The organism is Marinilactibacillus piezotolerans (assembly GCF_900114235.1).
Lineage (GTDB): Bacteria > Bacillota > Bacilli > Lactobacillales > Carnobacteriaceae_A > Marinilactibacillus > Marinilactibacillus piezotolerans.
Genome location: NZ_FOSJ01000019.1, coordinates 1 through 40,862 on the forward strand (window position 1 = coordinate 1; position 40,862 = coordinate 40,862).

Sequence of the window (40,862 nt, forward strand, 5' to 3'; positions counted from 1 at the left end):
AGGGGGGGAAGAGGTGCCTTTTTGTATTTTAATTGATAGAGCAACGATAGTTGCATTAAAACAACACGAAAAAACAAAAAAATTGGTAATTACTAGAAAATAAAAGGGGGGAATAAAATGAAAGCTAGAAAACAAGGGAACTCTCTAACTCTAAGCATTCCTAAAAAATTTGGAGTAGAAGAAGGTCAAGAATTTATGGCATTTAAAGGAAGGCGCGGGGGAGTTGTTTATGTTCCAGTACAAGAAGATATCTTTGAAAAAGCACTTGAAGAAGGAAGAAGTCTTAGATATGAAGAATCATTAGAAGAAATTAAGCCGGTTGGAAGAGAGATGACTTAATGGTATATAAAGTTAATGGTTATTTACCACAGCAGGGGGATTTAGTATGGATTAACTTTGATCCTAGCATTGGGAAAGAAATTAAAAAAAGGCGACCAGCTCTAGTTCTAAGTACCAAACAATATAACGGGACAACAGGAATGATTGCTATTTGTCCTATAACAAGTACCAAGCGGTTTGGATTTGTTGAAATAGATAAAAATCAGAAAGTGAAGGGATGTGTCAATCCATTACAACTCTACACTTTTGATTTTATAAATGAACTTAGACAGGTTGAATACATTGAACCATTAAATGATGAAGATATGGCAGCTGTTGTTCAAATGGTCGAAAACATATTTAAATTCTGGAAATTAAAGGATTCTGCTAATGGAGAAACTTGAGGTAAATAGGTTTCTCTATTAGCTTTTTTCGTATGAAAACTTATATAATGGCAATCAGTTCCTTTTTACAGAAGGGTTTTAATGTGTAATTCATTTGACAACTCGAGATCTTTAGGGAAAATTTTTAGCCATTTTTTAAGTGAGTTTTCTGTAAGAAATTCTTTTGTTCTCTCCAGGCGGTGTTTTCTCCGTCTTTTCAAGCGCCTAGCACTACGAAAATTTCTTCTATCTTCATTTGCATTTCGATCTGCTTCTTCAAACAAACGAACGCCTGCATCAATGATTTCACCAGTTTCTTCATTGATAATTCCCCAGCCTACACTAGAAATACCAATATCTAACCCTAATACTAAATTGGACATAATTTTATACCTCCCATTATTACTATATTGATAAGTATATCACAGAGTGGTAACGTTTTTAATATCATAATAGAAAAATAATATGCTAATATCTTATTAAGATTTAAATGATTTAATTTACTGATTAACAAAATTGTGAGAAGTGATTTATTTATAGTGGCAATGTGCTAAGATTATCAGTAAAGCATAATTTTTAATTCGGAAAGGAAACAATATGTATGAAGAAAATATATTTAGGCGGACCGCTTTTCAGTGAAATGGAAGCGAGTTATAACAAGTGGTTGGCTAATGAAATTAGAAGTAAGCTTAATGTGGAAGTTTATAATCCGGTCGAAAACGAAGCAATAAATGATAAGTCGGGCTATGCAGATAGTATAATGATTGCGGAAGGTGATAATGCACATTTAGAAACATCAGATGTATTGGTAGCTTTACTGGATGGGTCAGTTGTGGATCCTGGGCTAGCTGCAGAAATCGGGTATTTTTATTCGATGAATAAACCAATCGTTGCGCTTTATACAGATTCAAGACAAGGAAGCTTCGGGAACCAGCAGAAACTGGATGCAATCGACGAAGTTGCAGAATCTCAGTTTTCTTATGTAAATCTATATATAGTAGGCTTAATAAAAAAACGAGGCGTCATTGTAACGTCTAAAGAAAAATTACTTAATTGTTTGGAAGAAATCATAACTAATTAACAAAGAGGGATTCTATGTTAAACAGTATCAATCAGACCATTTATAAAAAATGTCTATTTCCTTTATTTTTTTCATTATTTGGTTCAGCCATGTTATATTGTTGGAATTCAGGTAACGTAGAAGGGTATTTTGAAATTTTTACTGGTATTGTCCTGTTAATTATTTTTATTTACGCTTTAAGAAACATCTGGTTATTTGCGGATCAAAATGTAAGAACGAAATTATATAGAAACATAGCGATTTTTGCTGTAATACTGAATCTTTCGACTTATGCAGTTTCTATTGTCTTTCAAGGGGTTGTTGCATTTATATTTGCAGTTTTCATGATAATCGGTTTCTGGAAGCTCATTACAAAATAGCGAAAATAAATTTTAATTACGATTTAAGAATCTTATATATTAAGTAAAATGAGAACCTCAAACTTACTATTTGACCTTTTTTGACCTTTGGAGTACAATATCTTTAGTTTCATTAATCAACGTATGTTAAAATGAATTTGATTGAATTTAAGGAGGACATTAAAAATGAATTTAGTACCAACAGTTATTGAACAATCACCCCGTGGTGAACGTGCATATGATATTTATTCTCGTTTACTGAAAGACCGCATTATCATGCTCGGTGGACCAATTGATGATCAAGTAGCCAACTCAGTGATCGCACAATTACTCTTCTTGGATGCTCAAGATCCAGAAAAAGATATCTACCTATATATTAATTCTCCAGGTGGTAGTGTAACGGCTGGATTAGCAATCTACGATACAATGAATTTCATCAAGTCTGACGTTCAGACCATTGCGATTGGACTTGCTGCTTCAATGGGAAGTTTCTTACTAGCAGCAGGGGCAAAAGGAAAACGTTTCGCACTACCTAATGCAGAAATCATGATCCACCAGCCATTGGGTGGCGCTCAAGGTCAAGCAACTGAAATTGAAATTGCTGCAAGACATATCTTGAGAACACGTGAGAGATTAAATAATATTTTAGTAGAACGTACTGGTCAACCACTAGATGTTATTGAACGTGACACAGATCGTGATAACTTCATGATGGCTGAAGAAGCGAAAGAATACGGCTTAGTAGATGAAATTATGGATAGCACAGCTGATTTGAATAAATAATCATCTATTTTTAAAAATAGATAAAACTGTATAAATAGAAACAGGATCTGTATATGATGCAGGTCCTGTTTTTTACATAACAAAACAGTATTGATTGATCTGAGATAATAAAATACAAATAACAAGTTGGAATGAATCCTGAATTAGTTCCTTATGAACAACCGTCTCACTGGTCATATATATTTTAGAGCGTTATAATAAAAAGAGTTAAGAATATAAAGAAGGGAGAGGATATGTTGGATATTTCGAGCATCAAAGTTTCAGAGGTAACGACTGAAGGGGGCATACATTTTGGAAATGAAAATGCGCCTGTAAAAATAGTCGAATTCTTAAATTTAAAGTGTCCTTTTTGTAAGCAGTGGTGGGAAAATGCTACTCCACTTTTAGATTCTTATGTAGAAGCAGGAAAAGTTGAAAGAATCGTTAAACTATTTGATAAAGAAAAACCAAGTTTGAAAAAGGGTAATGTGATTCATCGTTATCTGGACTACAACAACTCGGACAAAACGAAAGAAGATATTTCTTACTTTCTTGCACACCAGAATAAGTGGGGAAACTTGGACGAACCAGAAGTCGCAGAATATGCTGTCTCTAAACGTAATTTGCAAGTACAAGAAAATTTAGCAGAAGCTGAAAAGATTGTATTAGAAGCAGAAAAAGCGAATGTTACACTCGTTCCTTCTGTATTTATAGGAGAGCATATCTTTGATGAACATATTTCGAATGAAGAATTGAAAGAAATCATTGAAACTAACTTAAATTGAGAAAGATTAAATCGTAGGAACTATGATTAGGTGGGCAAAATCCGTCCTTTTAATTTATGTGTACGGGTTGAAAATTGCCCCGCATATTGTTATAATAAATTTGTAGGTAAATAAGAAGTGTTAACAAGGTCGCAACAATAAAATTCTTTTGCTAAGAAGTGAAAAGAATTTAATCTGTATGCAGTATGAACGCTAGCACTTTTTCGCTGCGAACTTTTTGCACTTTCGATCGAGAAGTTATTCTCAATAGTATGGTGTGCTTGCAGCCGGGAAAGAAGGTCTAGAATGCTGTCAGTTATCGAAAAAGTTGCACCGGATATATTTCAGACTTTAAAAAGACGTTATCATATTTTGAAGCAGATTGAAAAATCTGGGCCAATAGGAAGACGTTCTCTTGCAGGTCGACTCGGGTTTACCGAACGGGTTTTAAGAAGCGAAGTAGAAATTCTGCGTGATCAGGGATTAATCAAGATCTCTTCTGCGGGAATGGAATGTACTTCTGCTGGTATAGAAATCTTTCGTCAGCTCGAACGTATGATGGGACAACATGTCAGGTCAAAAGATCAGGAAACAAGGCTGGCTAACACATTAAAAATTAGTCACTGTATTATTGTTCCTGGGAATTCTGATGATGATATTCGTATATTGGAAGATATGGGACACGCTGCGATAAAGGCTCTGGATTTTCTTTTGCCTGAGGGAAAGAATGTTGTCGCCGTGATGGGTGGTACAACAATGGTAGAAGTTGCCCATGCAATGGATGAGAAATTTGGAGAAAATCGACAGTTACTCTTTGTTCCTGCTCGTGGCGGGTTAGGAGAATCGGTCGACATTCAAGCGAATGTTATTGCAGAAACGATGGCTAGAAAATCCGGTGGAAAAAGCAGAGCGCTTTATGCCCCGGAGCATGTGCGTTCAGACACGTATTCACTTCTGTCAGAAGAACCGGAAATTAAAGAAACGCTTCAATTAGTTGAAAATGCTTCTTTAGTTTTGTACAGTATAGGTAGTGCTTTTGAAATGGCAGAACGTCGTGGCATGGATGAAGAAACACTGCGTTTATTAAAAGAGAAAAATGCTGTTGCTGAAGCTTTTGGAGAATTTGTTAATCCTAATGGAGAGATTGTATACAAGCTCTCTCGTATCGGCTTGCAATCAAGTCAGATGGGACGTATTCCTCATGTAGTTGCAGTAGCAGGTGGAAAACGAAAAGCAAAAGCAATCGAAGCTTATGTAAAAACTGTCCCTCCGCACACATGGCTAGTGACGGATGAGGCAGCAGCTAACGAGATTTTAAATGGGGGAAACCCCTTAAAATAGAAACGAAAATTTAAGGAGGAAACAAGTATGTCAAAGAAAGTAGCAATTAATGGGTTTGGACGTATTGGACGTTTGGCTCTGCGTAGAATCCTAGAATCAGATACAAACCTAGAGGTCGTAGCAATCAACGACTTAACAGATAATGAGGATCTAGCTTATTTATTGAAATATGACACTGCACAAGGACGTTTCCCACACGAAGTAGAAGTTAAAGATAATGCAATTTACGTTGCTGGAAACGAAATTAAAGCTTTCGCTGAAAAAGATGCTAGTCAATTACCATGGGGAGACCTTGGAATCGATATCGTTTTAGAATGTACAGGTTTCTATACTTCACCAGAAAAATCTCAAGCGCATATCGATGCTGGAGCAAAACGTGTATTGATTTCAGCACCTGCTAAAGGTGATCTTAAAACTATCGTATTTGGAGTTAACCATGAAACAGTTGAAGCAGATGACAAAATCGTTTCAGCAGCTTCATGTACAACAAACTGCTTGTCTCCAATGGTTAATGTATTGAACAAAGAATTCGGTCTTGACCACGGTTTGATGAGTACAGTACATGCTTACACTTCAACTCAAACATTACAAGACTCACCAGGTGGACGTAAGAGCCGTGCTGGAGCTCAAAATGCTATTCCTGCTTCAACTGGAGCTGCAAAAGCAGTTGGAAAAGTTATCCCTGAAGTTGATGGAAAAGTTGATGGAACAGCTGTAAGAATTCCAGTAGTAACTGGATCAATGGTTGAATTATACTCTGTACTGAATAAAGAAGTAACCGTTGAAGAAATCAATTCAGCAATGAAAGATTACTCTTCAGATGCATACTTGTACAATGAAGACGAAATCGTCTCTTCAGATATTATTGGGGTTCCTGCTGGATCAGTATTCGATGCTACTCAAACAAAAATCATCGAAGGTAACTCTGGTCAACTAGTTAAAACTGTTGCTTGGTATGATAATGAGTATGGTTTTACTGGAAACATGGTCAGAACATTAGACTATATGGCAAATCTATAAAATTTTTATTTAAGTGTTTCAAACTTAGTTGATTAGCGTCGATTAAGATAAAAAAAAATAAAGTTTTCAATTTTCTAAGGAGGAAATTGTATTATGTCAGTAAAAGTAGCTATTAACGGATTTGGACGTATTGGACGTTTAGCATTCCGTCGTATTAACGATGTTGAAGGATTAGAAGTTGTTGCAGTAAACGACTTGACAGATCCAAATATGTTGGTTCACTTGCTTAAATACGATACAACTCAAGGACGCTTCAATGGTGAAGTATCTGTCGGCGACGGCAAATTCACTGTAGACGGACGTGACGTTAAAGTATTAAGCGAACGTAACCCTGAAGATCTTCCATGGGGAGAGCTTGGAGTAGATATCGTCCTTGAATGTACAGGATTCTTTACTTCTCAAGAAAAAGCTGGATTACACCTTAAAGCTGGAGCAAAACGTGTAGTTGTTTCTGCACCTGCAACTGGCGATGTTAAAACAATCGTTTATAACACAAACCACGAAACTTTAGATGGATCAGAAACAGTTATTTTTGGAGCTTCATGTACAACTAACTGTTTAGCTCCAATGGCTAAAGCGTTAAACGACAAGTTTGGAATCGAAACTGGTTTAATGACTACTATTCATGCTTACACTGGAGACCAAATGACTCTTGATGGACCACATCCTAAAGGAGACTTCCGTCGCGCTCGTGCAGCTGCTGCAAACATCGTGCCAAACTCTACTGGTGCTGCTAAAGCAATCGGTCTAGTATTACCTGAATTACAAGGTAAATTAGATGGAGCAGCTCAACGTGTACCAGTTCCAGCTGGATCATTAACTGAATTACAAGTTATTCTTTCTAAAGAAGTAACTGCTGAAGAAGTTAATGCTGCAATGAAAGAAGTAGCTAACGAGTCTTATGGCTATACTGAAGATCCAATTGTTTCTTCTGACATTTTAGGAATGACTTATGGTTCATTATTCGATGCAACACAAACAAAAGTTATTTCTGCTGGCGGAAAACAATTAGTTAAAACTGTTTCTTGGTATGACAATGAAATGTCATACACTGCTCAATTAGTTCGTACTCTTGAATACTTCGCTTCTTTATAAGAAGAAAAGTGTTAAGCTACACTAACTGATCATTAACTGAACAGAACATGAATGAATAAGCGGGGGAGCACTCACTCTATGCGATAAACTATGGTAAAGAAAATGTTTGACGATTTGAATCGTTTTAACTGAAATCTTTTCATAATCTATCGATTTAGTATCGCGCTTCCCTGCTTTTTATTTTGTTCAAATAAACTTTTAGAGTGGCTGCTAGTTTTATTGACGTAATCTACTATAGACTATTATAGTTTTTTATTTGAATTACCTGAAAATAATTTAATCAAAGGAAGGTAGACTATTAATGCCTAAAAAAACAGTAAAAGATCTAGAACTTAAAGGTAAAAAAGTATTAGTGCGTGCTGATTTTAACGTACCGATGAAAGACGGAAAAATCTCAAACGATAACCGTATTCAAGCAGCGTTGCCTACCATCAAATATGTATTGGAACAAGGCGGAAAAGCTATCGTATTTTCTCACCTTGGTCGTGTAAAAACTGAAGAAGACAAAGCTGGTTTATCTCTAGCACCTGTTGCTGAGCGTCTAGGTGAATTATTGAATAAAAACGTTAAATTCGTAGCTCAAACTCGTGGAGAAGAATTAGAATCTGCTGTTGACGGACTTTCAGAAGGCGAAGTATTAATGTTTGAAAATACTCGTTTTGAAGATGTAGACGGCAAAAAAGAAAGCAAAAATGATCCGGAATTAGGCAAATACTGGGCTAGCTTAGGTGACGTATTTGTAAATGATGCATTTGGTACAGCACACCGTGCTCATGCTTCTAACGTTGGAATTGCTTCTAACGTTGAATCAGCAGCTGGTTTCTTAGTAGAAAAAGAAATCAACTTCATCGGTGGAGCAGTTGATGAACCTAAACGTCCATTTGTTGCAATCTTAGGTGGCGCGAAAGTTTCAGATAAAATTGGTGTAATCGAAAACTTACTTTCTAAAGCTGACAAAGTACTGATTGGTGGCGGAATGACTTATACTTTCTATAAAGCTTTAGGGAAAGGTATCGGTAGCTCGCTTCTAGAAGAAGACAAAGTTTCTTTAGCAAAAGAACTGATCGAAAAAGCAGGAGACAAACTAGTACTTCCTGTTGATTCTGTTGTCGCTTCTGAGTTTTCTAACGATGTAGAAACTGAAGTAGTAGAAGGAGACGTTCCTGAAGGAAAAATGGGATTAGACGTTGGACCTAAAACAGTTGAACTATTCGCTAAAGAACTTGAAGGCGCAAAAACAGTTGTATGGAACGGACCAATGGGCGTATTCGAAATGTCTAATTTCGCTAAAGGTACAAGTGATATCTGTGAAGTCTTAGCTAAACTGGATGATGCTACAACAATCATCGGTGGAGGAGATTCTGCAACTGCCGCTCAACAATTAGGATTTGAAGATGATTTCAGTCATATTTCTACTGGTGGAGGAGCTTCATTAGAATATCTAGAGGGCAAAGAATTACCAGGAATCGCTGCTATTTCAGATAAATAATTTAGTTTAAAATGGAACCATTAAAGAGTACAATAAGAGTAACTGCGGTAGTGAAAATTACCGCAACACTCTTTCTGATATTGATCAGAAAATACTAATCGAAAGAAGGAATGTAATATGCGTAAACCTATTATTGCTGGTAACTGGAAAATGAACAAAACGGCTACTGAAGCTGCATCATTCATCGAAGAGGTTAAAAATAATATCCCTTCTTCAGATAAAGTAGATGCTGTAATTGGTGCACCTAACTTATATACCCAAAGCTTACTTGATATGACTGCTGATTCAGAACTGAAAATTGCAGCTCAAAACTGCTATTTTGAAGATGAAGGTGCGTTCACTGGAGAAACTTCTCCTGCTGCCTTAGCTGATTTAGGTACTCAATATGTCATCATTGGACACTCTGAACGTCGTGAATATTTCGGCGAAACAGATGAAGATGTGAATAAAAAAGCTCATGCAATCTTTAACCATGGTATGATCCCGATTATCTGTGTTGGAGAAACATTAGAACAAAAAGAAGCTGGACAGACAAATGAACTGGTTTCTGGTCAAGTAACAAAAGCATTAGAAGGTTTATCTGATGAACAAGTTAAAACTTCTGTTATTGCTTATGAACCAATCTGGGCTATCGGAACAGGTAAAACAGCTACTGCAGAAGATGCGAACAGCACAATTTCTGTAGTCCGTCAAACTGTAGCAAAACTTTACAGTGATGAAGTAGCGGATGCAGTTCGTATTCAATATGGTGGTTCTGTAAAACCGGCTAATATTGCTGAATTGATGGCACAACCTGATATTGATGGTGCATTAGTTGGTGGAGCTAGTTTAGAAGCAGATTCATTCTTGAAATTATTGGAGGCGGCTAAGTAATATGAGTAAAGCACCTGTAGCAATCATCATCCTAGATGGATTTGGATGGAGAGAAGAGTCATACGGGAATGCTGTAATGCAAGCGAATAAGCCTAATTTTGATCGTTACTGGGAAACTTATCCACATTCTACTATGCAGGCATCTGGACTTGCTGTAGGACTTCCAGAAGGACAAATGGGGAATTCTGAGGTTGGACACACTAACATTGGTGCTGGCCGAATTGTATATCAAAGTATTACTCGTATCGACAAAGCGATCGAAGATAAAGAATTACAGACAAATGAAGCATTAAATGGTGCGTTCGATCATGTAAAAGAAAAGGATTCAGCACTACACTTCTTTGGATTAATCTCAGACGGTGGTGTGCACAGTCATTCTCGTCATCTAACTGCTTTATTAAAAACAGCAAAAGAAAAAGGCATCAGCAAAGTTTATGTTCATGCATTTACTGATGGCCGAGATGTTGCACCTGATTCAGGAGCTGGATTTATTCAGGATCTGCAAGATGTTATGTCAGAACTTGGCGTAGGTTCTGTAGCTTCTGTGTCTGGACGTTTTTATGCGATGGACCGCGATAATCGCTGGCCGCGTATTCAAAAAGCTTATGATGCAATTTTCAATGGTGAAGGTGTTAAAGCAACTGATCCAGTCGAAGCTGTTAAATCAAGCTATAAAAACGAAACAATGGATGAATTTATCGTGCCTACTGTTATCGAAAAAGATGGTAAACCAGTTGCAACTGTTCAAGATAATGATGCAATTGTGTTCTTCAACTTCCGTCCTGACCGTGCAAGTGAACTTTCACGTGCAATCACTGAACCGGACTTTGATGAGTTTGACCGTAAAAACACACCAAAAAATATCAAATTCATTACGATGACACAATACACTGCGGATATGAAAGCAGATGTTATGTTCCCGCCAATACACTTGAAAAATGTTATCGGGGAAGTATTAGCTGATCACGGATTAACTCAACTTCGCATTGCTGAAACTGAGAAATATCCACACGTTACATTCTTCATGAATGGTGGTACAAATGATGAATTTCCAGGAGAAAATCGTATCTTGATTCCTTCTCCAAAAGTTGAAACTTATGATTTGAAACCAGAAATGAGTGCTTATGAAGTAACAGATGCATTAGTTGAAGATATTCAAAATGATAAGCACGATGCAATCATCTTGAATTTTGCAAACCCTGATATGGTAGGCCATTCTGGTATGTTAGAACCGACTATCAAAGCGATAGAAGCAGTTGATGAGAATCTTGGTAGAGTAGTAGACTTGATTTTAGAAAAAGGTGGATCAGCAATTATCTTTGCAGACCACGGAAATTCTGATACTGAGTTGACTCCAGAAGGTAAGCCTCATACAGCTCATACTACTGTACCAGTTCCAGTCATTGTAACTAAAAAAGGACTACACTTGCGTAATGACGGTAAGTTAGCAGATGTATCCCCTACAATGCTTGATTTATTAGGGATTGAAAAGCCTGAAGAGATGACAGGGGAAAGCTTAATCATTAACGGTTAATATTTTCATCGTCTCGACATTAATGATGTATTTAACCACTTAAAAAGTGAGTATAAATAAAAAAACAAAAGTCAAAGGAGATAATTATAAATGCCATATATTACAGATGTACTAGCACGTGAAGTATTAGATTCTCGTGGTAACCCAACTATTGAGGTAGATGTATTTACAGAATCAGGCGCTTTCGGACGTGGAATGGTTCCTTCAGGTGCTTCAACTGGTGAACATGAAGCTGTTGAATTACGTGATGGAGACAAAGATCGTTATTTAGGTAAAGGTGTTACTAAAGCAGTTGAAAATGTAAACAATACAATCGCTGAAGCAATCATCGGCATGGATATCCGCGATCAAATGGGCGTTGATAAAGCGTTGATCGAATTAGACGGAACTCCAAACAAAGGTAAATTAGGCGCTAATGCTATCTTAGGCGTATCAATTGCTGTTGCTCGTGCAGCTGCTGATTATTTAGATCTTCCTCTATACAGATATTTAGGTGGAACGAACACTAAAGTGTTGCCAACACCAATGATGAATATCGTTAATGGTGGATCTCACTCTGATGCACCAATCGCATTCCAAGAATTCATGATCTTGCCTGTTGGAGCTCCAACATTCAAAGAAGCTTTACGTTGGGGAGCTGAAATCTTCCACGCACTTAAAGCCATCTTAAAAGATCGTGGACTAGAAACTTCAGTTGGTGACGAAGGTGGATTTGCTCCTCGTTTCGAAGGAACTGAAGACGGCGTTGAAACAATTCTTGAAGCAATCAAAAAAGTTGGTTTAGAGCCAGGTAAAGATGTATACCTTGGATTTGACTGTGCTGCTTCTGAATTCTACGAAGATGGCGTATACAACTATGCTAAATTCGAAGGTGAAGGCGGAGCAAAACGTTCTGCTGCTGAACAAGTAGATTACCTTGAAGAATTAGTAAACAAATATCCAATCCTTTCAATTGAAGATGGAATGGATGAAAATGACTGGGATGGTTTCAAACTATTAACTGAACGCTTAGGCGACAAAGTTCAATTAGTTGGAGATGACTTGTTCGTTACAAACACTGAGATTCTTAAACGTGGTATCGACAACAACATCAGTAACTCTATCTTAATCAAAGTTAACCAAATCGGTACATTGACTGAAACATTCAATGCAATCGAAATGGCTAAAAAAGCTGGTTACACTGCCGTAGTATCTCACCGTTCAGGTGAAACAGAAGATTCTACAATTTCTGATATCGCAGTTGCAACAAATGCTGGACAAATCAAAACTGGTTCATTAAGCCGTACTGACCGTATCGCTAAATACAACCAATTATTAAGAATCGAAGACCAATTAGGCGACTTAGCTGTATACGAAGGTCTAGATGCATTCTACAACCTAAAAAATAAATAATTTAATCTTCTGATCAACGGATCAAGAAAATTCGATAGCCGCTTACTGGAGTCTCCAGTAAGCGGCTATTTTTTTAACTAAGCTAGTCGTTGAAATTTAACAGATGACTAAATAAAGAAATTTGCTTTACTATAGTAAAATAAATGGAGAAGCTTGTTTTCTCATATCATTTAACTATGCTTTCGTAAATCTTCTTTGTCAGTTACAAGTTCGATTGTAGAGTGAGTTACATTATAATCCTGTAACTGGTTACGTACCTGTGTTTTGATTTTTGATGCATCCCCCATGTTTTCAGAAGAAACGAGTAAAGTTACTGAAAAAGCATTCTCTTGTCCATCAATAGACCAGAAATGAAAATGAGAAAAGTCATCAATCTCTTCGATGGCAAGAATGTTTTTTTCTAATTCATTCAAATCTACTCCTTTTGGCACACTTTCTAGAAAAATCGTTAAAGTATTATAAAACTTTGGAACAGCTTGAACAAAAATGTAAATGGCAATACCAATGGATAGTATAGGATCTAATATATATAAGTTTGAAAACTCCATAATGATACTTGCAAGGAGAACACCTATCCAACCAAGAACATCTTCTAGCATATGCAGATTCAGAAAACTTTCATTTTTGGATTTTCCTTTGCTCATAAGCCAGGCAGCATATCCATTGATTGCAATCGCAAAAATTGAAATCCACAGCATTCCAGATGAATTGACAGGTTGCGGATCGAAGAGTAAAGGAACGCTTCTAAAAGCGACTAGAATAGATCCAGCTAGTAAAACGACTGCTGTAATCAAGGCTCCTAGTAAAGAAAACCGTTGATAACCGAAACTGAATTTATCATTGCTTTTTTTGGTAGAATATTTCTGGAAAAATAAGGCAAGCCCTACTGAAACAGAATCTCCTAGATCATGTACAGCATCCGATAAAATAGCTGAACTATTGAAAATAAAACCAAAAATAAATTCCAGACCGGAAAATACAAGGTTTAAGATAAACACTATTCCAATGTTTTTGACAATTTTGTCATTTTTAGTAGTGAAATGGGAGTCATGGTTATTTTTATTTTGAATAGGCAATTCAATTCCTCCGATATATGATGTATAGTATACTAGTAGTAACTAAATTCTTACATTAATTATACTGTTCCTTGATTGTGGAACAAAATTATAAGAACTACAGAAATTTATTTAAAAGGAGAAAAGTAGTATGCTTGAAACATTTAGTTCATTTCACCCGGTTCTACAAGCTTTATTAGCGGGACTTTTTACTTGGAGTTGTACAATATTCGGTTCTGCATTTGTTTTCTTATTTAAAGATATCAATCGAAAATTCTTAGATGTGATGAATGGTTTTGCAGCCGGAGTTATGATAGCTGCATCTTTCTGGTCTCTATTAGCTCCGTCGATTGCCAATGCGGAAGATAGTGGGTATGGGATCTGGGCTTTTGTACCAGCTGCTGTTGGATTTATGGTCGGAGGATTCTTCTTAAGACTAATTGATGTAGTGATTCCGCATTTACATTTGAATGAACCAGAAGAAAATAGTGAAGGACCAAAAACTAAAGCTTCAAAGAACTTGCTTCTTTTTCTAGCTATTACCATACATAATATACCAGAAGGTTTATCAGTTGGTGTTGCATTTGGAGCTATCGTGGCAGGTGCAGCTAACGGAGATGCTTCTTTAAGTGCTGTGGGATTAGCTATCGGGATCGGAATTCAAAATATACCAGAAGGATCTGCTTTGTCCATGCCGATTAGAGCGGCAGGCAGTAGTAGACTTAAAGCGTTCAATTATGGTCAACTTTCAGCAATTGTTGAACCAATTGCTGCAGTTATCGGGGCAGTTGCAGTTATTTCTATGGCAGCTATTTTACCGTATGCATTAGCCTTTGCAGCCGGAGCTATGATTTTTGTCGTAGTCGAAGAGCTGATTCCAGAATCTCAGACGAACGGAAATAAAGATATTGCTACCTTATCACTAATGGTCGGCTTTGTGATTATGATGATTCTGGACGTTGCATTAGGGTAAGTTTAGAATAAGTTGAGTAAAGAGGAATTCATGTATATGTATCAATAATGGCTCTAGTAATACGAAAACGTTTGTGCTATATTAGGTAGTGAGAGACTTATGAAAGGGAGGTCAATTCCGAGATGTATGATATATTATTAGGATTTATGCTCGTATTATCAGTATTTATTATAATCGTAGTTGCAATGCAGCCAACAAAAACGCAGAATGCGTCTAATGCCTTTTTAGGTGGGGCAAGTCAATTATTTGGAAAACAAAAAGCACGAGGGTTTGAAGCCGTTTTGATTAAAACGACAATCGTCTGCATTGTACTTTTCTTTATTCTTGCAATAGCCCTGACTCGATTCTTTTAATTGATTTAAAATACAAACTGATCAAGGAGCAAATCCAAAGGACTTGAGCATAGCGATCCAGCATGCTTGAGTGAACAATGGAGTTGCTCTTTTTATTTTGACTCATCAGTGGTAAATGAAGGGCGATTTGCCCGGCATTGTATTTTGGTATTAAAAAAGTATCAAGTAAGGTAAAATAGAGGTATAGATTTAAGGAGTGAAAAGAATGAGAGATAGAACAATCTTTTTCGAAAAAGGACCGCGAGCCGTTTTGCTGTTTCACGCATTTACAAGTACTCCAAATGATGTGAGAAGTTTAGCACGTGCCTTAGAGCGGGCTGATTATACAGTTTATGCACCGACTTTATCTGGTCATGGAACAGAAAATCCGGATGATTTATTTAATTATGGAATCGAAGACTGGAAAAAAGACGGTGAAAAAGCTTATAAATTTTTAAAAGAAAAAGGATATGAAGAAATTACTGCTTTTGGGCTTTCTTTAGGAGGTGTTGTTGCTACACATCTTATGCTAACAAAAAATGTCTTAGCGGCAGGAACCTTTTCTTCACCAGTGATTGACAATCAAGAGAGCCATGTGCCGAAGAACTTTATGATCTGGTATGAAAATATGAAGGAACAAGCAGGATATTCTAGAGAAGAAATTGCTGGATTAAAGACAGCGGCTGAACCACAGTTAAAAATGATACTAACAGGGCTGAATGATTTTATACAAACGATGGTCCCACAATACAAAAATGTTGAAGGAAGTGTATTTATAGGGCAAGGTGGAAGAGATGAAATGATCAATCCTCATCAATCCGGTGAATACCGAGATGCTTTAGTAAATGCAAATGTAGATTTTCACTGGTACGACGAAGGCCCGCATAGTATTACGACTGGGCCAACTGGAAAAGAGTTGCAAGTCGACTTATTATCATTCTTATCTACATTAGAATGGAATGGAGGCAATACATGAGTAGAGAAATGAACGACGAAGTAAATGAAGAAATAGAACAGTTAAAACAAGAAATTATAACATTTATCGAACACAGTGAATTAAGCAGTGTGGAAGTCAATGATATCAGCGAAGGATTAAACAGTACAGGTTCCAAAGCTTTTAAAAAACTGGTGAACGCCATAGCAGAATTAGAACGTGAAGGGAGAATTATACTGACACAGCAAGGGCGATTTAAACTTAAAGAGGCAGAACCAGTTATGCAAGGGGTATTTAGCGGAACAGATAAAGGTTTTGGATTTGTCCCTCTCGAAGAATTTGAAGAAGACATCTTTATTCCACCGCATGAGACAAATTCTGCCTTGAATGGCGATTTAGTTACGATTGAAGTGACCAAGGAAGCTGTTCCATGGAAAGGCAAAGGACCAGTCGGAAGGGTACTTGAAGTAGTTGAACGTGCGACGAAATCACTTGTTGGAGAATTTCATGCGTATACAGATGATGAAGTAGAAAAATTTGGTCTATTTGGATATGTTAAGACACAGAACAAAAAGCTGCCAAGTATGAAACTTCAGATTACTGCTAAAGGAATTCGACCGGTCGAAGGCAGTATCGTTCAAGTTGAAGTAACACAGTACCCGAGATCAAGCGAAGAAGACATGTACGGAATCATTATGCGTACAATCGGACATAAAGATGAACCAGGCATTGAAATTTTAACAATTGTAAACAAATATGGGATTCCATCTGAATTTCCAGAAGAAGTCATTGAAGAAGCGGAAGCTGTACCAGAAAAGATTGCAGAAGAAGACTTAGCGGGTAGAAGAGATCTGCGAGACGAAGTAATCGTAACGATTGATGGAGCAGATGCAAAAGATCTAGATGATGCAGTGGTCGTCAAGAGACTTGAAAATGGGCATTTCCACTTAGGCGTTCATATTGCAGATGTTTCTCATTATGTAAAAGAAGACAGTCCTATGGATCAAGAAGCATTTGAACGTGGTACTAGTGTCTATTTAACTGACAGAGTTATTCCAATGCTGCCACAGAGATTATCAAATGGAATCTGCTCCCTCCATCCAAATGTTGACAGATTGACACTTAGTTGTGAGATGGAAATTGATCGTTCAGGAGACGTTGTCAGCTATGAAATATTCCCAAGTGTGATTCGGTCTTATCGTCGGATGACTTATTCAGCTGTGAACGATATACTCATGGAAAAAGATCCTGCAGCAATGGAGGAACATGCTGACCTTGTAGACTTGTTTGAAACAATGGGAGAACTTCACCATATATTGGAGAAGAAAAGAGAACAACGAGGTTCCATTGATTTTGATTCGATAGAAGCAAAAATCGAAGTGGACTCTGAAGGGAATCCAACTGATATTGTTATTCGTGAACGTGGTGTGGGGGAACGATTGATTGAATCATTCATGCTTGCCGCAAATGAAACTGTATCAGAATATTACGCAAAACGAGATCTACCCATACTTTATCGTATCCATGCTCGTCCAGACGAAGCTAAAATGCAGCGATTCCTGGAATTCGTTACTAGTTTTGGAATCAATGTAAAAGGAACAAAAGACAGTGTTTCTCCTAAAGACTTACAAGCTGTAATGAAAGAAGTAAAAGGAAAACCGGAAGAAACGGTCATCAGTATGCTGATGCTGAGATCAATGCAGCAAGCTAAGTATGATGTAGATCCTATTGGACACTATGGATTAGCTGCTGATTATTATTCCCACTTTACTTCTCCAATCAGACGTTATCCAGATCTGATTTTACATCGTCTGATTCATTACTATGATGAAATAGCTAAAGATGAAAAAGCACGTAAGAGATGGGAGAAAAAACTCCCTGAAATTGCAGAACACAGTTCTAAAACTGAACGCCGTGCAGTGGACGCTGAAAGAGAAACAGACGAGTTGAAGAAAACAGAATTCATGGAAAGTAAGATTGGTGAAGAATTTGAAGGTCTGGTTACATCGGTTACAAACTTTGGAATGTTCGTCCAATTACCCAACTCTGTTGAAGGATTAGTTCATATTTCAAAAATGAATGATGACTATTATGAATTCAGCGAACGTGGACTATTGTTGATTGGACAACATACAGGTAAAATCTTCCGAATTGGAGAACCTGTAAAAGTCAAACTGGTAGCAGCGAATAAAGAAGGATATCAGATTGACTTTGAATTATCTGACTTACCAGAAGGTGAAAAACCTAAGAAAAAGAAACACGATAAAAAAGCTGATCGTAAAAATCAGCATACACAAAAAAGAAAAACCAAGAAAAAAAGAACAGGCAAACGCAAGCAATAGCCTTAAATAGAAGGAGGGTGATATAGGTGCCTAAAGGAGAAGGCAAACTGATTGCTCAAAACAGGAAAGCTAGATATGAATATAGCATATTGGATACAGTTGAAGCTGGAATTGTACTCAACGGGACAGAAATCAAGTCTATCAGAGCGGGTAGAATCAACCTGAAAGATGGCTATGCAGGCATCCGAAATGGTGAGATGTATTTATATAACGTGCATATCGCACCATTTGAAAAAGGAAATCAGTTCAATCATGATCCATTAAGAACACGAAAGCTGCTGATGAAAAAGAAGCAGATCGACAAGTTCACTGGAGAGGTGAAGCAAGGTGGAGTGACGATCGTTCCACTAAAAGTCTATATTAAAAATGGATATGCTAAAGTACTCATCGGACTAGCTAAAGGGAAGAAACAATATGACAAACGCGAATCAATCAAACGCAAAGATCAGAAACGTCAAGTTGAACGTGCGTTGAAGGATTATCGTTAATTAAGGTTAAAAGCATCAGAACATAATTGTTCCGATGCTTTTTTATTCTAAATATACTCAACTTTAATATGAACTTTACCTCATTCTCTTAGCATCCGTCATATAAGTCTGTTACAATAAATAAGAAGACATAAATTGGAAGGAGCAACACTAATTATGACTACTAAAGGTGTCACGATTTATTTTGTTCGTCATGGAGAAACCTATTTGAACCATTACGGACGTATGCAAGGATGGAGCAATGCTCCATTAACGGATAACGGAATTGAAGATGTTCGCCGCTGCGGACGCGGATTATCTGATGTGAAATTTGATGCAGTATATACAAGTGATTTAACACGTACTCAAGATACAGCTTCTATTATTCTAGAGGAAAATAAACAGACTGATAAAATGGATATGGTTCAAATGCCTGAATTTAGAGAAGTGTTTTTTGGTTCATATGAAGGCATGCCCGGATCAGAAGCGTGGGGGAAAGTCGCTGAACATATGGGATACGACACTTCACGCGATATGTTCTTAAATACAGAAATTCCTGATCGAATGAATGCATTTCGAGAAGCAGATCCTTATCATGATGCAGAAAACTTTATGATGTTCTGGAATCGTGTGGAACAAGGTCTGATTAAATTGATTGACAAACATCGGGATACTGGAGAGACTATATTACTAGTAGCTCATGGGGGAACAATTCGTTATATACTACAGAACCTGATTCCTGACTTAACAGATACAAAAGCATTGCTGAACGCAAGTGTATCTGTAGCGGCTTATCACGATGGTAAATATCATCTTGACCGTTACAATGATGTTTCTCATTTTAGAGATGAAGAATAAAATTAGTTAGATTTGAGGATAAAGTATTGAAACCTAAAGCATTAGTATTTTTTGATCTAGATGGAACACTGTTAAATAATCAGTCAGAACTAGACCAGGATGTTATTGAAGCACTGGAAAAATTAAAAGTAAATGGTGAAGTGCCTTTTATTTCTACAGGTCGCAGCCATCTGCAAGTTGAACATGTTTTAAAAGAGACCGCTATTGATTCCTTTATTTCTTTAAATGGACATTATATTCAATATGAAGGTGAAGATGTCTATGAAGGCATTTTTGAGCAGAGTCTTTTAGATAGAATCCAATCTAAAGTTGATAAAACTGGTATTTCAGTTGCTTATTACAGTAAAAATGGATTCAGAGTTACTAGAAAAGACAAGAACTCCACTAAAGCATATGAATTTATTCACACTGAAGTTCCAGAAGTCGATCAAGAATATAAGGATCATCATGAAATTCTGATGGCTTTGCTTTTTACAGAGCATACAGAGCTGGATTTAGAATTTCTAGAAGAGTTTCCGGAATTATCCTTCTACCGGAATTCGCCTTTTTCTATCGATACAATCCTAAAGGAAAACTCAAAAGCAATTGGAATAAATCGTTTAGTTAAAAAATTAGGATTTGAAGATGTACCGACATATGCATTCGGAGATGGTCCAAACGATCTGGAGATGCTTAAAGAAGTTGATTACAGTGTAGCAATGGGAAATGGCACAACTGAAGTAAAAGCAGTTGCTGATTATATTGCAAAGAGTAATATAAATGGTGGCGTCGTAGATGGATTGAAACATTTTGGATTAATTTGATTGTAAATAAAAAGCGCACATTCCAGTTTCATTTTTTGTTTAAATGAAATCGGGATGTGCGTTTTTGTTATTTAAGTATATGTTTCATTCATCGTCTTCTACTAAAGAAACAGGATGAAATTCTTTATCTTTGCAAAGTAGGAAATTCAATTCAAAATCATTATGGTATCCTTGAAGATTATATACGATATTTTCACCATTCTGCAGTCGATCTTTACGGAACAAAGAAGGATGCAACTTTTTAACCACATCAATCAGAGCAAGCAGCAGCATATCTGGTGTTTTTAATAAATTTCTGAAATCGTCATCGCTAAGTCGGTAACTTTTAAAGAATTCTTCGGTAAAGTCATTATCTGGTCGAAGAGCAGATACAAAGCGAAGGCTGGTGGGAGTCATATAGCGTAACTTAAAGGAATCACTCTCACGATCATAAATAATAAAGTCAGCAGAATAAAGCTCCTGATCCATTTCAAAAAGCAACTTATATTTCTTGATATCAATATCATTTAACTTTGGATCTTCATCAATCATTGTGTTGAATTCTTTTAATAAACTATCCAGTATTCTCATCTGGTCAAAATTCATTTATCGCACCTCCTTTTTCAAATTCATTATAGCATTATCAAAATGCTTTCGCACATCAAACCCTATTTAATGAGAGAATCATAGAAGGCAAAGCCTATTGAATAGTAGAATAGAATCAATTCGTTCTTTTATTATGCCATTTTAATACATTAAAGACTTCCACATTTCTAATCAGATCTATACTAACCCTTTTGACTCGTCCATCTTTTAGTTTCAGTATGATCTTGTCACCTAAATATCCCATAACTAAGCAATTAACGTCCGGGTAGAATCGCCCGTTTCTTAGTACATTCGCTTGGATTGCAACGGGAGATTTTGTAAGATAAGCCTCATAAAGTACTGTAGAAATTTCTTCCATAGTCATTTCTTCTTTCGCTGGGATGTCGCTCTTCTCGTCTTCTGCTTTCATCTTTTTTAATGCTTCAGAGTGATCTGATAGCATCATGCCCATCCACTTCATTTTTCCTCTATCTTTATATCCTAATTTATCTGGATTGAGTAGAACTACTTCTTCCGCCATATTGATTCCTCCTGAAACGAATATATGTTTGTATATTTTAATAATAGGAACAAATGTTCCATAAGTCAAGTGGAATAATTTGAAATGCTTTATATTTCTTAATAATGATTTTAACTATTCTACTAACAACTAGAGCCCGTATAAGAATTCTGGATGAGAATGAATCGTTTTACAGTTTAGAAGAAGAGTTCCAAAGACAACAATTGTATTAAAATTATTGATCCACTATACTATGGGTAAATGAAGACAGAATAAGGAGGAGTCTAAAATGAATAGAATTAATCTTATTGCAATAGGCGTTAAAAATATGGAAAAAGCACTAGCGTTTTACAAAGGAATAGGATTCAAATGTTATGATGATTCTCCCAATCCACCTATAGTATTTTTTGATAATCAGGGAACAAAATTAGAGTTATTCCCTTTAAACGAATTGGCACAAGATATTAATGCGAAGAATCCACCTGCTATTACGAACCAGGGTTTTAGTGGAATCACTTTTGCTATTAATACGAAAGAAAAAGAAGAAGTAGATGAACTAATGGCATTAGTAAAAGAAAATGGCGGTAAAATTGCAAAAACACCTGAAACGGTATCGTGGGGTGGATATAGTGGTTACTTTCAAGATCCCGATGGTTATTATTGGGAAGTGGCCTATGCAGATAGCTGGAAGTTTGATAAGGACAATATGCTGGTGATCGAACCATAATGTATGGGGAAAATTTTTGATAGAAGGTGAATAGAAATGATAGAAATGAAAAGAGTAGAATCGGCAACGTTAGATGCAATGATTGAACAAGTTTTTGCTGAACAAGATATTAGTCACTTTGGAAATATAGTGGAAGAAAATAAAGAAAAAATAGCCATAGGTGCATACTTAGACAAGAAGTTAGTGGGAGGAATCGTTGCTGACAAAGAATACCAGACTATTCATGTTTCATTATTAGCGATTACCCAAGGCGCTAGAGGATTATCAATAGGCAGTAAATTACTGCGTGAAATTGAAATAATTGCAAAAGAAAAAGGCATTATCCATATCACCCTTACAACGAGAAGCTATCAGGCAGTCGACTTTTATAAAAAGAATGGCTATACAGTTTTTGCTGAATTAGAAGATATGCCTATAGAAGGCGTAACGAAGTACTATTTTGATAAAAGACTAAAGTGAATAAAGAGTCAGTTTTTTTAATAGCTTGAATCTCTTCTGGTTGAACCTGTCCAAGTTCATATGTATATGATTTTGAGTGGGACAAATATGCTGGGTTTGCCGGAAATTGTGCAAAAGCTATGGAAACCGCTGGTTATATTAGACCTTACAATATTTATATTTCATATGTAATGAATTAACAACTCGTAAATCTTTAAAGAATAGGATTCAAAAAGAAGGTTAGAATTATGAAAATCAATGGCGATAAATTATTAATTATAGGCTTGATCGCTTCGATTTTAAGTATAATAATTGGCTATCTCCTTTGGGATATTTTGATACCTATCCAAGATTATAACTTATCGACTAAGGAGCAGTTGCTAGAAGCGCAAAAAGAAGCAGCTATAAATCCCACTTTAGGAAGATTTCTTCTACATTTTGGATTTATCGGATTAGCGATTACAGCTATAGGATATATATGGATGTAAATTCAATCTAAACGTTAAAAATAAAATTTTTAAATAAGATACAAGTATGCCGTAACCAAATGAGTTATGGTGTACTTGTATTTTGATCTATATAAAGAATAAGAGATTCAGGATTGATCATTTATCATTATATTAAATCATACCTGAATTATAAATAAAATTAGATATTTTCTGCTTCTAACGCTTAATTCTATAAAGAATATATGGTAGACGCCTAAGAACAGGAAAATTGGTTTGCTCTTTTTTCGTTAGAATTTGATTCTCTTTCTCTATCTCTTTAGCTTATAGCATTTATCATAAACAAAAGAAGAGGAATGCCAGTATATTGGCATTCCTCTTCTTTATTCTTCCTATACGGATGTTTTAATGGAGTTGAGGGGAGTCGAACCCCTGTCCAGACACATTGGCACTCAAGCCTCTACGTTCATAGTTACACTATTAGATTTCGCTCAACACTAGCCGTATAACAGGCATCATGTGTCGCTAGTCTGATAATCTCTTCTTATTCTTACAGACGGAAAGAATAAGCGTATCCCACTTAATTATAGGACCCAAACGTGACACGTGGGCGATGCCAGTTCGGATCACGCTAATAAGCTGTTATTACGCAGCTAAAGCGTAAGTGTTATTGTTATTGTTTGCAGTTATATTTAACTGTGACGTTGATATGCAGTCTCGTCACCTGCAGAACGCAACTCAAGCTCAATCTATGCCTGTCGAATCCGTAACAACCCCGATATAGAGTATAACTTGATAGCAAATGGATTGTATAAACCATCCATTTCTAAGAATAGTATAGCACAAATGTCTCGAAAATGAAAGTCTGTTCGCTTATAGGACATTAACCGTGTGATTCAAATGACCACTTGTTATAATAGTTTAAAACAAGCGAAAGGTGTACAGAAAAATGGATTCAAAAATATTGCAATTAAAAGATTATATAGACGAAGCAGAAATAGTCGTCTTTTTTGGTGGAGCGGGTGTTTCTACTGAAAGTGGTTTGCCAGACTATAGATCACGAAATGGTCAGTATACTGAAATGGAAGAACAGAATTTAGATCCTAAAGTAATCATGAGTCGTAAATATCTGATAGAGAATCCAGAAGCCTTCTTTAATAGACCTAAAAAAAGTGTGGCTATACCGGAACCAAATGATGCCCATAAAACATTAGCAAAAATGGAACAAGCTGGGAAAGATATACGTGTGATTACACAGAATGTAGACGGTCTTCACCAGAAAGCAGGGCATCGATTTGTACTGGAATTACATGGGCATAATCGAACCTGGTACTGTATGGAATGTTCAAGAGTCTACGAGCCAGAAGAAGTTGAAAGAGATGAACGGCATATACCAAGATGTCCAATTGAACAGGGAATCGTCAGGCCAAGTGTCGTATTATTTGGAGAGAACCCAGATAAAGGAGTATTAGAGAAAAGTAGAGAGACGATCCATAAAGCAGATCTACTGATTATTGCCGGGACTTCACTAACTGTAAATCCAGCTAAAAACTTAATCCATCGATTTAAGGGAAAACGTGTAGTAGTCATCAATAATGAAGAGATAGATACCGGAAAGTTAAAAGTTGACCTTTATATAGAAGGAAAAGTAGGAGAGACCTTTAAGGCTATAAATGAATAATAAAAAATACGTTCAGTATATAGAGAATAAGCTTCTTTATATACTGAGCGTATTTTTTTAATAATTCATAATTCTATTTGAGCCTTCGTCAGAATCATACTGATAGTGTTCATATATTTGAGCTAACAGCATAGGGTCTGAACTGACCTTATAAAGAAGATTGGCAGCGGCCTGCAGCGACTGATCTTTCTTTGCGGCTCTAGCTGCATCTGTTTTTGTACATATAGTCAGATCATCTAATACATTATGAAAATCTTTAAGGAAATTCTTGAAGCCATGACTGTCTTCTAACAATACATTTTTTACAGATCTATTTTTGCGATGAAGATAAACAAGATAGTCCTCTACCGTCATCCCCAAATTTTCAGCGAAGGTTATAATTTCTTTATATTCCATATTTTCATTCATTCAGATATACCTCTACATTCTTCCATTAATACATTGATAAAATATTAACGAATTTAAATTATAAGTATTAAATATATTATAATTCTAAAAGGTCTGAGCCAGTTTGTAAATAAAAAAAGTGAATTATTAGGAATCTATAATAAATAACAGTAACAATTACACAGAAGTTGTTAAAAGTGAATATAAGTATAAAATGAGAAAATAATAATGTATAAAATGCTGAATAAAATTCCAATTAGTGAATAAATTCATTGAATATTCGATTAGAAGTAATATATGGAAAAAAGAGAGCGTAAGTTAAAAAAAAAGAAAAACCTTATTATTAATATAACTAAATTGTTCAAAAAGATGTCACAATTATTTGTAATCGATTCCAAACTCTAAATCACCAAATGCATAAATCATTAATTAAGAATAATAAGTAAATTATTTTAAATTTACTGACAATTACCATTGACTTTATCATTTAATAAAGATAAGATTTGAAAAACATTATAAAAATGTGTTTATTCTAATTTAAAAAAGTGAGTACATGATTCATTAGGTAGAAGGAGTGGATGATAAATGGGGTACAAAGTTTGGGAAGAAGCATTAGCAGCTAATTATGAGGCAACTGTTTCATGGAGAAGACATTTACATGAAAATCCAGAGCCTTCTTTCGAAGAATATGAAACCCGTAAATATATTGCCGAGAAACTAAGATCATTTGGATATGAAGAAGTTGAAGAAGGAATTGGTGGTGGAGGAATTGTTGCTTACCTGAGGGGAAAACATGATGGACCGACAATTGGATTTAGAGCTGATTTTGATGCTTTGAAGATCCAGGAAGCAACCGGATTATCTTTTTCATCTAAAAATCCCGGTGTTATGCATGCATGTGGACATGATGGGCATACAGCAACCTTGCTTAGTGTAGCCAAGGTAATGAAAGAATACCAGTCAAGCCTATCAGGTACAGTGAAATTTATATTTCAACATGCAGAAGAAGTTTTACCGGGTGGCGGCAAAGCAATGGTTGAAGCCGGTGTACTGGACGATGTGGACTTTGTATATGGACTTCATCTGAGATCGCCACTTGAATACGGTAAGGTTACTTATTGTTCAGGCTATGCTATGGCAGCTCCAGATTTCTTTGAGATTAAGATTCAAGGTAAAGGTGGACATGCAGCACATCCTGATTCAACAGTGGATTCAGTTGTCGTAGCTTCTTATGTAGTGAACCAGCTTCAATCACTCATTAGCCGTAAAAAAGATCCTGCTAAATCAGGCGTACTGACATTCTCAACGTTTAAGGCGGGAGACGGAGCACATAATGTTATTGCAGATACTGCTTTGCTTAAAGGAACAGTTCGTACATTTGCTCCGGAAGTAAGAGATATGATAGAAGAAAAAATCAAATCCATGACAGAACAAATCTGTAAAGCACATGATGCAACGTGTGAAGTCAATTATGGACGTGGTTATCCAGCTCTTTATAATCATGAAAAAGAAACTGAACTAATTGCTGATATATTTAAAGAAACATTCGGAGATGAAACGGTCGAATCAACCCCGTTACGTATGGGTGGAGAAGATTTTGCTTATTTCTTGGAGGAAAAGCCTGGTTCATTTTTCTTCGTTAATTCAGGTAACGAAGAAAAGGGAATCATTTATCCTCATCATCATCCAAAATTTGACTTTGATGAACGGGCACTCTTGTTAGGTGGCAAGTGCTTTTTAGCCATCATCGATCATTACTTGACCGAGAAAGAAACGAATAAAGTCAAAGAATCAGCAGTAGTTGGAGAATAGCTCACTTGTACTAAATGAATAAAGTATAGAAAGAAGGAGAAGGATCATGGCATACCAAACATGGGCAGATGAATTAAAACAAAATTTTGATGAAACCGTCAGCTGGAGAAGACATTTACATGAGCATCCAGAACCTTCATTTGAAGAAAAAGAAACAGCACAGTTTATTTTGACAAAATTAAAAGAATTCGGCGTAGAAGATATTCAAACAAATGTAGGGAATGGTTATGGAATCGTTGCAAAAATTAAAGGAGCCCATCCCGGACCTACTATTGCTTTACGCGCTGATTTTGATGCCTTAAGAATTAAAGAAGAAGCGGATGTTCCATTCAAATCAAAGAAAGAAGGATTCATGCATGCTTGTGGGCATGACGGACATACTGCTTCACTCTTAAGTGTCGCAAAAGTATTAGTCAATCATAGAGACGAATTAAAAGGCAATGTCGTGTTACTTCATCAGAATGCTGAAGAAGTATTACCTGGGGGAGCCAAGTCAATGGTAGAAGCAGGAGCCTTGAACGATGTGGATTATGTATTTGGAATACATTTGGGGGCAACGCAGGAATTAGGAAAGGTTTATTATAATTATAGTTTTGGCTCAGCAAATTCAGATACATTTACATTAAATATTCAAGGAAAAGGTGGTCACGGGGCAGCTCCACATGATACTCATGATGCCCTGACGATCGGAACACAAATCGTATCGAGCTTACAGCAGATTGTGAGTCGCCTGACTGATCCGGTTAAGCCGGCAGTTTTGACCTTTGCAGGGTTTAATGCGGGTGGAGAAGCATATAATATTATTGCAGACACAGCTGAGATTAAAGGAACGATTCGAACCATGCATAAAGAAATACAAGACCTGATGGAGAGCAAGTTAAAGTCTATCAGTGCCGGTATTGCAGAAGCCTTTGATGCTACCTTAGCTGTCGATTATGTTAGAGGTTATCCATCTATTCAAAATGATCCAGCACAAGTAGAAAGAATCAAACAAAAATTTTCAACCGTATTTGATGAAGATGTTATGGAAGAAGAAGTTGAAGGATCTATGGGCGGAGAGGATTTTGCTTACTTCTTAAAGGAAAAACCGGGGGCATTTTTAAGAGTAGGTGCACAGTTTCCAGATGATGATTCTCCATACCCGCATCATCATCCTAAATTTGTTATTCATGAAGATTCTTTATTAAGATCAGGAGAAGTATTTTTAGCCATTATAGATGAATATCTTAGTTGAAAATTCAAAGTATAAGGTGGACTTGTACGAAGCAAAGGGGAGGAAAATATGCAAAAATTTATCACGAAACGACTATTAACAGCTATTCCAGTGTTGATTATGATTTCGATGGCTGCATTTTTAATGGTGAATTTAACGCCTGGGAATCCAGCTGAATTATATGTTATGCCAGATGCTACTGCAGAACAGATTGCTGCAACTGAACGTGCTCTAGGGTTAGATCAACCAATGCCGATTCAATATATTCGCTGGTTAGGAAGAGCATTAACACTGGATTTAGGCAATTCATTTTCAACTAGATATCCAGTACTGCCCATTATCCTTTCTAGATTGATTCCGACAGTTGTTCTGATGGGTTCAACATTGTTGTTTTCATATATCATTGCGATTCCACTGGGGATTATCAGTGCTAGAAAACAGGGTACATGGATTGATAACCTGCTGACTGGTGGATCATTTATCGGTGTCTCAATTCCTAACTTTTTCTTGGGACTTGGACTGATCTATATCTTTGCTGTTCAGTTAGGATGGTTGCCGACTGGCGGGATGACAGAATTAGGTGGAGATGGTGGGTTCTTTGAAGTCATTAGACACCTCATACTACCTGTTATTGTACTTTCAGCATTTTATATAGCGAACATGTCAAGGTATATGCGTTCAACGATGATACAAGTTTATGGAGAAAACTATATGCGAACCGCTACAGCAAAAGGGTTAGCTTCAAAAACAATTTTAACAAAGCACGGATTAAGAAATGCAATGATTCCAGTTATTACAATTATTGGAACGGATCTGCCTAGATTGGTTGGGGGAGCAATCGTTACAGAGCAGATCTTCCAGTGGCCGGGTTTAGGACGATTAACAATAACAGCGATCCAGCAGCGGGATTATCCGATTTTGATGGCTGTTACGATGTTATCTGCTGTAGTCGTTTTAGTCGCTAACTTGTTAGTAGATATTATGTATGCTGTAGTCGATCCGCGAATCAAATATAACTAATGAAAGGGAGAGAGTAGATGGCTCAAAATGTAGGTAGAAATAGTAAGTCAGAGTCACTTTTTCACTTAGCAGATACTGCTGAACGTGCAAATTTCCCTGGAAGTTCAGCAGAACAGGTAGTTACTAATGGAGATAGTTACGTTAAGACAATTGCTAAGCGGTTTTTCAAAAATAAAGTAGCTGTAGTAAGTTTGGGAATCTTTATAACCATGATTTTAATTGCAGTCTTTGCGAATCAGCTTGCACCTCATGCCAGAGACGCTTCTGTGGGAAGATTTCAAGCTGCTCCTTACGATAATTTCTTTTTAGGAACAGATGATATTGGTAGAGATACCTTGACCAGGTTGATTCACGGAACACAAGTATCTATGATTGTCGGGATTTGTTCGGTTGCTATCTATGTAGTAATTGGAACATCTCTAGGATTAGTGTCAGGTTACTTTGGTGGATTCATTGATGCCACAATCATGCGAGTGACAGAAGCTTTTATGTCGTTTCCATTTTTCTTAGTCATTTTGACCTTGGTTTCACTCCTTGGCTCAGGAATATGGGTGGTAACGATTGTCTTAGGAGTGTTGAGTTGGCCACCGCTGTGTAGGCTGGTTCGTGGACAAGTATTGACATTGAAAGAACAGGATTTTGTCTTGGCAGCAGAAGCTACAGGATATTCAACATTTGGAATTATGTTTGTACACATCTTGCCAAATGTTATTTCTCCTATTCTGGTTAATGCTACTTTTGGGATTGCTACAGCCATTCTAACTGAAGCATCGCTTAGTTTCTTGGGGGTTGGAGTCCAGCCGCCTAGACCCAGCTGGGGGAATATCTTGTCTCAGGCACAATCCATTCGAGTCTTGACTTCCGAACCATGGAGATGGGTACCTGCAGGTATTCTGATCTTTGTTGCAGTACTTGCCATCAACTTTATTGGAGAAGGTTTAAGAGAAGCAATCGAAGGAGAAAACAAAGGATAAGAGATAAGTTGATTTAGTGATTCAAAAGCTTTTATAAAATAGATTTATAGGGAATTCAGTTCATAGTAGAAAAAGATTTATAGTCATTCAATTCATAGTAGAAAAAAGATTTATAGGCATTCAATTCATAGTAGAAAAAGATTTACACGGGGAAAGTCTATTTAAAAGGGGAGAAATTTCATGTCAAATTGGAAAACAAAATTAAAATTTGGAGCAACGATTTTTGCTTCAACTATGGTTCTTGCAGCGTGTGGGGATTCTGCAGTTCCTGGTCCAGAAGATGCAGCAGAAGGTGGAGCTGAAGGAGAAAGTAGTGTTCCGCAAGCAGAAGAAGGCGACACCAGTACACTAATGGTGGGGATGACCAATGCACCAGACAGTTTTAATCCGTTCTATGCTCCAGGTATTGCTGGGAAATGGATTCAACGTTTTATGTATGACAGCTTACTCGTCATGCCAGAAGCAGACTCATGGGAAAGTGCTTTGGCATCTAGCTTTGAAACTGAAGACAATCAAGTATTCAGCATTGAAATTGATCCTGATGCTAACTGGACAGATGGAGAACCTGTTACGGCAGATGACGTAGCTTTCACGTTGAATGCTATTGCTAATCCTGAAGTTGAAACATCTTTAGGTACACGTATCGCAATGATTGAAGGGACAGATGATTCAGGTGTCTTGGAAGAAGGCGCAGAAGAACTTTCAGGAGTAGAGGTAACAGGCGATAAGTCATTAACCATTACAACAAAAACTCCTGTCGATGTCGCTTTAATGAAAGAATTCGTAGGATTTGATGTTCTGATTGCACCGGAACATATTTTTGGAGAAATGGAACCATCAGAAATTTCAAACTCTGAAGCAGCAACACAACCCTCTGTATTTAGTGGACCATATAAATTCGTAGAATATGACAATGATAACTATGTTCAGCTCGAAGCAAACGAAGATTACTATAGAGGCGCACCGAAAATTGAAACAATCTATGGAAGAATCATGAATGGTACAGCGATGGTTACTGAATTCCAGGCAGGTAATTTACACATGGCTGCAGGTGGTGGTATCGGAATGGTTCCAATTCAAGATATTTCACTTTTAGAAGATATTGAAGGTTTAGAAGTACAAGAAAATCCAAGTTTCAATGGTCAATATATGATCATCAATAATGAAAAATTCCCGGATCCAGAAGTGCGTAAGGCATTCATTCACGCAATCGATCGTCAATTGACTGTAGATAACTTGCTAGAAGGACGGGGAGAAGTATTATCAAGTATGTATACTTCAGCTAGCCCTTACCATTCTGATGAGATCGAACCGTTGGAATATGATCCAGAATTAGCAAAACAAATGCTGGAAGATGCTGGTTTTGATTTCAGTCAGACACTTAAATTTGGTGTTCCAACTGGAAATGCCGTCAGAGAACAAAATGGTAACTTGATCCAACAAGCACTAACAGATATTGGAGTCAAAGTTGATCAACAGAATTATGACTTCCCGACATGGCTGCAAACAGCTCAAGACTTGGATTATGATATAGGTCTAATGGGATTTGGACATACAGTGGACCCAAATGTTTCAAGCTATATCCAAACGGGCGCCTCTTCCAATAATACAGCAACTGCTGACCCAGTGATTGATGACTTATTGGCTCAAGGTAATGAAGCAACAACCTTTGATGAAAGATATGAAATCTATCTAGAATTACAACAATATATGCAAGACCAAGCTGTAATCGTTCCGTTGTACTCTGATTCTCAATTCTCAGTTCAAGTGGACTACTTGAATGGTGGAATTAATGAGTACTGGGCAGGATCTCTATACAATGTCCATGAATGGACATTAGATCCACAAGAGTAATCGAATGTGAAAATAATTAGTGGTAATTATGATAGGGCGTAAAGAATGTCTGCGCCCTATTATAATAGTAGGAAAAGGAAAGATAGAGGTGAACAAAATGGATAACACAAATGTGCTGGAAATTAAGGATCTGGCTATTTCTTTTAAAACCTTTGAGGGGAAAGTCCAAGCTGTTCGAGGGGTGAATTTTGAACTGAAAAAAGGAGAAACATTAGCAATCGTTGGCGAGTCAGGTTCAGGTAAATCTGTTTCTACCAAAGCAGTTAACCGATTGTTACCTAAAAAAAATTCGATTATCGAAAGTGGTCAGATACTATTTGAAGGCAAAGATCTATTAACCATTTCAGATAAAGAAATGCAAGAGATTCGCGGTAATGATATAGCCATGATTTTCCAGGATCCAATGACCTCTTTAAATCCAACAATGCAAGTGGGTAGACAAATTGCTGAACCGATGATCAAGCATCAGCATTTATCAAGTGAAAAGGCTAGAAATAAAGCTATAGAATTAATGAGACTAGTAGGAATCAAGAATCCGGAACAAACACATAAACATTATCCGCATCAGTTTTCTGGTGGTATGAGACAGCGGGTTATGATCGCTATCTCGTTAGCTTGTGAACCTAAAATTTTAATTGCTGATGAACCAACTACAGCATTGGATGTAACGATACAAGCGCAGATTTTAAGCTTGATGAATAATCTGAAAAAGGAACTGGATACATCAATCATTTTTATTACGCATGATCTAGGGGTAGTAGCCCAGATGGCAGACCGAGTTGCGGTAATGTATGCAGGCCAAATTGTTGAGATCGGTACAGCAGATGAAATTTTTTATAATCCAATGCATCCTTATACTTGGGGCTTACTAGCATCTATGCCGACCTTGGATGTTAACCAGACGGATCTCTATAATATTCCAGGCTCACCACCGAACTTACTGCATCCACCAGTTGGAGATGCATTTGCATCCAGGAATGAATTTGCTTTAGCCATTGATTTTGAACAAGAACCGGAAATGTTCAAAGTCACTGATACCCATTATGCAAAAACGTGGTTATTGCATAATGAGGCACCGGATGTAACCCCTCCAGCAGAAGTCGTTAGACGTAAAGCAAAATATCAGCGTTTATTTGCTGAAAAAAAGATCAATAATCAGGTAGGAGGTGAAGTAGTTGGTAGCAGAGGTTAAAGAAAAACAGTCGATTGTTGAAATTTCCGGATACAAGCAGTATTTTAACGAAGGCAAAAGAAATGAAGTTAGAGCCGTAAATGACGTTAGTTTTAATATATATAAAGGAGAAACTTTTGGATTAGTTGGAGAGTCTGGTAGCGGTAAATCAACAACTGGTCGAGCATTGATTAAGCTGGGAGATATTACTGGTGGACAAATTCTGTATAAAGGACAAGATATCACCAAGATCAAAGGACGACGGAATCTTTTAGATTTTCGTAAATCCATGCAGATGATTTTTCAAGATCCTTATGCATCACTTAATCCGAGAATTACAGTGAAAGATATTATTGGTGGCGCCCTAAAAGTTCATGGTCTCTACAAAAATAGTAGTGAACGCAATGAAAGAGTGTATGAATTGCTTGAACAAGTAGGCTTGAGTAAAGAATTTGCTAACCGCTATCCAAAAGAGTTTTCTGGAGGACAGTGTCAACGTGTAGGGATTGCCCGGGCACTAGCAGTAGAACCTGATTTTATTATAGCAGATGAAGCCATATCAGCTCTTGATGTATCGATTCAAGCCCAAGTAGTAAATCTATTAAAAGAACTGAAAAAGGAAAATAACTTAACTTACCTATTTATTGCGCATGATTTATCTATGGTGAAATATATTAGTGACCGGATAGGTGTAATGAATAGTGGTCGAATACTTGAAATTGCTGAGGCAGATGAATTGTATCAGGCGCCGCTTCATCCGTACACTGAATCTCTTTTATCAGCTATACCCACTCCTGATCCAGAATCGGAGCGAAATCGAATCAGAACAGAATATGATCCTAAGTATCATCAATACGAAGATCTGACTAAAGTTGGGTTACACGAAATTGCGCCAGAGCACTATATCTATTGTCATCAGGACGAAGTAGAAGTGTATCGTAAAAAACGTGAAAAGTTACTAAGAGAAGGACAGAAATACGCATAAACATAATAATAAAAAATCATATGGAGGCTGATTTTAAGTAAAATCTTAATGAAATCTAGGTTTAATTCTAGAATTTAAAAGATTACTTAAAGTCAGCTTTTTTTGATATTGAGCAAGTCTTGGAACATATTTACTTTTACTATAAACATTATCAGAAAGTAGGAAGTAACACTCATGGATACATTAAAAATGAAATTGCAAGATGTGATTGATAGCAGGATGGATGAATTTTATGACTATCTGAGACTGGATTCAGTCTCAACCCAAGATAGAAAGATTCCTGAAACAGTGGAATATGTTAAAGGTATGCTGGAAAAAACTGGTGGAGAAGTACAAGTTTTAGATGATCTAGGTGGAAATCCAGTCGTATATGGATTCTTCCCAGCTGGTAAGGGAGGCAATAAAGATAAAACATTACTTTTTTACAATCATTATGATGTTCAACCAGAAGACCCAATTGATGAATGGGAAAGTGCACCTTTTGAGCCTACAGTAAAAGACGATATCCTTTATTGTCGTGGAGTAGCTGACAATAAAGCAAATTTGATGGTAAGACTGAATGCGATCCAGGCCTTACTGGATTCTGAAGAAGGTCTATCTTGTAACGTAAAATTTTTGATTGAAGGAGAAGAAGAGAATGGAAGCCCATCTTTAGGCGGATACTTAGAAAAATATGCTGATCTATTCAAAAGTGACGCTTGTATCTGGGAGTTCGGTGGTAAAGATGAAGATGAAAATTATGTTATCGAAGCCGGAATTAAAGGAATGGCTTATTTTGATTTATATGTTGAAAGTGCTGATGTTGATATTCACTCTTCAATTGGTGCGGTAGTAGATAATGCAGCATGGAGATTAACTCATGCATTGGCAAGTTTGAGAAATGCAGATAATCAAGTATTAGTAGAAGGTTTTTATGATGATATTACACCGCCTACTGATTTTGAAAAAGAAGTCGTGGCCAGAAAACCATTTGATGAAGAAAAGACAAAGGAACTTTATGGATTAAAACATCCACTCATCACAAAAGATTTAGAATGGACACCAAATGAAGCTTTAGCCTTTTATCCGACAATGACAATCTGTGGATTTATTTCTGGTTATACTGGTCCTGGATCTAAAACTGTTTTACCTAGAGCTGCTTCAGCAAAGCTGGATTGCCGTATTGTTCCTGGTCAAGATCCAGAGAAGATCCATAAACTGATTAGAACTCACTTAGACAAAAATGGATTTGAGGATATTAAATTAGATCTGATTAAAGCACAAAAAGCGTTCCGATCAGATTTGAAAAACAATTTTGTAGATATAGTTGTTGAATCAGCCAAAAAAGCTTATGGAGAAGGAACAGATGTTGTATTGTCACCTAACAATGCGGGGACAGGACCGATGTATAATTTTGATAAATATCTGAACTTACCTGTTTTAAGCAGTGGCTGTGGTTGGGCTAATTCAAAAGCACACGCACCAAACGAATCTGTTCGTCTTAAAGATTTCTTTGAAGGAACGGCTCATATGGCGTATTTATTACAAGACTTTGGAAAGTAAAGGAGGAATATAGTGAAAGAGATACCGAAGACTAAGTTTAAGGAAACAGCTGAACAGAATCAGAAACAATTTTTTGACTATTTGAGATTAGAATCTGTCTCAACGCAGGGAAGAATGATTTCAGAGACAGCCGAATTTGTAAAAAGTATGATTGAAGAATTTGGTGGTAAAGCTGAATTATTGAATAATCTTGGTGGTCATCCAATCGTTTATGGTTTTTTTGAAGCAGGGCAAAAAGGAAATGCTGAAAAAACGTTACTTTTTTACAATCACTATGATGTTCAGCCAGAAGACCCTTTGGATGAATGGAAGACCACTCCTTTTGAGCCCACAATTATTGATGAGATCCTTTATTGCCGTGGAGTATCTGATAATAAAGCAAACTTTATGGCACGATTGAATGCTATCCAGTTGTTGAACGAATCAGAAGAAGGTCTGCCTTGTAAAGTGAAATTTCTAGTCGAGGGAGAAGAAGAAATTGGTAGTCCGAACATCGATTTGTATTTAGAGAAATATGCAGATTTATTCGAAGCTGATGCTTGTATCTGGGAATCTGGAAGCAAAGATAGTGAAGAACGTTTTACTATTGATGCCGGAATTAAAGGAATTGCTTATTTTGACGCCTGGGTAGAAAGTGCTGATGTTGACATTCACTCTTCAAAAGGTGCCGTAGTAGATAATGCAGCCTGGAGACTGACACACGCACTAAGTTCGCTCAGGACAAAAGATCATCAGGTCACCATTGACGGTTTCTATGAGATGATGAAACCACCGACCGAACTGGAAAGATCCTTTGTTGAAAAGATCCCTTTTAATGCGGATAAATTAAAAGAAAACTATGGGCTGAAAAATCCTTTGATTGTAGAAAAAATGGATAGAACACCTCAAGAAGCATTGATCTTATATCCGACCTTAACCATTTCTGGGTTATTATCTGGTTATATAGGTCCAGGATCCAAAACGGTATTACCAAGAAAAGCACAAGCTAAGATTGATGTGCGCTTAGTACCGGGAATGGATCCGAATGACGTTTATAAAGTCATTAGAAAACATTGGGATAAAAATGGGTTCAATGATGTTCAGCTAAAATTATTGACGGGAGAAAAATCTTTTCGAACGGACTTGAGTGATCCCTTTGTAGACATAGTACTTAATTCAGCAAAGAAAGTTTATGGTGAGGATGTTGTCTTAAATCCTAATTCTCCAGGAACTGGGCCAATGCATGGATTTGGAAAGTACTTAAAGGTTCCTATTCTTGGAAGCGGAACAGGATGGGCTAAATCAGGTGCACATGCTCCTAATGAAAATGTCAGGTTAAAAGACTTTTATCAGGGAATAGAACATATGGTAACTTTATTGAGCAATTTTGGCTCATAAAAATAAACAAAACGAAAAGACCCTTAGAGGCAGATAAAAATATCTGATCTTAAAGGTCTTTTTCGTTTCTATCAGACTAAATCATTTGAATAAAAAGCTTGAAATCAGATAGATTCTTGAATAGCATCGCTGTTGGTCTCTGATTCAGGAACTTGAGTTAAAACAAAGAACCCGACGAGGAATAAAATAATCAGACTAAATACTCCATAATTGGATTGTCCAGTGGCTTGCGTGATAACCGCAACTAATGCTGGGCCGATGATGGAAGCGAACCGACCGAAAATATCATAAAGTCCGAAAAATTCACTTGCTTTATGTTTAGGGATGATTCGTCCAAAATATGCTCGACTTAAAGCTTGGATTCCCCCTTGGGAAGTGGCGATCAACATAGCTAGAATCCAGAAATCTGTCAGTGTATTCATAAAGAAAGCATAAGTACAAACACCTATGTACACAATGATTGCTACATAGATCATCGTCTTTCCCGGGAAGCGGTCAGCTAACCGACCATAAAGAATAGCGAATGGAGCAGCTACGATTTGAACAGCGAACAAAACAACCAGTAAGTCAGTGGATGCCAAACCTAAATCTTTTCCATAAGCAGTAGACATTGAAATAATCGTTCCAACACCATCAATGTAGAACATATAGGCAATCAGAAAAGTGAAAGCTGCCCGGTAATGCTTAAGTTGTTGAAACGTACTGAATAATCTTTTAAAACTACTTTTGATTAATCGTGGTCTGCGTGGAACACCATGAATCTGTTCTACATTTCGAATCATTGGTAAACTGAACAATCCCCACCATAAGGCAGTCAAGACAAAAGCCAGACGAGTAGCATTGACAGTAGAAATAGGAATCACTTCATTCTGGGCAAGTAAAATAAATCCAATACTAATAATAAACGGAATACTACTTCCGATATAGCCTAAGCTGAATCCCCTTGAAGAAACGCGGTTCATCCTGTCAGGTTCGGTCACATCTACTAGAAAGCCATCATAAAAGACATTAGCCCCAGACGTTCCGATTGAAGCAATTGCATAACCAATCAGTAAAAATATCCATGATGTGTGAGGAACCAATGCAAGACTTAAAGTTCCTAATACTCCAAGTGAAAAGAAAGTAAGGAAAAAGCGTTTTTTGAAACCTTGAATATCTGCCATTGTACCCAGCAAGGGCGAAAGAAGTGCTACGATAAAAGTGAAAATAGATATCGTATAGCCTAAATAGGCTGTAGAGTTTGCATCAGAAACTCCCGATAATTCTGCAGCGCTGCTGTAGTATATTGGAAACACAGCAGTCGTCACGATAATGGAAAAAGCTGAACCAGCCCAATCATAAAACATCCAGCTATGTTCAGCTTTTGTATATTTCATTTTCATAGTAGATCCACTCCCTTTTACGTCGTTAATTTATTCTACCAAAAATCATTATTGAATATAGAAAATCAATCATTTTTTAGCTTGAAATTTACATAAGAAAGGTGTTTAAACTGAAAGAATAACAAGTGTAACAGAGCAGCCATTAATGAACAAACTAAATTGTTAACTTTATGTGAACATTTTGTAAAGAACCGCCAAAATTATTGGAATTCAGGTGAGCGAATTTAAAGAAAATGAAAGCGGAATCTTTTTGTCGTTTCCATGTGTTTTCCGAACAATAAAATAGCTGAATAATGGTTGGTTTCGGAAATAAGATATACTGAAGAAATTGTGGTCAGGATCGAGTACAAAATACATTTTTTAAAGTCTATAAGCGAGATTAAAATACTCTAATTTGTAAATTTTTTGTTCATTTATTGTAAATTAACATTTAAGATAAGAATGGAAACTCTGAATTCGATTGTTACGGTACTGGTGAAATATACAGTATGTGTAGCTTCAAGTTATCCATAACCAAAATATGTAACGACTATACGGAGGGTATAAAATAGTGGATGTACAACAAATCATTTTTCAGTTCTTAGGCGGACTTGGTATTTTCCTTTTTGGATTAAAATATATGGGAGATGGCCTGCAAAGATCAGCTGGAGATAATTTGCGTGATATTTTAAATAAATTTACATCAACACCATTTCGAGCGGTTCTAGCTGGAATCGTTGTAACAGTCTTGATTCAAAGTAGTAGCGGAACTACTGTTTTGACAGTCGGTCTGGTAAGTGCCGGATTCATGAAGTTGAAACAGGCAATTGGAATCGTGATGGGCGCAAATATTGGAACGACAGTCACGGCTTTTATTATTGGGTTTGATATAGGAGCTTATGCTTTGCCAATTATCGCAGTAGGTGCGCTTTTACTCTTTTTCTTCAAACGACCGTTTATTAACAGCTTAGGACAAGTAATTTTCGGGTTCGGAGCATTATTTTATGGGTTGGAATTAATGGGAGACGGCTTACGTCCGCTTGAAGATTTAGAAGTCTTTACAAATGCGATGGTAACTTTATCGCATAATCCAGTTCTAGGTGTAATTTCAGGGACGTTATTTACATTTATGATGCAAAGCTCATCAGCAACAATTGGAATTCTTCAAGAGTTGTATAGCCAAGGAAGTATGAGCCTGGATGCAGCGCTGCCTATCTTATTCGGAAGCAACATCGGAACAACGATTACAGCAATTTTAGCCGCAATCGGAGCAAGTGTAGCTGCTAAACGGACATCAGCTTCTCATGTAATATTCAACTTGTCTGGAACGGCCATTATTCTATTGCTGCTCAGTCCATTTACAAGTCTAGTCAGTTTCTTATCCACTCAATTCAGCTTAAATGCAGCAATGCAGATTGCGTTTGCGCATGGTATGTTCAATGTATTTAATGTGCTTGTCCAAATGTGGTTTATCAGTCAGATTGCTGCTCTAGTGACTAAGCTTGTTCCAGGAGATGATGCATTGATCGAATACGATTCTTCTCATCTGGATTACTCTATCATCCAGACAGCACCATCCGTTGCATTAAATCAAGCAAAATTAGAAATTGCCCAAATGGGTGAATTTGTTACTGAAGAATTTAAGTCTATGTTCAATTATTATAAAAATCAGGATGAAAAGAGTCGCCTGAACACTTTGCAGCTTGAAGAAGTTGTAAATAAAATTGATGTTCATTTAACAGAATATCTTATGCTGATATCCGTTGAAGACTTACCGCTACAGAACTCAACCGAACATTCAAAACTAGTAGATGGTAAGCGATGAATAGCTAGGTACCTGTGAGTCCTAGCGGCCTCCTGTTAAACTTGAGATATCTTAAGTACACAGGAGGTTTTTAATTTGGAAAAGAATAAACAGTCTATCATACCGATAACCCTACATGACGATAAAACTGATCGCCGACACATTTCGAAGTTCCATTCACAGAAAATGGTGGCACATTTAAAAAATAGTCAGACAGAGCTACTTATTTACGAGGGGATCAAACCCTCGACATTGAGAGTTCTCCTCGCGGAGATGTCATTCAATGAAACTCGTTGATTTTACTCAAGTAGAGAATATTTTTATCGTGTGTGGAAAGACGGATATGCGCCGTCAAATTGATGGATTAGCTGCGACGATCACAGAAGAATATGATATGGATGTTTATCATGAGGCCCTCTTTCTCTTCTGTGGTGGAAAGAAGGATCGGTTCAAAGCTCTTTACTGGGAAGGCGACGGCTTCCTTCTCTTATACAAGCGTTTAGAGAATGGGAAATTGAATTGGCCGCGTAACCAGAACGAGATTCAAAAGTTAAGTGCGCAACAGCTGCGTTGGCTGCTTGAAGGATTATCTGTTAATCAAAAAGTCTCCATAAAACCTGCGGTTAAAGGAAGTATAGCCTAAGAAATGAGAGAGAAATTGATGAAAAAATCAATGGCTCTCTCGTTTTCTTTTTCTGACTAGTGTAAAATTTAAGTACTATTTATGTGAGGAGAAGCAGACATGTCTATCAAGAGCGAAAAACAGTTTGAAGTGATTATTGAAAAGTTAGATCAGCTGTTAGAAGAAAACAAACAACTGAAGACCATTATC

Annotated in this window: 40 protein-coding genes, 1 other RNA gene and 1 pseudogene; 35 read left to right on the plus strand and 7 right to left on the minus strand. The window is 36.8% G+C overall.

What is annotated here, in order from left to right; genetic code table 11:
• Window positions 1–117 precede the first annotated feature (117 nt).
• Together mazE and BM212_RS06095 are read left to right on the plus strand one after the other, a co-directional pair.
• Window positions 118–339, plus strand: coding sequence for a type II toxin-antitoxin system PemI/MazE family antitoxin (gene mazE, locus BM212_RS06090; protein WP_072693044.1), 222 nt, complete (start codon window positions 118–120; stop codon window positions 337–339).
• Window positions 339–722, plus strand: coding sequence for a type II toxin-antitoxin system PemK/MazF family toxin (locus tag BM212_RS06095; RefSeq protein WP_091897259.1), 384 nt, complete (start codon window positions 339–341; stop codon window positions 720–722). The genes mazE and BM212_RS06095 overlap by 1 nt, the downstream gene beginning before the upstream one ends.
• Window positions 723–787: 65 nt before the next feature.
• Here the strand turns inward: BM212_RS06095 and BM212_RS06100 are convergent, their stop codons facing one another.
• A complete protein-coding gene (locus BM212_RS06100; RefSeq protein ID WP_072693042.1) occupies window positions 788–1,084 on the minus strand; it encodes an RRXRR domain-containing protein in 297 nt (98 codons plus the stop codon).
• 218 nt (window positions 1,085–1,302) lie between these two features.
• On the opposite strand from BM212_RS06100, the gene BM212_RS06105 reads away from it, so the two are divergent.
• The 11 genes from BM212_RS06105 (at window position 1,303) to eno (ending at window position 12,390) form a co-directional block, all read left to right on the plus strand.
• Complete coding sequence (locus tag BM212_RS06105) at window positions 1,303–1,782, plus strand: nucleoside 2-deoxyribosyltransferase (protein WP_091897262.1); 480 nt, start codon at window positions 1,303–1,305, stop codon at window positions 1,780–1,782.
• 14 nt (window positions 1,783–1,796) lie between these two features.
• The gene (locus BM212_RS06110) at window positions 1,797–2,141 is read left to right on the plus strand and encodes a hypothetical protein (RefSeq protein WP_091897265.1); all 345 of its coding nucleotides are present in this window, start codon (window positions 1,797–1,799) and stop codon (window positions 2,139–2,141) included.
• A 165-nt stretch (window positions 2,142–2,306) separates the two neighbouring features.
• Window positions 2,307–2,903 (plus strand): ATP-dependent Clp endopeptidase proteolytic subunit ClpP, encoded by a 597-nt coding sequence (clpP, locus tag BM212_RS06115; protein WP_072693040.1) that lies wholly within the window; start codon window positions 2,307–2,309, stop codon window positions 2,901–2,903.
• Between the two features lie 233 nt (window positions 2,904–3,136).
• On the plus strand, window positions 3,137–3,667 hold the full coding sequence (locus BM212_RS06120) for a DsbA family protein (RefSeq protein ID WP_232226905.1): 531 nt from the start codon (window positions 3,137–3,139) through the stop codon (window positions 3,665–3,667).
• A gap of 285 nt (window positions 3,668–3,952) precedes the next feature.
• A complete protein-coding gene (locus BM212_RS06125; protein ID WP_091897268.1) occupies window positions 3,953–4,987 on the plus strand; it encodes a sugar-binding transcriptional regulator in 1,035 nt (344 codons plus the stop codon).
• A 27-nt stretch (window positions 4,988–5,014) separates the two neighbouring features.
• Window positions 5,015–6,007, plus strand: coding sequence for a type I glyceraldehyde-3-phosphate dehydrogenase (gene gap / locus BM212_RS06130; RefSeq protein ID WP_091897271.1), 993 nt, complete (start codon window positions 5,015–5,017; stop codon window positions 6,005–6,007).
• Window positions 6,008–6,100: 93 nt separating this feature from the next.
• Window positions 6,101–7,102 carry a type I glyceraldehyde-3-phosphate dehydrogenase gene (gap, locus tag BM212_RS06135; RefSeq protein WP_091897274.1) on the plus strand — a complete coding sequence of 334 codons (1,002 nt, stop codon included), beginning with the start codon at window positions 6,101–6,103 and terminating at the stop codon, window positions 7,100–7,102.
• Between the two features lie 301 nt (window positions 7,103–7,403).
• Window positions 7,404–8,591: a phosphoglycerate kinase gene (locus tag BM212_RS06140; protein WP_091897279.1), complete on the plus strand. Its 1,188-nt coding sequence runs from the start codon at window positions 7,404–7,406 to the stop codon at window positions 8,589–8,591.
• 117 nt (window positions 8,592–8,708) lie between these two features.
• On the plus strand, window positions 8,709–9,464 hold the full coding sequence (gene tpiA, locus BM212_RS06145) for a triose-phosphate isomerase (protein WP_072695855.1): 756 nt from the start codon (window positions 8,709–8,711) through the stop codon (window positions 9,462–9,464).
• Between the two features lies 1 nt (window position 9,465).
• The gene (gpmI, locus tag BM212_RS06150) at window positions 9,466–10,998 is read left to right on the plus strand and encodes a 2,3-bisphosphoglycerate-independent phosphoglycerate mutase (RefSeq protein WP_091897282.1); all 1,533 of its coding nucleotides are present in this window, start codon (window positions 9,466–9,468) and stop codon (window positions 10,996–10,998) included.
• A 90-nt stretch (window positions 10,999–11,088) separates the two neighbouring features.
• A complete protein-coding gene (gene eno, locus BM212_RS06155; RefSeq protein WP_072695851.1) occupies window positions 11,089–12,390 on the plus strand; it encodes a phosphopyruvate hydratase in 1,302 nt (433 codons plus the stop codon).
• A 170-nt stretch (window positions 12,391–12,560) separates the two neighbouring features.
• Here eno and BM212_RS06160 read toward each other — a convergent pair whose 3' ends face one another.
• On the minus strand, window positions 12,561–13,466 hold the full coding sequence (locus BM212_RS06160; protein ID WP_245750940.1) for a cation diffusion facilitator family transporter: 906 nt from the start codon (window positions 13,464–13,466) through the stop codon (window positions 12,561–12,563).
• A 130-nt stretch (window positions 13,467–13,596) separates the two neighbouring features.
• Here BM212_RS06160 and BM212_RS06165 point away from each other — a divergent pair, with 130 nt between their 5' ends.
• The 7 genes from BM212_RS06165 (at window position 13,597) to BM212_RS06195 (ending at window position 20,154) form a co-directional block, all read left to right on the plus strand.
• Window positions 13,597–14,418 (plus strand): ZIP family metal transporter, encoded by an 822-nt coding sequence (locus BM212_RS06165; protein WP_091897285.1) that lies wholly within the window; start codon window positions 13,597–13,599, stop codon window positions 14,416–14,418.
• A gap of 122 nt (window positions 14,419–14,540) precedes the next feature.
• On the plus strand, window positions 14,541–14,771 hold the full coding sequence (gene secG, locus BM212_RS06170; RefSeq protein WP_072695847.1) for a preprotein translocase subunit SecG: 231 nt from the start codon (window positions 14,541–14,543) through the stop codon (window positions 14,769–14,771).
• A 205-nt stretch (window positions 14,772–14,976) separates the two neighbouring features.
• Window positions 14,977–15,726, plus strand: coding sequence for an alpha/beta hydrolase (locus tag BM212_RS06175; RefSeq protein WP_091897288.1), 750 nt, complete (start codon window positions 14,977–14,979; stop codon window positions 15,724–15,726).
• Window positions 15,723–18,026 carry a ribonuclease R gene (gene rnr / locus BM212_RS06180; RefSeq protein WP_245750941.1) on the plus strand — a complete coding sequence of 768 codons (2,304 nt, stop codon included), beginning with the start codon at window positions 15,723–15,725 and terminating at the stop codon, window positions 18,024–18,026. The genes BM212_RS06175 and rnr overlap by 4 nt, the downstream gene beginning before the upstream one ends.
• Before the next feature lie 26 nt (window positions 18,027–18,052).
• A complete protein-coding gene (gene smpB / locus BM212_RS06185; protein ID WP_091897291.1) occupies window positions 18,053–18,514 on the plus strand; it encodes an SsrA-binding protein SmpB in 462 nt (153 codons plus the stop codon).
• Window positions 18,515–18,670: 156 nt separating this feature from the next.
• The gene (locus BM212_RS06190) at window positions 18,671–19,351 is read left to right on the plus strand and encodes a histidine phosphatase family protein (protein WP_091897294.1); all 681 of its coding nucleotides are present in this window, start codon (window positions 18,671–18,673) and stop codon (window positions 19,349–19,351) included.
• Window positions 19,352–19,377: 26 nt separating this feature from the next.
• The gene (locus BM212_RS06195; RefSeq protein WP_245750942.1) at window positions 19,378–20,154 is read left to right on the plus strand and encodes a Cof-type HAD-IIB family hydrolase; all 777 of its coding nucleotides are present in this window, start codon (window positions 19,378–19,380) and stop codon (window positions 20,152–20,154) included.
• Between the two features lie 84 nt (window positions 20,155–20,238).
• On the opposite strand, the gene BM212_RS06200 is transcribed toward BM212_RS06195, so the two are convergent.
• Window positions 20,239–20,739, minus strand: a complete 501-nt coding sequence (locus BM212_RS06200; protein WP_072695837.1) for a hypothetical protein — start codon at window positions 20,737–20,739, stop codon at window positions 20,239–20,241.
• 115 nt (window positions 20,740–20,854) lie between these two features.
• Window positions 20,855–21,259 carry a YolD-like family protein gene (locus BM212_RS06205; RefSeq protein WP_072695835.1) on the minus strand — a complete coding sequence of 135 codons (405 nt, stop codon included), beginning with the start codon at window positions 21,257–21,259 and terminating at the stop codon, window positions 20,855–20,857.
• Between the two features lie 268 nt (window positions 21,260–21,527).
• Here BM212_RS06205 and BM212_RS06210 point away from each other — a divergent pair, with 268 nt between their 5' ends.
• The 3 genes from BM212_RS06210 to BM212_RS06220 all read left to right on the plus strand — a co-directional run bounded on the left by BM212_RS06210 (window position 21,528) and on the right by BM212_RS06220 (window position 22,891).
• On the plus strand, window positions 21,528–21,965 hold the full coding sequence (locus BM212_RS06210; protein ID WP_091897300.1) for a VOC family protein: 438 nt from the start codon (window positions 21,528–21,530) through the stop codon (window positions 21,963–21,965).
• Between the two features lie 36 nt (window positions 21,966–22,001).
• Window positions 22,002–22,424: a GNAT family N-acetyltransferase gene (locus BM212_RS06215; protein ID WP_091897304.1), complete on the plus strand. Its 423-nt coding sequence runs from the start codon at window positions 22,002–22,004 to the stop codon at window positions 22,422–22,424.
• A 227-nt stretch (window positions 22,425–22,651) separates the two neighbouring features.
• The gene (locus BM212_RS06220; RefSeq protein ID WP_091897307.1) at window positions 22,652–22,891 is read left to right on the plus strand and encodes a hypothetical protein; all 240 of its coding nucleotides are present in this window, start codon (window positions 22,652–22,654) and stop codon (window positions 22,889–22,891) included.
• A 364-nt stretch (window positions 22,892–23,255) separates the two neighbouring features.
• Here BM212_RS06220 and ssrA read toward each other — a convergent pair.
• Window positions 23,256–23,626: a transfer-messenger RNA gene (gene ssrA, locus BM212_RS06225) on the minus strand.
• Between the two features lie 172 nt (window positions 23,627–23,798).
• On the opposite strand from ssrA, the gene BM212_RS06230 reads away from it, so the two are divergent.
• The gene (locus tag BM212_RS06230; protein WP_091897311.1) at window positions 23,799–24,530 is read left to right on the plus strand and encodes an NAD-dependent protein deacylase; all 732 of its coding nucleotides are present in this window, start codon (window positions 23,799–23,801) and stop codon (window positions 24,528–24,530) included.
• 57 nt (window positions 24,531–24,587) lie between these two features.
• Here the strand turns inward: BM212_RS06230 and BM212_RS06235 are convergent, their stop codons facing one another.
• Window positions 24,588–24,938, minus strand: coding sequence for a hypothetical protein (locus BM212_RS06235; RefSeq protein WP_091897314.1), 351 nt, complete (start codon window positions 24,936–24,938; stop codon window positions 24,588–24,590).
• A 564-nt stretch (window positions 24,939–25,502) separates the two neighbouring features.
• Here BM212_RS06235 and BM212_RS06240 point away from each other — a divergent pair.
• The 9 genes from BM212_RS06240 to BM212_RS06280 all read left to right on the plus strand — a co-directional run bounded on the left by BM212_RS06240 (window position 25,503) and on the right by BM212_RS06280 (window position 36,865).
• Window positions 25,503–26,729 (plus strand): amidohydrolase, encoded by a 1,227-nt coding sequence (locus BM212_RS06240; RefSeq protein ID WP_091897317.1) that lies wholly within the window; start codon window positions 25,503–25,505, stop codon window positions 26,727–26,729.
• Between the two features lie 46 nt (window positions 26,730–26,775).
• Window positions 26,776–27,963 carry an amidohydrolase gene (locus tag BM212_RS06245; protein WP_091897320.1) on the plus strand — a complete coding sequence of 396 codons (1,188 nt, stop codon included), beginning with the start codon at window positions 26,776–26,778 and terminating at the stop codon, window positions 27,961–27,963.
• A 48-nt stretch (window positions 27,964–28,011) separates the two neighbouring features.
• On the plus strand, window positions 28,012–28,962 hold the full coding sequence (locus tag BM212_RS06250; protein WP_072695819.1) for an ABC transporter permease: 951 nt from the start codon (window positions 28,012–28,014) through the stop codon (window positions 28,960–28,962).
• Window positions 28,963–28,979: 17 nt separating this feature from the next.
• Window positions 28,980–29,936 (plus strand): ABC transporter permease, encoded by a 957-nt coding sequence (locus BM212_RS06255; RefSeq protein ID WP_091897323.1) that lies wholly within the window; start codon window positions 28,980–28,982, stop codon window positions 29,934–29,936.
• Window positions 29,937–30,116: 180 nt separating this feature from the next.
• Window positions 30,117–31,790: an ABC transporter substrate-binding protein gene (locus BM212_RS06260; protein ID WP_072695817.1), complete on the plus strand. Its 1,674-nt coding sequence runs from the start codon at window positions 30,117–30,119 to the stop codon at window positions 31,788–31,790.
• A gap of 97 nt (window positions 31,791–31,887) precedes the next feature.
• The gene (locus BM212_RS06265; RefSeq protein WP_072695815.1) at window positions 31,888–32,982 is read left to right on the plus strand and encodes an ABC transporter ATP-binding protein; all 1,095 of its coding nucleotides are present in this window, start codon (window positions 31,888–31,890) and stop codon (window positions 32,980–32,982) included.
• A complete protein-coding gene (locus BM212_RS06270; RefSeq protein WP_091897326.1) occupies window positions 32,966–33,946 on the plus strand; it encodes an ABC transporter ATP-binding protein in 981 nt (326 codons plus the stop codon). The genes BM212_RS06265 and BM212_RS06270 overlap by 17 nt, the downstream gene beginning before the upstream one ends.
• 174 nt (window positions 33,947–34,120) lie before the next feature.
• Entirely contained in the window at window positions 34,121–35,488 is a 1,368-nt protein-coding gene (locus BM212_RS06275) for a M20/M25/M40 family metallo-hydrolase (RefSeq protein WP_091897329.1), read from the plus strand.
• Between the two features lie 12 nt (window positions 35,489–35,500).
• Complete coding sequence (locus tag BM212_RS06280; protein ID WP_091897333.1) at window positions 35,501–36,865, plus strand: M20/M25/M40 family metallo-hydrolase; 1,365 nt, start codon at window positions 35,501–35,503, stop codon at window positions 36,863–36,865.
• Window positions 36,866–36,969: 104 nt separating this feature from the next.
• Here the strand turns inward: BM212_RS06280 and BM212_RS06285 are convergent, their stop codons facing one another.
• Window positions 36,970–38,247 carry an MFS transporter gene (locus BM212_RS06285; protein WP_091897336.1) on the minus strand — a complete coding sequence of 426 codons (1,278 nt, stop codon included), beginning with the start codon at window positions 38,245–38,247 and terminating at the stop codon, window positions 36,970–36,972.
• Window positions 38,248–38,797: 550 nt separating this feature from the next.
• On the opposite strand from BM212_RS06285, the pseudogene BM212_RS06290 reads away from it, so the two are divergent.
• Window positions 38,798–40,039 (plus strand): annotated as a pseudogene (locus BM212_RS06290) (Na/Pi cotransporter family protein); the annotation flags it as partial.
• A 274-nt stretch (window positions 40,040–40,313) separates the two neighbouring features.
• A complete protein-coding gene (tnpB, locus tag BM212_RS06300) occupies window positions 40,314–40,673 on the plus strand; it encodes an IS66 family insertion sequence element accessory protein TnpB (RefSeq protein WP_072693819.1) in 360 nt (119 codons plus the stop codon).
• Window positions 40,674–40,862 lie beyond the last annotated feature (189 nt).

Excerpts from the sequence above, each read along its gene's own strand:
- BM212_RS06175 (WP_091897288.1), top strand. The coding sequence starts at position 14,977 with ATGAGAGATAGAACAATCTTTTTCGAAAAAGGACCGCGAGCCGTTTTG.
- BM212_RS06125 (WP_091897268.1), top strand. The coding sequence starts at position 3,953 with ATGCTGTCAGTTATCGAAAAAGTTGCACCGGATATATTTCAGACTTTA.
- BM212_RS06200 (WP_072695837.1), bottom strand. The coding sequence starts at position 20,739 with ATGAATTTTGACCAGATGAGAATACTGGATAGTTTATTAAAAGAATTC.
- gap (WP_091897274.1), top strand. The coding sequence starts at position 6,101 with ATGTCAGTAAAAGTAGCTATTAACGGATTTGGACGTATTGGACGTTTA.
- secG (WP_072695847.1), top strand. The coding sequence starts at position 14,541 with ATGTATGATATATTATTAGGATTTATGCTCGTATTATCAGTATTTATT.
- BM212_RS06235 (WP_091897314.1), bottom strand. The coding sequence starts at position 24,938 with ATGAATGAAAATATGGAATATAAAGAAATTATAACCTTCGCTGAAAAT.
- eno (WP_072695851.1), top strand. The coding sequence starts at position 11,089 with ATGCCATATATTACAGATGTACTAGCACGTGAAGTATTAGATTCTCGT.
- BM212_RS06250 (WP_072695819.1), top strand. The coding sequence starts at position 28,012 with ATGCAAAAATTTATCACGAAACGACTATTAACAGCTATTCCAGTGTTG.
- BM212_RS06100 (WP_072693042.1), bottom strand. The coding sequence starts at position 1,084 with ATGTCCAATTTAGTATTAGGGTTAGATATTGGTATTTCTAGTGTAGGC.
- BM212_RS06255 (WP_091897323.1), top strand. The coding sequence starts at position 28,980 with ATGGCTCAAAATGTAGGTAGAAATAGTAAGTCAGAGTCACTTTTTCAC.
- BM212_RS06165 (WP_091897285.1), top strand. The coding sequence starts at position 13,597 with ATGCTTGAAACATTTAGTTCATTTCACCCGGTTCTACAAGCTTTATTA.
- BM212_RS06140 (WP_091897279.1), top strand. The coding sequence starts at position 7,404 with ATGCCTAAAAAAACAGTAAAAGATCTAGAACTTAAAGGTAAAAAAGTA.
- rnr (WP_245750941.1), top strand. The coding sequence starts at position 15,723 with ATGAGTAGAGAAATGAACGACGAAGTAAATGAAGAAATAGAACAGTTA.
- BM212_RS06265 (WP_072695815.1), top strand. The coding sequence starts at position 31,888 with ATGGATAACACAAATGTGCTGGAAATTAAGGATCTGGCTATTTCTTTT.
- BM212_RS06285 (WP_091897336.1), bottom strand. The coding sequence starts at position 38,247 with ATGAAAATGAAATATACAAAAGCTGAACATAGCTGGATGTTTTATGAT.
- BM212_RS06105 (WP_091897262.1), top strand. The coding sequence starts at position 1,303 with ATGAAGAAAATATATTTAGGCGGACCGCTTTTCAGTGAAATGGAAGCG.
- BM212_RS06110 (WP_091897265.1), top strand. The coding sequence starts at position 1,797 with ATGTTAAACAGTATCAATCAGACCATTTATAAAAAATGTCTATTTCCT.
- clpP (WP_072693040.1), top strand. The coding sequence starts at position 2,307 with ATGAATTTAGTACCAACAGTTATTGAACAATCACCCCGTGGTGAACGT.
- BM212_RS06220 (WP_091897307.1), top strand. The coding sequence starts at position 22,652 with ATGAAAATCAATGGCGATAAATTATTAATTATAGGCTTGATCGCTTCG.
- BM212_RS06205 (WP_072695835.1), bottom strand. The coding sequence starts at position 21,259 with ATGGCGGAAGAAGTAGTTCTACTCAATCCAGATAAATTAGGATATAAA.
- BM212_RS06095 (WP_091897259.1), top strand. The coding sequence starts at position 339 with ATGGTATATAAAGTTAATGGTTATTTACCACAGCAGGGGGATTTAGTA.
- BM212_RS06215 (WP_091897304.1), top strand. The coding sequence starts at position 22,002 with ATGATAGAAATGAAAAGAGTAGAATCGGCAACGTTAGATGCAATGATT.
- tpiA (WP_072695855.1), top strand. The coding sequence starts at position 8,709 with ATGCGTAAACCTATTATTGCTGGTAACTGGAAAATGAACAAAACGGCT.
- BM212_RS06275 (WP_091897329.1), top strand. The coding sequence starts at position 34,121 with ATGGATACATTAAAAATGAAATTGCAAGATGTGATTGATAGCAGGATG.
- BM212_RS06240 (WP_091897317.1), top strand. The coding sequence starts at position 25,503 with ATGGGGTACAAAGTTTGGGAAGAAGCATTAGCAGCTAATTATGAGGCA.
- BM212_RS06260 (WP_072695817.1), top strand. The coding sequence starts at position 30,117 with ATGTCAAATTGGAAAACAAAATTAAAATTTGGAGCAACGATTTTTGCT.
- BM212_RS06190 (WP_091897294.1), top strand. The coding sequence starts at position 18,671 with ATGACTACTAAAGGTGTCACGATTTATTTTGTTCGTCATGGAGAAACC.
- BM212_RS06120 (WP_232226905.1), top strand. The coding sequence starts at position 3,137 with ATGTTGGATATTTCGAGCATCAAAGTTTCAGAGGTAACGACTGAAGGG.
- tnpB (WP_072693819.1), top strand. The coding sequence starts at position 40,314 with ATGAAACTCGTTGATTTTACTCAAGTAGAGAATATTTTTATCGTGTGT.
- BM212_RS06230 (WP_091897311.1), top strand. The coding sequence starts at position 23,799 with ATGGATTCAAAAATATTGCAATTAAAAGATTATATAGACGAAGCAGAA.
- gpmI (WP_091897282.1), top strand. The coding sequence starts at position 9,466 with ATGAGTAAAGCACCTGTAGCAATCATCATCCTAGATGGATTTGGATGG.
- BM212_RS06210 (WP_091897300.1), top strand. The coding sequence starts at position 21,528 with ATGAATAGAATTAATCTTATTGCAATAGGCGTTAAAAATATGGAAAAA.
- mazE (WP_072693044.1), top strand. The coding sequence starts at position 118 with ATGAAAGCTAGAAAACAAGGGAACTCTCTAACTCTAAGCATTCCTAAA.
- gap (WP_091897271.1), top strand. The coding sequence starts at position 5,015 with ATGTCAAAGAAAGTAGCAATTAATGGGTTTGGACGTATTGGACGTTTG.
- BM212_RS06245 (WP_091897320.1), top strand. The coding sequence starts at position 26,776 with ATGGCATACCAAACATGGGCAGATGAATTAAAACAAAATTTTGATGAA.